General features: G+C 35.7%; 57 protein-coding genes and 1 pseudogene (1 of these 58 only partly in view). 25 read left to right on the top strand and 33 right to left on the bottom strand.

Translation table 11 applies throughout. The features are described 5' to 3' along the window. Positions 1-182 precede the first annotated feature (182 nt). Together B5V89_RS14425 and B5V89_RS14420 are read left to right on the top strand one after the other, a co-directional pair. The gene (locus B5V89_RS14425) at positions 183-1,433 is read left to right on the top strand and encodes a GGDEF domain-containing protein (RefSeq protein WP_108072602.1); all 1,251 of its coding nucleotides are present in this window, start codon (positions 183-185) and stop codon (positions 1,431-1,433) included. Positions 1,434-1,598: 165 nt separating this feature from the next. Further along, positions 1,599-3,092 (top strand): peptide MFS transporter, encoded by a 1,494-nt coding sequence (locus tag B5V89_RS14420; RefSeq protein ID WP_108072601.1) that lies wholly within the window; start codon positions 1,599-1,601, stop codon positions 3,090-3,092. 150 nt (positions 3,093-3,242) lie between these two features. On the opposite strand, the gene B5V89_RS14415 is transcribed toward B5V89_RS14420, so the two are convergent. From B5V89_RS14415 to tatC, 4 genes are all read right to left on the bottom strand, one after another. Beyond that, positions 3,243-4,958, bottom strand: a complete 1,716-nt coding sequence (locus B5V89_RS14415; RefSeq protein ID WP_108072599.1) for a GMC family oxidoreductase — start codon at positions 4,956-4,958, stop codon at positions 3,243-3,245. 28 nt (positions 4,959-4,986) lie between these two features. Next, positions 4,987-5,757: a gluconate 2-dehydrogenase subunit 3 family protein gene (locus B5V89_RS14410; protein WP_108072597.1), complete on the bottom strand. Its 771-nt coding sequence runs from the start codon at positions 5,755-5,757 to the stop codon at positions 4,987-4,989. A gap of 153 nt (positions 5,758-5,910) precedes the next feature. Next, positions 5,911-6,108: a twin-arginine translocase TatA/TatE family subunit gene (tatA, locus tag B5V89_RS14405; RefSeq protein ID WP_108072596.1), complete on the bottom strand. Its 198-nt coding sequence runs from the start codon at positions 6,106-6,108 to the stop codon at positions 5,911-5,913. Between the two features lie 45 nt (positions 6,109-6,153). After that, positions 6,154-6,888, bottom strand: a complete 735-nt coding sequence (tatC, locus tag B5V89_RS14400) for a twin-arginine translocase subunit TatC (RefSeq protein WP_108072594.1) — start codon at positions 6,886-6,888, stop codon at positions 6,154-6,156. Positions 6,889-7,064: 176 nt separating this feature from the next. On the opposite strand from tatC, the gene B5V89_RS14395 reads away from it, so the two are divergent. Beyond that, positions 7,065-7,325 (top strand): hypothetical protein, encoded by a 261-nt coding sequence (locus tag B5V89_RS14395; protein ID WP_108072593.1) that lies wholly within the window; start codon positions 7,065-7,067, stop codon positions 7,323-7,325. 91 nt (positions 7,326-7,416) lie between these two features. Here the strand turns inward: B5V89_RS14395 and B5V89_RS14390 are convergent, their stop codons facing one another. Continuing rightward, entirely contained in the window at positions 7,417-7,770 is a 354-nt protein-coding gene (locus tag B5V89_RS14390; RefSeq protein ID WP_108072591.1) for a c-type cytochrome, read from the bottom strand. A gap of 231 nt (positions 7,771-8,001) precedes the next feature. Here B5V89_RS14390 and B5V89_RS14385 point away from each other — a divergent pair, with 231 nt between their 5' ends. Beyond that, on the top strand, positions 8,002-8,934 hold the full coding sequence (locus B5V89_RS14385; RefSeq protein WP_108072590.1) for a S66 peptidase family protein: 933 nt from the start codon (positions 8,002-8,004) through the stop codon (positions 8,932-8,934). Positions 8,935-8,978: 44 nt separating this feature from the next. On the opposite strand, the gene B5V89_RS14380 is transcribed toward B5V89_RS14385, so the two are convergent. Continuing rightward, complete coding sequence (locus tag B5V89_RS14380) at positions 8,979-9,944, bottom strand: TRM11 family SAM-dependent methyltransferase (protein ID WP_108072588.1); 966 nt, start codon at positions 9,942-9,944, stop codon at positions 8,979-8,981. A gap of 187 nt (positions 9,945-10,131) precedes the next feature. On the opposite strand from B5V89_RS14380, the gene B5V89_RS14375 reads away from it, so the two are divergent. Continuing rightward, complete coding sequence (locus B5V89_RS14375) at positions 10,132-12,498, top strand: penicillin acylase family protein (RefSeq protein WP_108072587.1); 2,367 nt, start codon at positions 10,132-10,134, stop codon at positions 12,496-12,498. A 41-nt stretch (positions 12,499-12,539) separates the two neighbouring features. Here B5V89_RS14375 and B5V89_RS14370 read toward each other — a convergent pair whose 3' ends face one another. Next, positions 12,540-13,577, bottom strand: coding sequence for an LLM class flavin-dependent oxidoreductase (locus tag B5V89_RS14370; RefSeq protein WP_107957853.1), 1,038 nt, complete (start codon positions 13,575-13,577; stop codon positions 12,540-12,542). A 241-nt stretch (positions 13,578-13,818) separates the two neighbouring features. On the opposite strand from B5V89_RS14370, the gene B5V89_RS14365 reads away from it, so the two are divergent. The 5 genes from B5V89_RS14365 to B5V89_RS14345 all read left to right on the top strand — a co-directional run bounded on the left by B5V89_RS14365 (position 13,819) and on the right by B5V89_RS14345 (position 18,799). After that, positions 13,819-14,505 carry a response regulator transcription factor gene (locus B5V89_RS14365; RefSeq protein WP_108072585.1) on the top strand — a complete coding sequence of 229 codons (687 nt, stop codon included), beginning with the start codon at positions 13,819-13,821 and terminating at the stop codon, positions 14,503-14,505. Between the two features lies 1 nt (position 14,506). Further along, a complete protein-coding gene (locus B5V89_RS14360) occupies positions 14,507-15,511 on the top strand; it encodes a sensor histidine kinase (RefSeq protein WP_107958222.1) in 1,005 nt (334 codons plus the stop codon). 100 nt (positions 15,512-15,611) lie between these two features. Then, a complete protein-coding gene (locus tag B5V89_RS14355; protein WP_108072584.1) occupies positions 15,612-16,373 on the top strand; it encodes an ABC transporter ATP-binding protein in 762 nt (253 codons plus the stop codon). After that, entirely contained in the window at positions 16,363-18,309 is a 1,947-nt protein-coding gene (locus tag B5V89_RS14350; RefSeq protein WP_108072582.1) for an ABC transporter permease, read from the top strand. Before B5V89_RS14355 ends, B5V89_RS14350 begins: the two co-directional genes overlap by 11 nt. 109 nt (positions 18,310-18,418) lie before the next feature. Next, entirely contained in the window at positions 18,419-18,799 is a 381-nt protein-coding gene (locus B5V89_RS14345) for a VOC family protein (protein WP_108072581.1), read from the top strand. 68 nt (positions 18,800-18,867) lie between these two features. On the opposite strand, the gene B5V89_RS14340 is transcribed toward B5V89_RS14345, so the two are convergent. Genes B5V89_RS14340 through B5V89_RS14330 form a run of 3 tightly spaced genes read right to left on the bottom strand, consistent with a single transcriptional unit; the run spans position 18,868 to position 21,787 of the window. Beyond that, positions 18,868-19,524 carry a YcnI family copper-binding membrane protein gene (locus B5V89_RS14340; RefSeq protein WP_107958216.1) on the bottom strand — a complete coding sequence of 219 codons (657 nt, stop codon included), beginning with the start codon at positions 19,522-19,524 and terminating at the stop codon, positions 18,868-18,870. A gap of 24 nt (positions 19,525-19,548) precedes the next feature. Beyond that, positions 19,549-21,198: a copper resistance CopC/CopD family protein gene (locus tag B5V89_RS14335; RefSeq protein WP_244913503.1), complete on the bottom strand. Its 1,650-nt coding sequence runs from the start codon at positions 21,196-21,198 to the stop codon at positions 19,549-19,551. Beyond that, positions 21,188-21,787 carry an HTH domain-containing protein gene (locus B5V89_RS14330; protein WP_066230732.1) on the bottom strand — a complete coding sequence of 200 codons (600 nt, stop codon included), beginning with the start codon at positions 21,785-21,787 and terminating at the stop codon, positions 21,188-21,190. Before B5V89_RS14330 ends, B5V89_RS14335 begins: the two co-directional genes overlap by 11 nt. 287 nt (positions 21,788-22,074) lie before the next feature. Here B5V89_RS14330 and B5V89_RS14325 point away from each other — a divergent pair, with 287 nt between their 5' ends. The 5 genes and pseudogenes from B5V89_RS14325 (at position 22,075) to ahpF (ending at position 27,087) form a co-directional block, all read left to right on the top strand. Beyond that, positions 22,075-22,806, top strand: a complete 732-nt coding sequence (locus tag B5V89_RS14325; protein WP_066230735.1) for a GntR family transcriptional regulator — start codon at positions 22,075-22,077, stop codon at positions 22,804-22,806. Then, a pseudogene (locus B5V89_RS20745) lies at positions 22,727-22,900 on the top strand (gluconate kinase); the annotation flags it as partial. The gene B5V89_RS14325 and the pseudogene B5V89_RS20745, both read left to right, overlap by 80 nt. A gap of 91 nt (positions 22,901-22,991) precedes the next feature. Further along, complete coding sequence (locus B5V89_RS14320; protein ID WP_108072578.1) at positions 22,992-24,338, top strand: GntP family permease; 1,347 nt, start codon at positions 22,992-22,994, stop codon at positions 24,336-24,338. 643 nt (positions 24,339-24,981) lie between these two features. Continuing rightward, a complete protein-coding gene (gene ahpC / locus B5V89_RS14315; protein ID WP_066230744.1) occupies positions 24,982-25,545 on the top strand; it encodes an alkyl hydroperoxide reductase subunit C in 564 nt (187 codons plus the stop codon). A 12-nt stretch (positions 25,546-25,557) separates the two neighbouring features. Next, positions 25,558-27,087, top strand: a complete 1,530-nt coding sequence (gene ahpF, locus B5V89_RS14310; protein ID WP_107921172.1) for an alkyl hydroperoxide reductase subunit F — start codon at positions 25,558-25,560, stop codon at positions 27,085-27,087. A gap of 78 nt (positions 27,088-27,165) precedes the next feature. Here the strand turns inward: ahpF and B5V89_RS14305 are convergent, their stop codons facing one another. The 7 genes from B5V89_RS14305 to B5V89_RS14280 form a co-directional block, all read right to left on the bottom strand. Continuing rightward, positions 27,166-27,840: a uracil-DNA glycosylase gene (locus B5V89_RS14305; RefSeq protein WP_108072604.1), complete on the bottom strand. Its 675-nt coding sequence runs from the start codon at positions 27,838-27,840 to the stop codon at positions 27,166-27,168. Positions 27,841-27,997: 157 nt separating this feature from the next. Then, on the bottom strand, positions 27,998-29,506 hold the full coding sequence (locus tag B5V89_RS14300) for a malate:quinone oxidoreductase (protein ID WP_108072576.1): 1,509 nt from the start codon (positions 29,504-29,506) through the stop codon (positions 27,998-28,000). A gap of 261 nt (positions 29,507-29,767) precedes the next feature. Beyond that, positions 29,768-30,544 (bottom strand): L-serine ammonia-lyase, iron-sulfur-dependent subunit beta, encoded by a 777-nt coding sequence (gene sdaAB / locus B5V89_RS20475; RefSeq protein ID WP_342352538.1) that lies wholly within the window; start codon positions 30,542-30,544, stop codon positions 29,768-29,770. Between the two features lie 33 nt (positions 30,545-30,577). Then, on the bottom strand, positions 30,578-31,330 hold the full coding sequence (gene sdaAA / locus B5V89_RS20470; RefSeq protein ID WP_342352537.1) for an L-serine ammonia-lyase, iron-sulfur-dependent, subunit alpha: 753 nt from the start codon (positions 31,328-31,330) through the stop codon (positions 30,578-30,580). A gap of 61 nt (positions 31,331-31,391) precedes the next feature. After that, positions 31,392-32,573, bottom strand: a complete 1,182-nt coding sequence (locus tag B5V89_RS14290; RefSeq protein WP_108072574.1) for a M20 family metallopeptidase — start codon at positions 32,571-32,573, stop codon at positions 31,392-31,394. Positions 32,574-32,587: 14 nt separating this feature from the next. Then, positions 32,588-33,817 carry an MFS transporter gene (locus B5V89_RS14285; protein WP_084347585.1) on the bottom strand — a complete coding sequence of 410 codons (1,230 nt, stop codon included), beginning with the start codon at positions 33,815-33,817 and terminating at the stop codon, positions 32,588-32,590. A 165-nt stretch (positions 33,818-33,982) separates the two neighbouring features. After that, positions 33,983-36,307, bottom strand: coding sequence for a helix-turn-helix domain-containing protein (locus tag B5V89_RS14280; protein WP_108072572.1), 2,325 nt, complete (start codon positions 36,305-36,307; stop codon positions 33,983-33,985). Positions 36,308-36,600: 293 nt separating this feature from the next. Here B5V89_RS14280 and B5V89_RS14275 point away from each other — a divergent pair, with 293 nt between their 5' ends. Continuing rightward, the gene (locus B5V89_RS14275) at positions 36,601-38,040 is read left to right on the top strand and encodes a L,D-transpeptidase family protein (protein WP_108072570.1); all 1,440 of its coding nucleotides are present in this window, start codon (positions 36,601-36,603) and stop codon (positions 38,038-38,040) included. 221 nt (positions 38,041-38,261) lie between these two features. On the opposite strand, the gene B5V89_RS14270 is transcribed toward B5V89_RS14275, so the two are convergent. The 8 genes from B5V89_RS14270 to B5V89_RS20130 all read right to left on the bottom strand — a co-directional run bounded on the left by B5V89_RS14270 (position 38,262) and on the right by B5V89_RS20130 (position 42,563). Next, a complete protein-coding gene (locus B5V89_RS14270) occupies positions 38,262-38,732 on the bottom strand; it encodes a DUF3994 domain-containing protein (RefSeq protein ID WP_108072568.1) in 471 nt (156 codons plus the stop codon). Between the two features lie 124 nt (positions 38,733-38,856). Then, entirely contained in the window at positions 38,857-39,465 is a 609-nt protein-coding gene (locus tag B5V89_RS14265; RefSeq protein WP_108072566.1) for a hypothetical protein, read from the bottom strand. A 25-nt stretch (positions 39,466-39,490) separates the two neighbouring features. After that, entirely contained in the window at positions 39,491-40,267 is a 777-nt protein-coding gene (locus tag B5V89_RS14260; protein WP_108072564.1) for a hypothetical protein, read from the bottom strand. 26 nt (positions 40,268-40,293) lie between these two features. Then, a complete protein-coding gene (locus B5V89_RS14255; RefSeq protein ID WP_108072562.1) occupies positions 40,294-41,313 on the bottom strand; it encodes a hypothetical protein in 1,020 nt (339 codons plus the stop codon). 12 nt (positions 41,314-41,325) lie between these two features. Continuing rightward, positions 41,326-41,877 (bottom strand): LXG domain-containing protein, encoded by a 552-nt coding sequence (locus B5V89_RS14250; protein ID WP_108072560.1) that lies wholly within the window; start codon positions 41,875-41,877, stop codon positions 41,326-41,328. Continuing rightward, positions 41,874-42,158: a YwqI/YxiC family protein gene (locus B5V89_RS14245; protein WP_108072558.1), complete on the bottom strand. Its 285-nt coding sequence runs from the start codon at positions 42,156-42,158 to the stop codon at positions 41,874-41,876. The genes B5V89_RS14250 and B5V89_RS14245 overlap by 4 nt, the downstream gene beginning before the upstream one ends. Before the next feature lie 16 nt (positions 42,159-42,174). Further along, the gene (locus B5V89_RS20740; RefSeq protein WP_425319836.1) at positions 42,175-42,342 is read right to left on the bottom strand and encodes a hypothetical protein; all 168 of its coding nucleotides are present in this window, start codon (positions 42,340-42,342) and stop codon (positions 42,175-42,177) included. Beyond that, positions 42,279-42,563, bottom strand: a complete 285-nt coding sequence (locus B5V89_RS20130) for a hypothetical protein (protein ID WP_181294679.1) — start codon at positions 42,561-42,563, stop codon at positions 42,279-42,281. Before B5V89_RS20130 ends, B5V89_RS20740 begins: the two co-directional genes overlap by 64 nt. A 367-nt stretch (positions 42,564-42,930) precedes the next feature. Here B5V89_RS20130 and B5V89_RS14235 point away from each other — a divergent pair, with 367 nt between their 5' ends. From B5V89_RS14235 to B5V89_RS14220, 4 genes are all read left to right on the top strand, one after another. Beyond that, positions 42,931-43,479, top strand: coding sequence for a helix-turn-helix domain-containing protein (locus B5V89_RS14235; protein WP_066230778.1), 549 nt, complete (start codon positions 42,931-42,933; stop codon positions 43,477-43,479). A 154-nt stretch (positions 43,480-43,633) separates the two neighbouring features. Continuing rightward, the gene (locus B5V89_RS14230; RefSeq protein ID WP_108072556.1) at positions 43,634-44,884 is read left to right on the top strand and encodes a hydroxymethylglutaryl-CoA reductase, degradative; all 1,251 of its coding nucleotides are present in this window, start codon (positions 43,634-43,636) and stop codon (positions 44,882-44,884) included. Between the two features lie 13 nt (positions 44,885-44,897). Further along, a complete protein-coding gene (locus B5V89_RS14225; RefSeq protein WP_066230785.1) occupies positions 44,898-45,356 on the top strand; it encodes a hypothetical protein in 459 nt (152 codons plus the stop codon). Beyond that, positions 45,353-46,708: a tripartite tricarboxylate transporter permease gene (locus B5V89_RS14220; protein ID WP_108072554.1), complete on the top strand. Its 1,356-nt coding sequence runs from the start codon at positions 45,353-45,355 to the stop codon at positions 46,706-46,708. The genes B5V89_RS14225 and B5V89_RS14220 overlap by 4 nt, the downstream gene beginning before the upstream one ends. A gap of 60 nt (positions 46,709-46,768) precedes the next feature. Here B5V89_RS14220 and B5V89_RS14215 read toward each other — a convergent pair whose 3' ends face one another. Beyond that, entirely contained in the window at positions 46,769-47,731 is a 963-nt protein-coding gene (locus B5V89_RS14215) for a helix-turn-helix transcriptional regulator (protein ID WP_108072552.1), read from the bottom strand. Between the two features lie 109 nt (positions 47,732-47,840). Here B5V89_RS14215 and B5V89_RS14210 point away from each other — a divergent pair, with 109 nt between their 5' ends. After that, positions 47,841-48,320, top strand: a complete 480-nt coding sequence (locus B5V89_RS14210; protein WP_181294678.1) for a GyrI-like domain-containing protein — start codon at positions 47,841-47,843, stop codon at positions 48,318-48,320. 173 nt (positions 48,321-48,493) lie between these two features. Here B5V89_RS14210 and B5V89_RS14200 read toward each other — a convergent pair whose 3' ends face one another. Further along, positions 48,494-49,441, bottom strand: a complete 948-nt coding sequence (locus tag B5V89_RS14200) for an L-lactate dehydrogenase (RefSeq protein WP_066230797.1) — start codon at positions 49,439-49,441, stop codon at positions 48,494-48,496. Positions 49,442-49,909: 468 nt separating this feature from the next. Here B5V89_RS14200 and B5V89_RS14195 point away from each other — a divergent pair, with 468 nt between their 5' ends. Together B5V89_RS14195 and B5V89_RS20325 are read left to right on the top strand one after the other, a co-directional pair. After that, positions 49,910-50,461: a GNAT family N-acetyltransferase gene (locus B5V89_RS14195; RefSeq protein WP_066230801.1), complete on the top strand. Its 552-nt coding sequence runs from the start codon at positions 49,910-49,912 to the stop codon at positions 50,459-50,461. Positions 50,462-50,510: 49 nt separating this feature from the next. Beyond that, on the top strand, positions 50,511-50,726 hold the full coding sequence (locus B5V89_RS20325; protein ID WP_108072548.1) for a hypothetical protein: 216 nt from the start codon (positions 50,511-50,513) through the stop codon (positions 50,724-50,726). A 123-nt stretch (positions 50,727-50,849) separates the two neighbouring features. On the opposite strand, the gene B5V89_RS14185 is transcribed toward B5V89_RS20325, so the two are convergent. Together B5V89_RS14185 and B5V89_RS14180 are read right to left on the bottom strand one after the other, a co-directional pair. Next, positions 50,850-51,236: a hypothetical protein gene (locus B5V89_RS14185; protein WP_066230807.1), complete on the bottom strand. Its 387-nt coding sequence runs from the start codon at positions 51,234-51,236 to the stop codon at positions 50,850-50,852. 221 nt (positions 51,237-51,457) lie between these two features. Next, the gene (locus tag B5V89_RS14180; protein WP_066230810.1) at positions 51,458-52,339 is read right to left on the bottom strand and encodes a LysR family transcriptional regulator; all 882 of its coding nucleotides are present in this window, start codon (positions 52,337-52,339) and stop codon (positions 51,458-51,460) included. 127 nt (positions 52,340-52,466) lie between these two features. On the opposite strand from B5V89_RS14180, the gene B5V89_RS14175 reads away from it, so the two are divergent. Then, positions 52,467-52,913 carry a rhodanese-like domain-containing protein gene (locus B5V89_RS14175; protein WP_066230813.1) on the top strand — a complete coding sequence of 149 codons (447 nt, stop codon included), beginning with the start codon at positions 52,467-52,469 and terminating at the stop codon, positions 52,911-52,913. Between the two features lie 253 nt (positions 52,914-53,166). Continuing rightward, on the top strand, positions 53,167-53,628 hold the full coding sequence (locus tag B5V89_RS14170) for a phage tail protein (RefSeq protein ID WP_066230938.1): 462 nt from the start codon (positions 53,167-53,169) through the stop codon (positions 53,626-53,628). Positions 53,629-53,861: 233 nt separating this feature from the next. On the opposite strand, the gene B5V89_RS14165 is transcribed toward B5V89_RS14170, so the two are convergent. From B5V89_RS14165 to B5V89_RS14150, 4 genes are all read right to left on the bottom strand, one after another. Further along, entirely contained in the window at positions 53,862-54,698 is an 837-nt protein-coding gene (locus tag B5V89_RS14165) for a hypothetical protein (protein ID WP_108072546.1), read from the bottom strand. A gap of 195 nt (positions 54,699-54,893) precedes the next feature. After that, on the bottom strand, positions 54,894-55,760 hold the full coding sequence (locus B5V89_RS14160) for a hypothetical protein (protein WP_108072544.1): 867 nt from the start codon (positions 55,758-55,760) through the stop codon (positions 54,894-54,896). Positions 55,761-55,766: 6 nt separating this feature from the next. After that, a complete protein-coding gene (locus B5V89_RS14155) occupies positions 55,767-56,783 on the bottom strand; it encodes an ATP-binding protein (RefSeq protein ID WP_061797204.1) in 1,017 nt (338 codons plus the stop codon). 70 nt (positions 56,784-56,853) lie between these two features. Then, on the bottom strand, positions 56,854-56,978 hold the end of the coding sequence (locus tag B5V89_RS14150) for a restriction endonuclease PLD domain-containing protein (protein ID WP_061797206.1). Its footprint extends 913 nt past the window's final position; 125 of the gene's 1,038 nt are visible here — the last part of the coding sequence; its start codon lies off the right edge, out of view; the stop codon is at positions 56,854-56,856.

Below are 56,978 nucleotides of genomic sequence, written 5' to 3'. Positions count from 1 at the left end.
ACTTATTACCACAAGTCTTTTCAGAATAGTATAACATATTTTGCTAAAACTTTTTAAAGCGCTTTACTAATCTTTAGTCCCTATTTGCTAGCTGTTATGTCTAATAAGTCAGAAAATAGTAATGCATTCTGGGAACTTTTTAGGTAAAATGAATTATAAAGTATTTAGAGGAGAATTCTTCAGTGACGCTAAAAGCACGGTTATTCGATTTTTTACTATTTTTCACTTCATTAGCAGTAGCATTTAGTTTAGGTCATTTTACAATTGACCCCACTACATTTGTAATCGCATTACTTTTGTATTGGGTATTTTCTAGTCTTTATTACCAATTACCAATAATCAGCAAAAAAAACAATACTAGTTTTGATTATGGAATTAGCTATAGCCTTTCATTTGCTATTTTCACCGGAACATTAGGCTTATTGCTTTTTGAAACAATCTATCGTTTTACGGTCTATCTAACGAAAAGGTGGAAAAATACAGCGGATCCCGGTGAACTTTTAGATGTATTTTATAATATCGGTTCATTTGTCCTAAGTAACTCTATTTCCTATTATTTATTCACGCTTTTGCATCCCGGCTTTCAACATATTCCTTTTGGATTTTGGATATTAATGATTTTCCTAGTATGTGTAAGCTCCTTTCTTACAGGAACTTTTTTAGCTATTGTCCTTTATATTTCGGGGGATATAAAATCAAGGTCAGAAACCATCGAATTTATTTTTAAAACAAGAAGCTTTATGGATATTGGGAAAGTCGCCTTTACGAACGGACTATTACTCCTTCTTTTAGAAGAGGGAAAATGGGAGATGATTATCAGCCTGTTTATTCTTAACTATCTTGTTAACCGATCCTTTGTTTTCAAATCCCATAGCATACAAAACAAAATCGAAAGAGATAAATTTGAACAAATGGCATACACGGACTTTCTTACCGGGATTGCAAACAGAGCATACATGGATAAAAAAATGGCTGAACTTAATCAATCAAATGAAACAATTGCCATCGTTGTTGCAGATATCGATAAATTTAAAAGAATTAATGATAACTACAATCATGCCGTCGGAGACCGCGTCATCCAGCATTTTTCAACTATATTAAAAAGCCGCTTAAACTATGATGATTATTTATTTAGAAGTGGCGGCGAGGAATTCACACTGTTTCTAAGAAATCGATCGTTTGAAACGAGTGTCGCCTTAATCGAAACAATTTCACAGGATGTTATGAGTAATATGGTAACAGTTGAATATCATTCAGAGTCCATTCCTATCTCTTACACCGCCTCGTTTGGGCTTTATTTCCTCAAGTTAAATGATGATGTATCAATTGGTAAAGGATATGTATACGCAGACCAACTTCTTCTTCAGTCAAAAGAATTGGGTAGGAATAAAATAACGGTAAAGAACGCCATACTAAAGACAGATAATCAATGAGCATTGTTCATGATTCTCTGTCTTTTTTTGGAATAAAGTTATTTCCAGAAAATTTATTATTAATAATAACGGAGAATATAAAAACGCAAATACTAATATAACAATTATTTTGACAATAACTAAAATTACAAGTATTATATTATAATAACAAGGGAGGTAAATTTAATGTCAGAAATCAATAGACAGAAAATTGTGTCTAGTGTTCCTCAAAAGGGCTTTTTCGGACACCCGAAAGGATTATTCACCCTGTTCTTTACGGAATTCTGGGAACGTTTCTCATACTATGGAATGAAAGCAATTTTAGTTTACTATATGTATTATGAGGTCTCAAAAGGCGGTTTAGGACTTGATCAATCAACTGCCCTTGCTATTGTATCTATTTATGGATCATTAGTTTATATGTCGGGAATTATCGGTGGTTGGCTAGCTGACCGTATTTTTGGTACATCCAGGGCGGTATTTTTCGGTGGGATACTTATCATGCTCGGGCATATCGCCTTAGCCATACCGGGGAATATTTCATTTTTCTTCGTGTCAATGGTATTAATCGTCCTCGGTACGGGGTTATTAAAGCCAAACGTTTCTAGTGTGGTCGGTGAAATTTATAGCGAAGAGGATAGTCGTCGTGATTCCGGTTTTAGTATCTTTTATATGGGAATCAATCTTGGTGGATTTGTATCTCCTCTAGTTGTTGGGGCTGTACAATCAAATTATGGGTTCCACCTAGGCTTTGCCTGCGCAGCGGTTGGTATGTTTATCGGACTAGTTGTCTTTCTTGCAACGAAGAAGAAAAATCTTGGTCTTGCTGGAACCTTTGTTGCCAATCCATTATCTCCAACTGAAAAGAAAAAGGTATTCACTATAATTGGGTTAGCTATTGTTATTATTGCGATTTTATGTGCGATTGCTATTCCGATGGGAATCCTTAATTTTAAAACTTTTATCGGCTTAATCGGTATATTAGGAATTTTGATTCCGACTATGTACTTTATTGTAATGTATCGCAGCCCTAAAACAACAAAGGTAGAACGGTCACGCATAATTGCCTATATTCCATTGTTTATTGCTTCGGTTATGTTCTGGGCAATACAGGAGCAAGGATCAACCATCCTAGCAACTTACGCCGACAAACGGACACAATTAGATTTTGCTGGAATTCATATTTCACCTGCTTGGTTCCAGTCATTAAACCCATTATTTATTATTGTGTTTGCACCAGTGTTTGCATGGCTTTGGATGAAGTTAGGAAAACGCCAGCCATCTATTCCTAAGAAGTTTTCATTTGGATTATTATTTGCCGGTATTTCATTTTTAGTTATTCTTTTACCAGCATACTTCGGCGGCTCTAATTCATTGGTTAACCCGCTATGGCTTGTTCTTAGTTACTTTATAGTCGTAATTGGCGAATTATGTTTGTCCCCTGTTGGACTATCAGCAACTACAAAACTAGCACCTGCTGCATTCTCAGCACAAACAATGAGCTTATGGTTCTTATCTAATGCAGCTGCACAAGCAATTAACGCACAAATAGTAAAATTCTATACACCTGCAACCGAAATGGTCTACTTTGGAATCATAGGAGGGGCATCAATTGTTCTAAGTATTATTTTATTTATTCTCTCTCCAAAGATTCAAAGCTTTATGAAAGGTGTTCATTAAGAAAAGCGCGGGGCACCTAAACAAATAGTAAATTACATTTTCAAAAGCCTATGAAAACGAAAAGGGCTGCCTGATATTTTTCTGATCAGGCAGCCTTTTCTATTTATATTATCATATTTGGTTTAACCTAATTTTATAGGAAACTAGTGGTTAAGCGAGTGAACCGCCTTTTTTAAGATACTTTTCAATACCTTCTGCAGCGCGATATGCTAATGCTCCTACTGTTCCTGTTGGATTGTAGCCGGAATTATGACCAAAAGCATTTGCACCGGCGGAGAATACATTTTCACAATCCCACATTTGTAAATAATTATTTAGAGCGCTTGTCTCAGGATCTGCTCCCATAATTGAACCACCAGTATTATGTGTAGATTGATAGTTTCGAATATCATAGTCGCCTACTTTTTGGCCACCTTGATTGACTTTTGATGCGCCCATTTCTTTTAAAATTCCCGCAGTTTTTTCACCGAGATATTTACCTAATTGCTTATCTTGGTCTTTCCAGTTAAACGTCATACGAACAAGAGGATCACCAAAGGCATCTTTATAAGTTGGATCTAAATCTAAGTAATTATCTGCCCATGGCATGGATGCCCCTTGTGCACCAACTGAAATTGTGCGATTTGCGTATTTTATTGATGCATCTTTAAATTCTTTACCCCAAGAGGGTGTTCCCGCAGGTACCGCATTGTTTTGAATTGGACGATTTCCTGATTTACCAATTCGAACATTTGCACCGTGGATAAAGTTTAAATCAGAGTGATCAAAGAAGTCTCCGTTAAAATCATCAAGATTAGATCCTAATGCTCCAGCTCCGGCAAATACATTGTATTCTTTATCGAAGAATCCAGTAGATCCACCAAAGTTAACTTGATATGCATAGTTTTTACCAATTACACCTTGTCCTGTTTTTGGATCATATGGCTTACCTAATTTTGAATTTAACATGATCTTTACATTATTCATTTGATAAGCAGAAAGAACAACTACTTCAGCTTCTTGAATATATTCTTCACCCGTACGTGTATCAACATAAAGCACACCTGTTGCTTTTCCACCACTATGTAACACTTTACGAACTACAGAATGTGTACGCAGTTCATATTTACCAGTCTTCTCAGCGACTGGAAGAACAGTCACCACAGGGTCTGCCTTAGCTCCATACTCACAACCGAATCTTTCACAGAAACCACAATATTGACAAGCTCCACGACTAATATTGTCTGGATTTGTGTAGTTCTCTGATAGATTGGCTGATGGCATACTATATGGATGATATCCAAGTTTACTAGCTGCATCTTTGAATAATTTCATTTCTGAGCTTTCAAGCATTGGCTTTGTCGGATATTTGTATTGTGGTGAACCTTTTAATGGGTTCGGCTCTCCGGAAATACCCGACATTTTTAAGAATTTATTGTAGTAAGGTAATAATTCATCATGAGTGATTCCCCAATCTTGAATCGTCATACCTTTAGGAATTTTGTTTTTGCCGTAATGCTCAACGGTTTTAGAATAAATTTCAAAATCGTATGGTAAAAACAAATAAGTTTGTCCGTTCCAATGAACCCCAGAACCACCTAATCCATCACCAAACAGGAATGAACCCCATTCGCGATATGGTAATGCTTTTTGCTTTAGATTATGACGAATTGTTACCGTTTCTCTCGATAAATCTTGCATTAATTCATATCGTTGTGCATAGCGCAATTCATCATGTACTTTTAGATAATCTTGTGTAGAACGGCTTTTTCCTCGTTCTAGACCTACTACTTTATATCCTTTTTTAGTAAGCTCAGAAGCAATAATACCACCAACCCAGCCTACACCAACTGTTACTATATCAGTCTTTGGTAATTTCTTTGCCATAACTAGTCACCTTCTATTAGAGAATTTATCACATTGAACTTAAGCTTTTCGGATCCATTTTCACAAACGAATCTTTTTCGATAATATCTTTATAAGACATTTGATGTCCTGGGAAGTTTTTCATTTTCCATCCAGCCATATCTTTATTTCCACCGTACATTGGATCAGCATAAACTCCCTCAATCGTTGCCTTTCTTAATAATCCAAAAAAGTTACTCGCTGAAGTTGCACCATTTAGTTTTACTTTATCTGCCTCAAAATCTTTTAAAATAGCAACTTGTTGATCGCCTTCAAGCTCATGGAATTTCTTCTTATGTTTCTTTTGTGCAGTACTATTTAAAGCTTGAATTCCCAAATCAAATATTTCATGTCTTTTTAGATGGGTTTGATATCCTAGCTCTGGAACAGAATCAGCAAGAGAAAAAGGACCGGACATGTATTCCTTTGTATTTAATCCCCAATTCCCAGCTAATTGGTGGTCAATATAATACGCTACATCTAAGTCTTTTGCTCCAGGACCTACATCTGTTTTAGGAAAAATTTGTTCTGCCGCAGCTTCAATTGTTGAAAAATCCTCTTGATTCGTGAAATACATCAACGCTCTTGACGGATTGGATGAGTTAGACATTTGATGACCACCGGGTTCCGTTGATGCTGGTTTCGAAGAACCAGGTTTTTTTCCAATCAAACCACCTAATGCACCACCGACAATAAGTCCACCGACAGTCAATCCGGAATTTTTCAAGAAAACACGTCTTGAATTATCTTGTACACCATTTTGATTTTTTTTATCTGACACACAAAAAACCCCCAATTATCATTACTAAATAATGTGATTTAACAAAAGAATAATCTTAACCCTGTTCAATACTAGGTTAAGATATTATTTGTTGGGACTATGAAGTTAGCAATTCATCATCATACAAACGAAATACTAAATACCTGCATAAAATTAATTTTTAGTATCCTTTTTTTCTTCTGACTCAAAAGGTTCTGTTACATCATCAACAACCTCTTTTGTTGATTTTTTGAATTCTCGAAGTGTATCACCAACCGCTTTACCTAGTTGTGGCAATTTAGCGGGCCCGAATAAAATTAAAGCGAGAACTAGAATAATAATTAGACCTGGAATTCCGATTGAACTAAACATAAATATTCACTCCTAAAAAATAATTTTGATGAAACTATGAATCTCTTACCCTTTTTTCTTATAAATAGAACTTGAGCAAATAATACTAATCTCAAACAAAAGAAGTAGAGGTATGCTGACTAATATTTCAGATACAAAATCCGGCGGAGTAATAGCTGCAGCTATAACGACTAATACCATATACGCCACTTTTCTAATTTTTCGTAATAACTGCGGATTTACAATACCAACCTTCGTAAGGAATATGACGATTACAGGCAACTCGAACATAATACTAATTGGAAATATGATTCCAAACATCAGTTTAAAATACTGATTAATTCCGTATGTTTCCGTTGCTCCGATTGTTTGATTGATTTTAGTTAAAAATTGAAGCATCATCGGGAACAAAACAAAATAACTAAAGAATACGCCTAAAATGAATAAGAAAAATGAAATAGGAATAAAAATAAATGTACCTTTTTTCTCCTGTTCAGTTAATCCTGGCTTCACAAACTTCCACGTTTGATATAAAGCAACAGGTAAGGTGATTAATACCGAAACAATAAGGGCACATTTTAAATAGATGGTTATTCCATCTCCGAATCCAAAAACATTCCACTCTATATCCACAGCTGAAGGTTGATTTTTAATAAAGTTTAAAATCGTAGAAGATACGAAAAATCCTAAAATTAAAGAAAGTATAAAAAATACAATAACGATAATCATCCGTTTTCTTAATTCGGTTAGATGCGAAACAAGTACATGTTCTTGATCGTTTTGATGATTTGCCTGTTCCATATTAAATTAGAGCTCACCCCTTTTTAAACGGATAAAATAATAGTATACTTATATTTAGGAAAACGAAATAACAAAAACCATTATACGCCCAAAAAATTGAAAAATCACTAAAACTTTAAAAATTTTTTTGAAAAATGATTAGGAATTAAAAAAATTTTTTCATAAGGAGAAAAACAATGACTACTCACAATAAAGCGGAACTATCTCTTTTCAGTGAGGTTCTTTTATCAGTACTATTAACCGCGTGCCTAGCAATCTTTCTTTTTAAATTCAATGACACTTTTCCTTGGTTATCCTTTATTGGTATTCCAATTGGACTTGCAGTGATCATTGCATGTTGGGAGCAGAAAAAGAATAGTTGGTCTCTTTTAATTACCGGATTGGTACTAAATACGATTGTATGGTCAGTTGTATTTAATTGGACATCCTTTTTCTAAGTTTGTAAGAAAAGTGAAAGCGCCTTGCTCAGTTTTTCAAAAAGAGAACCTGAACCCCATTTTTTTGGGTCAGGTTCTCTTTTTATTACCCTTATTTTTTCTTTGATAACCATTCAGCGACACTTTTCGCCTCGTCTTTTGAGATAAGACCGGCAGGCATTTTTCCGTTTTTTCCGTTATTAATAATATTTTCTATCTTACCTTGATCATATTTGGAACCAATTTTATTCAAGGCCGGACCCGCACCACCTTGTAATGTATCTCCATGGCAAGTAATACAATTTTTCTTCACTATTGCCTCTGCATTAGCAGTCGTATTAGCTGATGCATGTTCACTAGTACTTGCTGTTTGCGAAGATTGAGGTCCCTTGTATATAAACAATACAAATACTAAACACACCAAAAGAACAATATTGATTCCAAAGGAAACCCATGTCTTTTTCATATAAAAAACCTCCTAGAATAAAGTATTTAGTAATACGAACTTTCTTATTATAACTCAATAAAAGATGGTGAAAAGTAAAAAACACTTTTTTGAAAATTCATTATACTGGAATACAAAACGAAAATTGTCATTCATTTACTTTTATAAAGCTATATTGAAATAACATTTACTAATTTCTTTCTCATTTACTTCTGTCATATTGAATAGTAATAAAAAAGAGGAGGGAGTCATGTGCAAAAAGGCAAAACACTAAAGTTTGGAGACACGATTGGCTTAATTGCCCCTGCTAGTCCCACAAAAAGGGACCGGACTCTCAAGGCAATTGAAACAATTGAACGTCTTGGATTTCATGTAATAGCAGGCAATAGCTGTTTTCAAGAATTAGGCGGTTATTTAGCGGGTACTCCAAAGAGCCGCGCTACGGATTTGAATTCAATGTTTATGAATGACAGAGTAGATGCTATTTTATGTATACGAGGAGGATACGGTACTCCCCAACTATTGACATACGTAGACTATGAGATGATTGCTGAAAATCCTAAACTATTTATTGGTTATAGTGATATTACAGCACTTCATATTGCATTGATGCAAAAAAGCCATTTGGCAACTATACATGGTCCGATGGCCGCCTCTGATTTAATCGATGCGGATGATTTTACAAAACAAGCCTTATTAAGGACAGTGATGGACCATCATCCTCTTGGAAAACTTATGAATCCGAATAAGGAAAATATGTGCAGTATGGTAGATGGTGAAGCAACCGGCGAAATTGTTGGTGGAAATCTCTCGCTAATTTGTGCATTATTAGGAACACCCTATGAACTAGATACGAAAGGAAAACTATTGTTTTTAGAGGATATTGATGAAGAGCCATATAAGGTTGACCGAATGTTAACCCAATTAAAGTTAGCGGGAAAATTAACGGATGCTGCCGGTATTATCCTTGGGTCATGGACAAATTGCGAAAGTAAAACGGATCCAAATGGTTATACATTGATGGATGTGTTTAAAAATATACTAATTCCAACCAATAAACCCATTATTTATAACGTATTTGCTGGACATTGTAAAACGAAATTGGCCTTGCCACTTGGTGTAAAAGCACGTGTAGACGCAACAAATAGACACTTGATAATAGAAGAATCCATTACTTGCAATTAGTTTTAAAGAATAGAGAGTCTCATAGACTTACGAGACTCCCCTACTTACTCACAAACAATGACATGTCGGGAAAATGTGCCCTTTTTTGCAATAGCACGGTCAGTAATGATAAATCCCGCTTCTAGTAGAATGTCATCAATTTCTTCAATTGTTATTACGACCAATTTACTAGAAAATCTCCGCGCACTTTGTAACATGTTCAATTTATCAGCATCCGGTAAAACAGAACATAAATTATACGGCATATCGATGATTGCTACATCATACTTTTCTGTTATCTTATTCATATCTCTAACAGTTACTTCACCTTCAAGTCCAAAATAAGCAAGGTTTTCTCTTACCCCTGGAACAATAAGATAATTTCTGTCGCTTCCAACGATATCTATCCCCATCGACAAAGCCTCCACTAATACTGTTCCAATTCCACAACAGGGGTCTATGGCTTTAGTTCCAACTGGATTAGGAACGGCAATATTTACCACTGACCTTGCCACACGTGTACTGAGTGCCGTTGAATAACTATTTGGCTTTTTTTGATGCCGCAACCAACTTGCGTCATTCTTAACGTACTCACCAAATACCCACCTTTCATCTATACGTAAAATACCAAATAGTCGATCTGGATTGATTAAATTCGGTTCTCCGTCGATATGCAATCCAATTTCCCGCTCTATCTCTCGTCGCTTAGTAAAGCTTATCTTTTTTGTCTGATTGAAGTCACCGCTTTTTACATAAATAACTTTATACGTATACGCCCCTACCTTTAACTGTTTTACTTTCTGCACGATATCTTGAAGTTCATTTCCTTCAAAAATGACATCAATTCGTTCTTTTAAAAACGGGCTCCTACTAGGATTAATTTTTACAGGACTTTCAATTATGCGAAAATCATTATTTATATTGTTTATATCAAACAGTGTGCGTAGCTCTAATTCACAAAGCGATTGTTCCTCATCGCGATAGGAATATGTATAAACATAAGATATTGGCTTATAATTTTTACCTTCCAACAATTCTCATCCTTTATCGCAGAAATTTTAAAAACTGGGAAACTAGCTTGTTTTTCCTAGTATTGGATCTGCTTCATTCATTATATCAAAGAACTCGGACTATCCAACAAAAAGGAGTTCTTGAAAAACTTTAAAAGGATTCTATCCATTAGGCACGAATTACTTACTATAAAAGGGGGAAATTAATTTGGAAACTGCTTTACAAAGTCATAAAAAAAGGAAAATAAATTGGAAAAAGGTATCAATTTGGACGCTATCCATCATCGTTGTTTTAATCCTTGTTGGCTATTTTGCGGCGAGCGCGTACATCTCTCGTTCTTTACCTAAAACAGAAGGTAAAATAAAATTGTCCGGATTAAATGCTAAAGTGAACGTCATACGAGATAAAAATGGTGTGCCCCACATTGATGCAGAAAATGAACAAGATTTATATATGGCACAGGGGTATATTCAAGCACAGGATCGTTTATTTCAAATGGATCTAAGCAGGCGCCAAGCTTCAGGTGAATTAAGTGAAGTTGTCGGCGAAGCGGCTATCGATAAAGACAAATACTTCCGTACACTTGGTTTAAGAAGAGCTGCCACTGCATCCTATAATGAATATTCATCACAAGCGAAAGAAACATTACAGTGGTTTGCCGACGGAGTAAATGCCTATATAAAGGAATTAAAAGACAACGGAAAATGGCCGATTGAATTTACAATCCTTGGCTATAAGCCGAAGGAATGGACACCAATTGATTCACTAACAATTGGAAAATACATGGCATTTGACCTTGGGGGACATTGGGAAGATCAAGCATTCCGCTATTACTTACTGCAAAACTTTCCTAAGGAAAAGGCCTATGATTTATTCCCATCCTATCCAAAAGACGCACCATACATTATAAGCAAAGATACGTTAAATCTTGAAAAAAGCTTTGCCTCTGCAGTTATACCTCCTGAATTCAATGGTAGTAATGATTGGGTCGTAAGCGGCAAGAAAACAAAATCAGGAAAACCAATATTAGCCGATGATCCACATTTAGGACTTAATTCACCATCCATTTGGTATCAAATGCAGCTTAAAGCGCCAACTGTAAATGTAAGCGGTGTTATTTTCGCCGGAGTACCAGGAATTATCTTAGGTCATAATGAAGAAATTGCATGGGGTGTAACGAATACAGGACCAGACGTTCAAGATTTATATATTGAAAAAAGAAATCCAAAAGAGAAAAACCAATTTCTTTATAATAAAAAATGGGAGAATGCGGAGGTTGTTAAAGAACCAATAAAGGTTAAAGATCAAAAAACGATTGATTATGAAGTGACTATCACCAGACATGGTCCGGTAATTTCCGAATTTGCTGCAGATAGCGGCAAGGACACGGTTCTTTCATTACAATGGACGGCTCTACAGCCTTCAAATGAATTGGAGGCCGTCTTACAAATGAATAAAGCGGGAAATTGGGATGAATTTGAAAAGGCACTAGAAAACTTTGAAACTCCAACCCAAAACTTTGTCTTCGCTTCGAAGGACGGAACAATCGCTTATAAAGCAAATGGCAAAATACCGATTCGAAAAAAAGGAGATGGCCTGCTCCCAGTCCCTGGTTGGACGGATGAATACGAATGGACGGGTTACATCCCTTTTAACGAACTGCCGAAAACCATAAATCCGAAGGAAGGATTTATTTCAACAGCTAATAATAAAGTCATTTCTGACGATTATCCATACCATATTAGTCATAATTGGGCACAGCCGTATCGTCAAATGCGAATCCAAGAAGTTTTAAAATCAAAAGATCAAATAACAGCAAAAGATATGCAAGATTTGCAAATGGACAAATTAAATTTACAAGCAAAAGAATTTGTTCCTATTTTTCTTAAGCATGTGGGAGGAATAAAGAATAAAATTGAAAAGGAAGCTCTAGTATCCTTACAAAATTGGAACTTTATCGATGACAAAGATTCCGCTGCACCACTCATTTTTAATATGTGGATGAGGAATATCCCTGAAATTCTTTTTAATAAAGAAATTTCAAAAGAAATGCTTGGAAAATTTGGCGGACAAAAACAAGCAGTCGATGAATTAATTAGACATGCTGCAGAAGGAAAACCAGGTCCGTGGATAAGTGAGTATGGCGGATTGGAAAAGGTATTACAAGATTCATTAAAACTAACGGTACTAGAAATAGAAAAAAAACAAGGTGATAATGTGAAGAAATGGGAATGGGGCAAATACCATCAACTCTATTTCGCCCACCCACTTTCTAGCGTGAAACCATTAAACTATTTATTTAATAGTGATGGTAAAATTCCTGTAGGCGGTTCAAGTGTCACCGTTCAAGCAGCTGCTAATAAAGAAGATGGAACAGTTGATCACGGAGCCTCATGGCGGTTTGTTATTGATACCAATGATATGAATACCGGTTATCATATAGTCGGTCCCGGCCAATCAGGACATATAAAAAGTGAGTGGTACCACGATCAACTCAAAGCATGGACAGAAGGAACTTATCATGCAACAAAACTTAACACCAAAAAGGGAAACAAGCTCGTACTATCCCCTTAATCCGAAAAAAGTCGGGACGGTGGACCCAAACCACTGTCCCATTATTTTTTTGTTTCCTTTCTAACAACAGGAGCTACCTTTGTTGCCAATTTTTCTATGTTTTTGGCCACTTCTTTAAAAGGCATGCCACCTATATCCATTTGTGCAAGGAAGCGCTGATGGCCAAACAGCTCGTGTTGCCGTAGAATTTTTTCGATGATTTCCTGGGGACTTCCAACAAATAAAGCAGATTCTGGACCGGTCATCTTTTCAAAGTCTTCCCTAGATAAACGTGTATTCCCTTTTGGAGGTTGATTCGGATTCCCCCAATAATTTGAATGATAGGGGTAAAATTCATCCCTTGCCTGTTGCGATGTGTCTGAAATATAAACATGTCCGGTTACAGCAACCTTTAAATCTTGAGGAGAAAATCCAGTATTATAAGCCGTTTCACGATACTTCTCGACAATTGGTTTAAATCGTGCTGGATCACCTTCAAGAATCACTATTGCTAAACCTGTGCCTAACCTTCCTGCTCGTGCTGCACTATTTGGATTTCCCCCGACACCAATCCAAAGGGGAATATTTTTTTTGTATGGACGTGGTGAAATTTCCGCATTGTGTAGTGCCGAACGATATTGTCCTGACCAGGTAATCTTCTCACACGCATTCAATTTCAGAAACAACTCAATGTTCTCTTCAAATAACTCATCATATTTTCCTAAATCACATCCAAATAAGAGAAAAGGTTCAATAAAGGCGCCACGCCCTGCAATTATTTCAGCACGCCCATTGGACAAAAGATCAAGTGTAGCAAAATCCTCGAAAAGCCGTACAGGATCTACCGTGTTTAATACTGTAGTAGCACTCGTTAATTTAATTCTATTTGTGACCTGTGAGATCGCAGATAAAATGATTGCGGGTGCTGACACAGCGTAATCTAAACGATGATGTTCACCAACACCAAAAACGTCTAGTCCCGCTTCATCAGCAATCTTTGCCGCCTCTATAATTTCCTCTAAACGTTGCTTTGAACTAATTATTTGTCCCGAATGTGGATTAGGAGCGATTTCTCCGAATGAATATACCCCTATTTCCATCCCGGAATGCTCAGATGTGGGATCAGTTTTCACCTAATTCTCCTCCCAAGTGCTGTATATCGCCTACCTTTTTTTGTTAATAACATAAATGTCACTCATATACTATTCTCATATCAAAAATGAGTAACCTTTGAAGGTATCTTTCTTGGAAATAATAAGTTCCCAGAGCTTAATATCTCTGTATAGCAAGGAAACTGAATTTACTATACAATATTTTTAAGAAAAGAATTGGGTGATTACAATGTTTAAACTTCTACTAATTGAAGATGATACTACTCTTTACCATGAAATCAAAGATCGATTATCGAGTTGGTCTTACGATGTATATGGTGTTACAGATTTTAATCATGTGATGCAAGATTTTACGTCTATAAAACCAGATTTAGTCATTATTGATATCCAATTGCCGAAATTCGATGGATTTCACTGGTGCCGAATGATTCGCGCGCATTCAAACGTTCCCATCATCTTTCTATCGTCACGCGATCATCCTACTGACATGGTGATGTCCATGCAGCTAGGTGCAGATGATTTTGTACAAAAGCCATTTCACTTTGATGTGCTCATAGCAAAAATCCAGGCAATCCTCCGCCGTGTATATAACTACAATACGGAAGAAACGGTACTCAAAACTTGGTGTGGGGCAACGATTGATTACGAAAGAAACATCGTCTCCAATGAAACAGGCTCTATTGAACTGACAAAAAATGAAATTTTTATTTTAAAACAACTAATTGAACAAAAAAATAAAATCGTTAGCCGGGAAGCGTTAATTAAGAGCTTATGGGAAGATGAGCGCTTCGTGAGCGATAATACATTAACCGTCAATGTAAACAGACTACGAAAAAAGTTAGACGAGATCGGTTTGGGGCAATTTATCGAAACAAAAGTAGGACAAGGGTATATCGCAGTAGAAGAGGCATTTTAATATGATTAAAAAATTTTTACGCGAAAGATTTAGTTGGATCTTCCTATTTATATTTCTACAGCTATTGTTTGTCTTTATAGCATTTATTGATACAACCATCCCGCTTTCATCTATACTTTATATTGTCTTTTTATCCTTTATCATCTTTATCTTTTTTGTCATCATTCGCTATCAAAAGGAAACGAAATTCTACCGAAGCTTAGAAGAGTGGGAAAACAGTCTCGATTTAACGAGAATCCCCAATGCAGAAAGTCCTTTTGAACATATTATTGAAGACTCGATAACTGGACAAACAGAGATGCTAAAAAAGAATTCTTCACATAATTTGATGTCATTAGAAAAGGAGAAAGATGAACTATTATCTTGGATTCATGAAGTGAAAACACCGTTAACAGCAATGAGTTTAATGATTGATCGTTTAGAAGATGAAAAGATTAAAGAGCAATTAACCCATGAATGGCTGCGAATCCACCTGCTGCTCGACACCCAGCTTCATCAAAAGCGGATTCCATTTATGGAAAATGATTTATACATGGAAAAAGTAAACCTTCAATCGTTAATTGTAAAAGAAATTAAAACTTTACAATCATGGTGTATGCAAAAAGGCATTGGATTTGATATGGAATTAGAAGTGACAGAAGTGGTTAGTGATGGGAAATGGGTCGCCTTCATCATCAGACAGCTTTTAACAAATGCCGTTAAATATAGTGAAGCATCCGATATTTTCATTAGAACCTATGAGCAAAATAGACATACAGTCCTTGAAGTCAAAGATTTCGGACGAGGGATTGACCCAAAGGATTTGCCGCGGATATTTGATAAAGGGTTCACTTCCACGGCCGAACATCAAGATCATGCAGCAACAGGCATGGGACTTTACTTAGCTAAAAAGTGTGCCAAATCCCTGTTAATAACAATTGATGTCCAATCCACTCTTGGAAAAGGAACAACTGTTACATTAACTTTTCCAAAGAGAAATGAGTTTCATCAAATTATGGGCGTGTGACAAAAATGTCACATGCTTTTATTTTTTGTTCGCTTAATCGAAGGATAATGAAAATTTGGCTCGTTATAATAAAACTATAAAATAAAGGAGCGATACAAAAATGAAAATATTAGATGCAAATAATATTTATAAAGTATATGGGAATAAGTTCAATAAACAAGAAGTATTAAAAGGCATTGATATAAGCGTAGAGAAAGGGGAATTTGTCGGCATCATGGGTCCTTCTGGTTCCGGGAAAACTACCTTGCTTAATGTCCTTTCCTCTATCGATCGGGTGAGCAACGGAACCATTCAAATTGATGGAAAAGATATGACTCGTATGAAGGAAAAACAGTTAGCAGAATTTCGCAAAAGTCATCTAGGCTTTATCTTTCAAGATTATAATCTACTGGATACATTGACTGTTAAAGAAAATATTCTATTGCCGCTATCGATTACAAAAGTGCCAAAAAAAGAAGCAGAACTAAAATTTAAAGAAGTGGCAACTGAACTAGGGATTTACGAACTAAAAGATAAATATCCAAATGAAATTTCTGGTGGACAAAAACAACGTACTTCTGCAGCCAGATCATTTATCCATCATCCAAGTATTATATTTGCTGACGAACCAACCGGTGCGCTTGACTCAAAATCAACTTCCGATTTATTAAATAAGCTTAATGATTTAAATGCAAAGCTTCAAGCAACCATTGTAATGGTCACTCATGATCCAGTCGCAGCAAGCTATTGTAACAGAGTCGTTTTTATTAAAGATGGAAAAATCTATACGCAGTTAAACAAAGGAGAAGAAACAAGACAAGCTTTTTTTAACTACATTATGAAAACACAAGCAGTACTAGGTGGTGTGCAAAATGAGCATTAATCATCTCATTCTTCGCAACTTAAAAAAGAATATTAAGAATTATTATCTTTATGTATTTGCCTTAATCTTTAGTGTCGCTCTTTATTTCGCGTTTGTTACGCTGCAATACGACCCATCCATGAATGAAGCAAAAGGATCAATTAAAGGGGCCGCTGCGTTGAAAGCAGCATCCATTCTGCTCATTGCAATCGTCGCAGTCTTCCTTTTATATGCAAATAAGCTCTTTATGAAGCGCCGCAGTAAAGAAATTGGCTTATTTCAATTGATTGGAATGACAAAGAACGGGATCTTCCGTCTTATGAGTGTTGAGAACTTGATCCTTTATTATGGTTCTTTACTAATTGGTATCTTTATTGGATTTTCCTGTTCTAAATTGATTATGATGTTATTATTTAAAATTACGGATGTAGAAACAAACGCAACCCTTCAGTTTTCTGTAGAAGCTTTAATACAAACATTTATTGTTTTTACACTCATCTATCTTGTAATCATGTTAATGAACTATGTTTTTATTAAAAGACAAACGATATTATCCTTATTTAGGGTGATATCTTCCGCAGAAGGAAAAGTGAAAAAAATAAGTGTTTTTGAAGTATTGATTGGAGTTATTGGCATTGTATTAATTATTTCAGGTTATTATGTTTCATCAAAATTATTTGATGGAGACTTTTCAACTACGAACGAACTTTTCATGGCCATGATCTTTATTCTCGGTTCAGTCATCATTGGAACGTATCTTTTTTATAAAGGATCTGTCACATTTATTACGAATGTTATTAGGAAAAAGAAAGGCGGATACTTGAATATTAATGAAGTATTATCCCTTTCCTCGATCATGTTTCGGATGAAATCAAACGCCTTGTTACTAACGATTATTACAACCGTTTCTGCACTTGCTATCGGCTTATTGTCGTTATCTTATATCTCTTATTACTCAGCAGAGAAAACCGCGGAGCAAAATGTACCTACTCACTTTTCTCTGATAAACGATAAAGATACAAACGAATTTGAAAAGGCATTAGATGCTAAGAAGATTGCCTATAATGAAAAAAGGATGGAAGTCATTCAAGTAGATATTGATATAAGTAAAATAATGGTTTCTAATTTTAAAGAATTGAAATCCGATCCCTCAGCCATGACTTTTCCAGTTATAAGCGACAAATCCCTAAGCGATGTCGACCTTTCAAAGGATGAGACCCTCTTTAGCGGATTAGATGGGATGCTTTCAAAAGTAATGTCCTTAAAAGATTCAGGAACCATTGTCTTAAAAGGGAAAAAAGAACGGATTCCACAGAAATATATTGGTTTAAAGGATAAGTTCATTCTTCCTTATACTTTCACATACGGCGGCTTACCTGTTGCTGTTGTTGACGATACTGTTTTTCAACAATTAAAAAGTGATCTCGATCCTGAAATTCAATTTGATCAATCTTATTATGTTGGCATCGATATTAAGGACGACGCCAATCTTAAAAAGGCAAATAACACTTTCAAAGGGTTACATCTTGATGATCACCCTGGAAACTTATCACGCCTTTTGATGAGCAGCAGTCAGAAACAATCGATGGGACTCATCATGTTTATCGTCGGTTTCCTAGGATTAACTTTCTTGATTACATCTGGTTGTATTCTTTATTTTAAACAAATGGATGAAAGTGAAGATGAAAAACCAAACTACACGATCTTGAGAAAACTAGGTTTTACCCAAATAGATTTATTAAAGGGCATTCAAGCTAAGCAACTATTTAATTTCGGTATTCCTTTAGCCATTGGATTACTCCATAGTTACTTCGCCGTTAAATCCGGCTGGTTCATATTTGGTACTGAATTATGGACACCGATGATCGCCGTTATGGTTCTATACACGGTCCTATATTCAATCTTCGGTATATTATCTGTTCTTTATTACAAAAAGGTTATTAAAGATGCACTATAACGAGCAATTCATACGAAAGAGCCTTTACACAAGGCTCTTTCTTTCATGTATAATGTACTTATCAGAAAATTCTTTTACCTATTGCCGGATATGGAAGGGGAAAAATTCAATGAATACTGATTTTATTCAAAAGATAGGACAAATTGGGGTACCTGTTAAAGATTTAGAAAGGGCTATACACTTTTATAAAGACCAACTGAATCTTCCTTTATTATTTAATACGGATACTATGGCGTTTTTTGAATGTAACGGCCTGCGTCTTTTACTAAGCTTGCCGGAAAAAGACGAGTTTGCCAACGCCAGCTCTGTCATCTATTTTCAAGTTGATCAGATAAAAAATACTTATGAGAAATTCCTTCGTGATGGAGTTACCTTCATCGACGAGCCACACCTCGTAGCAAAAATGGGACAAACCGAGACTTGGATGACTTTTTTTAAAGATACAGAAGGGAACACCCATGCATTAATGAGTGAGGTTCATGCTCAATAACATCATAACTTCCTTTATAAACAAAAAATGACCTATTCAACTAATGAATAAGTCATTTTTTGTTTATATTACTTTTTACGAAAGGCCATGATAAGCGCAACTAACGAAAGGACAACTGCAACGATTGATAAGATTAAAGGAAGTGAAGTTGATTGATCAGAGTCAGATGCTTCAACATTTGTTGTTTTTGTTTCCTCTTTTTTTGTTGTATTTGTTGTAGCCTGATCATCATGATGTTGATCCGTAGAGGCACCTGCAACGATATCTGTAATTGAATGAGGTGTATCTCCACCTTCATCTTTCGTCCATTCTACAATACTGCCATCTTTATAAAATTGGAAAGCATCCCATGCAATTTTTGTTGCCTTATCAGGGTTTTTTGCAACAAACGTAAACTGTTGGAATTGACCAGGTAAGATTCCTTCACCAGTAGCCTCGAATGTAAATGATTTTATTTTTCCATCGGCATCTTTATCAGTGGAATATTTCCACCCAGGTATCGGCTGGTAAGACTCAATTTCTACGCCCTCTGGTGCTTTAATCGTAAATTTAGTTGTAGGGATTTCTTTTTCCGTTGGAACTTTAACTGTATATGTTTCCCAAGCACCTGTTGTGGAAGTAGTTGGGTTCACTGTCACATGGGCACTTGCCACACATGAAAATAAAAATAATCCTAGAACTGTTGGTAAAAGCACTTTCGACATCTTTTTGATTGTTTTTATCATTTTCGATTCTCCTCTTATTCTATATTATTGACTACCTACCAATACTTTAAAGTCAGTATCGAGGGTTGCTAAATCTTTCGTCAGGACGTGAACATGAACATTCCAGCGACCTGCCATATTGAAATTCATACCCATTCCTTCATATTTGCCTTCTTTAACTTTCAATAATGTTTTCGTATCCTCGCCCATATCCATCTCCTGACAAGTAAACGTAAGGACAACTTGCTCAATATTCTTCATTGGTTGCCCATTTCGATCTTTTAAATCAATAGCAAATGTATTTTTTCCGATGACGTTTGGGGTTGCTTCAAAAGTAATTTTGCTTCCTTGATTTACAGTTTTTGATTCTTTTATCGGACCCGGTGATGCCATTGCCGTTGGTAAATTTGTTAAGATAACGGAAAGAACTAGGACAATTATTCCTGCTAGTAATTCACCCCATAAAGAAGGAGAAACTCCCTTTTCACTCTTACGTTTTCCTTTAGTAAAATTCACTGCTGCAAATATAATCATAATAACCAGAAGAATAACTTTCCCTAATAATGTCCGTCCATAATCAGTAGTAATAAGTGAACGGAGATTAGGAATATATAATAGACTTCCAAAAATACCTGTCGCAGTTAAAACGAGGAGAATGATGATTCCCCACTTGGAAAACCTTCTTATCATTTCGAGATAATGATTCTTTGTATCCACTTTCCTGCTTAAAGGAAGTAGAGCAACAAAAACAACTAAGCTCCCAATCCAGATCGATGCTGAAAGTAAATGGAGAAAATCCATTCCAACCGTTAATAATACATTTGTCGTTGAAGCAGCATGGCTTGTTAGTGCTTTGGTTAGTATCAAACCTACTCCAATAATAAAAGAAATCCAGTAAAGTAATGATTTACTTTTAACATGCAATAAATAAGTAAAAATCAATAATAAAATTAGACCACCAACTTGGATTAACCACGTTTTCCCATAAGCCGAATTTGTAATCATATCCTTAAGCGTTTCAATGTTTAATACTTGTTTCCATGATGTTGTTAATTCAATAGATGCCATTAATGGTAAACTGACAATAATACTCAAAAATAATAATAATAGCGAATAATTTAGTATCTTTTTAAACGCCTTTTTAACATATCCATTTTGGACTAAATCCTTTTGAAGTATCAAAAGTAAAAAGAATAAAGCACCAATATAGCTTGCATTGCTAAAGTATTGTAACCAACGAATAATGATAAGATCACTTTGCGGTGTATACCCCTCTGATTTCGCCTCTATCGCTGTTCCATCTTGGACTGCACTATCTGAACCGATTTGAAATGGAATCACACCTTGAACGGGATGCCCATCATTTGATACAGCCTTCCATTGAATTCGATACGTACCATTTGGAAGTTTCGAGTTTAAACCGCACTCGAGAATGGTTGAATTTTTTGCATTTACATGCCCGTTTTTCTGGTCCACCCGTTTACCTTTGTCATTATAAACTTGAATCGAATTATTCACAGATTGGATGGTCTCATCGAATTGGATGAATATCTTTTTCGGTGATTGTTTGAGAATCTCGTTATCAGAAGGATTGGATTTGACTATGTAAGCATGGGCGGAGGTAAAGGTTGGAAATAAAAATAAAGTAAGACAAATGAGAGATATTAATAGATTAATTTTCTTGTTATTTATCAACGTAACTACCTCCCAATTGATGACACTCACAACTTCGATTCCCATTCATTCTTTTCACGATTTCTTCAATGGCTTGCTCAAATTGGAAAATTACCCCCCCAAAGCCTTTTTGAAATTGTTCAGCATATTTTAATGAATCAAACGTAAGTACCTGTGGTTGGCAGCAATTTAAATGAAAATCAGCATCCATTAAAAAATAAGCTAACTTCCCGCTAATCGTAGTATTTTGTAGAAAGTCGCGGCAGATGATTTGCGAGACATTTTTTTCAATATCCCGATATCTTAATAAACCACAATGAGGGCAACATAATTGTTCCACCTTCTGATCATTGGTGATAATTTGCACAGGATGTCTATTATTTAATTCCTTTAAACAATACGTACATGAATTCGAAGGAATATGGCCAATGGTCGCCAGAGAAACACCACGGGAGGTTTTAGTAATCTTTTTATCCTCCAATAATGGCTTTATATCCCGATATACGGTCATTTCAGATACATTTAAACGTCTACTAATTTCTGAAATTGATAGCGTTTCTTCTTCTTCTAACCAAGCTACTATTTGTCTTTGCCTTTCTATCGGTAACATAAAAGCACCTCTCTTAATCTAGTTGGAATTTACTTCATATAAATAGATTAAAACACCCATTAGTTATTAACAAGATAGAAATGTGAAATTTATGTTAAGAAATATCAATTAATCACATTTTTTATCAATGAAACATGTATATACATAACTAAAACTTTATAACCTATTAAAAAGTTAATTAAAGTATAAAAATAGTTTTTACACCAGGTAAAAAAGCGCTTACATTTTGAAAAATTGAAATTATAATACTTGTATACAAGTCTACTTGTAACATTGGAGGATCATTCATGGTTGAATCGACAGAACATTTATATCCAGAAAAGTGGTTATCTAAAGCTTCAACTGGAGACCGTATTGCATACGAGCTTAGAATGCGAATCATTTCGGGCACAATTGAAAGCGGTACCGTTCTATCGGAGAATAAATTGGCAGCAGATTTTTCTGTTAGCCGCTCACCTGTTAGAGATGCGTTAAAAATACTTGCTTCCGAAAATATTATTCAATTGGAAAGAATGGGGGCTATTGTCCTCGGATTAAAAGAAAAAGAAATTGAAGAAATTTATGATGTCCGTCTACTCATCGAAACGTTCGTATTTGAACGGCTTGTAAGAATGGATGTGAATGAATTAGTAAAGGAACTTAGCAAGATTTTGGAAATGATGAAAGTTGCAATCAAATATTATGATGCTGATGAATTTTCCTATCAAGATGTCCTTTTCCATGAAACAATTATTCGTGCTATTAAACACTCATACATCTTGATGATTTGGAATAATTTAAAACCAGTGATGGAAAGCTTCATACTTTTATCGATGAGGATGCGGTTTAAGGAAAAATACGAGGATTTTGAACGGATTGTAAAAAATCATGAACTCTATATTGAAGCGATCAAAACAAAAGATCGGTCACTCATGATTAAATCCTTGCATCAAAATTTTGATGATGTTCAAGGGAAAGTTGAAGACCTATGGAGATCACAAGAATTGCTTTCTAAAGGAGTCATACAAGAGAATGACTAACTTTATGTTAGGAATAGATATTGGTATGACAAGTACAAAAGCTGTGTTATTTAGTGGGAAAGGAAAAGTAAGGAATACAGGAAATTATTATCCGTTTCCATTCACTAATCCAAAGTTTTAACAGAAGATTATAGAAGAATTGCAAATTATCAAAGGGGTTTACTAAATCAAAAGGGGGAAAACAAATGCCATTAATTATTGTAGCAATTGGAATTCTAGCATTATTAATCTTAATTATGGGGTTTAAATTAAACACTTTTATTTCATTAATCATTGTATCATTTGGTGTTGCTTTAGCTCTTGGAATGCCTTTAGGGGACATTGTCAAAACGATTGAAGCTGGATTAGGCGGAACACTTGGGCATTTAGCATTAATTTTTGGACTTGGAGCGATGTTAGGTAAGTTAATTGCAGACTCAGGGGGAGCGCAGCGAATTGCCATGACCCTTGTGAATAAATTCGGTGAGAAAAATATTCAATGGGCGGTAGTTGCAGCCTCCTTTATCATCGGTATCGCCCTATTTTTCGAAGTTGGTTTAGTATTATTAATTCCTATCATATTCGCTATTTCAAAAGAGTTAAAGGTGTCTATTCTATATCTTGGTATTCCGATGACAGCGGCATTATCTGTAACTCATGGTTTCCTACCACCTCATCCGGGACCAACCGTTATTGCTGGAGAATATGGTGCAAACATCGGTGAGGTGCTACTTTATGGTTTTATTATTGCGATTCCAACAGTTATTATTGCCGGACCCATATTTACAAAGTTTGCTAGAAAAGTTGTGCCTGAATCCTTTACGAAAATGGGCAGCATCGCCTCTTTAGGTGAACAGAAGGTATTTAAGCTTGAAAATACACCTAGTTTTGGTATCAGTGTATTTACGGCAATCCTTCCTGTTATTTTAATGTCGATCGCTACTATTATTACACTGCTTCAAAAGACAATCAGATTTGAGGATAATAGTTTACTAGCGGTGATTCGTTTTATCGGAGACGCAGGTACAGCTATGTTAATCTCCTTACTTGTCGCAATCTATACGATGGGAATAGCGCGAAAGATTCCTATCAAAACAGTAATGGACTCATGTACGACAGCAATTACACATATCGGTATGATGCTCTTAATCATTGGGGGCGGCGGGGCCTTCAAACAAGTATTAATAGATGGCGGAGTCGGTGATTACGTAGCTGAGTTGTTCAAGGGAACTTCCCTATCACCAATCTTACTTGCTTGGATCATTGCAGCCATCTTAAGGATTTCCTTAGGATCAGCAACGGTTGCTGCCTTAACAACTGCTGGATTGGTAATCCCAATGCTCGGACAATCCGATGTCAACCTCGCTTTAGTTGTTTTAGCAACAGGTGCAGGTAGTTTAATTGCCTCACACGTTAACGATGCTGGATTCTGGATGTTTAAAGAATATTTTGGCTTAAGCATGAAAGAAACCTTTGCAACATGGACATTACTAGAGACGGTGATTTCAGTAGCCGGATTAGGATTTATTTTATTATTAAGTTTAGTCGTGTAAATAAATTACAGTTAATTAATCGTTAAGCATCCCTTGCTCTATTGGCGGTATATTCCCCCTCTCATTCTTCTAGTATGAAGGGAGGGATATGCTGCCAATTTTCTTTTATTAACACCCCTTACTCCCCTACTTATCGGTTGGCGATTAGGTTAAATACCCGAGATAAAAACATAGGCGGAAAAATTCCGCCTAATTAGTATTTATTAATAAAAAAAGCTTAAATAGAAGGAGAAATTCCGCCTATTGACTCGAAAAATGCGAAAATAGGAGATTTTTCTTTGCATAGGCGGAAAATCTCCCCTTATATACCCCAGAAACGATCTCCATTCTGCATTTAACCGGAAAATCTCCGATTAATTTTACTCGTGCTGGTTACTCGATTAAGGACAAGCGAAAGTCACTTGACTCTCGCGGGATACCGAGGAACGGCCCTTTGTTTATACCGAAAACAGCATTTAGTGACTAATTTTCGAAAAGATCATAAATAATACAAATTATACGTATTTTTTATTTGACCTAGAATAATTATTTCCATATAATAATTAATATAAATTAATATTGATTATAGATTTACAATAAGGAATTATGGTAATACTTATTGTAGTCTATAATTTATAAATTAAAAACTTAGGAGGAATTAATAATGTCTTTAATCGGAAAAGAAGTACTACCATTTACAGCTCAAGCATACAGAAACGGTGATTTCGTGGAAGTTACTGAACAAAATTTCAAAGGTCACTGGAGCGTCGTTTGCTTCTATCCAGCAGACTTCACATTCGTTTGCCCAACTGAGCTTGAAGATCTTCAAGAACAATATCCGGCTCTTCAAGAACTAGGAGTAGAAGTATTCTCTGTATCAAGAGATTCTCATTTCACACATAAAGCTTGGCATGATACATCAGAAGCAATTGGTAAAATTACTTACACAATGATTGGTGATCCTGCACACGTTCTTTCTCGCAACTTTGATGTATTCATCGAAGAATTAGGACAAGCTGATCGTGGTACATTCATCATTGATCCAGATGGTGTTATCCAAGCAATTGAAATCAATGCGGATGGTATCGGACGTGATGCAAGCACACTTATTAATAAAGTGAAAGCTGCACAATATGTTCGCAACAATCCAGGTGAAGTTTGCCCAGCAAAATGGAAGGAAGGCGAAGAAACACTTAAACCAAGCCTTGATCTTGTTGGTAAAATCTAAGGGGTGCTATAAATGATACTCGAAGCAGATATTAAGGCACAATTAAATCAGTATTTACAACTATTAGAAAACGATGTACTTCTTAAAGTAAGTGCAGGTTCTGATAAATTATCACATGACATGCTAGCTCTAGTTGATGAGCTAGCAACAATGTCACCTAAAATAAAAGTTGAAAAAACAACATTAGAGAGAACACCTAGCTTTAGTGTAAACCGTATCGGTGAAGATACTGGTGTTGCTTTTGCTGGTATACCTCTTGGTCATGAATTTACCTCATTCGTTTTAGCCCTACTTCAAGTAAGCGGAAGGGCTCCAAAGATTGATCAAAGCTTAATTGATCGGGTAAAAAGCATTAAAGGTGAATATCACTTTGAAACATATGTCAGCCTTACTTGCCACAACTGTCCTGATGTCGTACAAGCATTAAACATCATGACTGTCCTCAATCCTGGTATAACCCATACGATGATTGATGGTGCTGCCTTCAAAGAAGAAGTAGAAAGCAAGGACATTATGGCAGTTCCAACTGTTTTCCTAAATGGCGAATCCTTTGGCAGCGGTCGAATGACATTGGAAGAAATTCTTGCAAAAATGGGCAGTACAGCCGATGCTTCCGAATTCTCTGATAAGGAACCATTCGATGTACTTGTTGTTGGTGGCGGTCCATCCGGTGCTAGTGCAGCCATCTATGCCGCACGTAAAGGCATTCGTACAGGTATCGTCGCTGAACGCTTTGGCGGTCAAATCATGGATACGCTCGGCATTGAAAACTTCATTAGTGTTAAATATACTGAAGGTCCTAAGCTTGCAGCAAGTCTTGAAGAGCATGTTAAAGAATATGACATTGATGTGATGAATACTCAACGTGCGAAACGGTTAGAAAAGAAAGACCTTATTGAAATTGAGTTAGAAAACGGCGCTATTCTTAAAAGCAAATCAGTTATCCTTTCAACAGGTGCTCGCTGGCGTAATATCGGCGTTCCCGGTGAAGCGGAATTTAAGAACAAAGGTGTAGCATACTGCCCACACTGTGATGGTCCATTATTTGAAGGAAAAGACGTAGCGGTAATTGGTGGCGGTAATTCCGGCATTGAAGCAGCGATTGACCTTGCTGGAATCGTGAACCATGTAACTGTTCTTGAATTCGCGGCAGAACTAAAAGCGGATACAGTTTTACAAGATCGTCTTAATAGCCTTCCAAATGTGACGGTTATTAAGAACGCTCAAACAAAGGAAATTACCGGAACTGATAAAGTAAACGGTATTACCTATATTGACCGTGAAACAGAAGAAGAACGTCACATCGACTTGCAGGGTGTATTCGTTCAAATCGGCCTAGTACCAAATACAGATTGGTTAGGTGATACGGTTGAACGTACAAGAACTGGAGAAATTGTTGTTGACAACCGCGGAGCAACAAATATTCCAGGAGTATTTGCTGCAGGTGACTGTACAAATAGTCCATATAAACAAATTATTATTTCCATGGGATCTGGCGCGACTGCTGCTTTAGGAGCATTCGACTATCTTATCAGAAATTAATAAACATTTTTCATGAAAGTCGCTTTTCTATTGATGAATAGAAAAGCGACTTTCTTTTTCTTTGTTTGGGCCCATTGATTATAAATTTGGGATTTGCCAATCGATCTCTTTCCCCCATATTTCCCGTAAAATCGCATTCGTCTTGGAAAATGGTCTACTGCCAAAGAAGCCTCTATTGGCAGAAAAAGGGCTTGGGTGTGGAGACTTAATAATAAAATGCCGAGGAGAAGTAATCAATTGTTGTTTTTGTTGAGCAAATTTCCCCCAAAGAATAAATACAACCGGTGTCTCCCTCTGATTTAAAGTTTCTATCACTTTATCAGTGAATATCTCCCACCCTAAACCTTTATGTGAGTTTGGGATTCCCGCTCTCACGGTTAAGACGGCATTTAGCATTAATACACCTTGCTTTGCCCATTTTACAAGGTAGCCATTATTCGGGATATAGCATCCTAAATCAGACTGTAGTTCCTTATAAATATTTTGCAATGATGGGGGAATTTTCACTTCTGGTTTAACAGAAAAACTTAATCCATGGGCTTGTCCAGGACCATGATACGGGTCTTGACCAATAATGACAACCTTTGTATCGTTAAACGGAGTAAAATGAAGCGCGTTATAAATATCATACCGGTCCGGATATATTACTTTCGTTTGATATTCTTCCTGCAAAGTTTTCCTTAATTGTTGATAATACGGTTTTTTAAACTCATCTTCAAGTAACGGAGTCCAGTCATTTTTTAAAATAGCCATTGCCATTTCACACTCATTTCTACTATAAAATTAATTTTCACTAAAAGATCTACATTTTTATAAACATAAAAAAAGCACCTATAATGAACTGAACCCCAAACGTTAGACACTTAAACTAATATTTGAGGTGCAGTTCTTAGATGCTTTTATAATAGAATTAGTTAGATACTGTTTCCTTCTCACTATGATTTAAACCAAGCGCCTTCGCTGTTGATGTATGAATTTCCTTGAAAAGATCAGGATTTTCCACTAGTGACAAGCCATAAGATGGGATCATTTCTTTTATTTTCGGTTCCCACTCTTTTTGATATTCTGGGAAGCATTTTTTTATTATCTCAAGCATGACATGTACGGCAGTAGAAGCACCTGGAGAAGCACCTAACAATGCCGCAATCGTTCCATTAGCCCCAGTAATAACTTCCGTACCAAATTGAAGTGTTCCTTTGCCACCCGCTTCAGTATCTTTTATTACTTGAACACGTTGACCTGCTACTACGATATCCCAATCTTCACTTTTAGCGTTCGGAACAAATTCTCGTAATTCTTCAATACGCTGTTCTTTTGATAACATAAGTTGTTGAATCAGATATTTTGTTAATGGAATGTTTTTTGCACCCGCTGCTAACATAGTGAAAACATTATTCGGTTTTACAGATAGAATTAAATCCATATTTGAACCCGTCTTTAAAAATTTTGGTGAGAATCCCGCAAATGGTCCAAATAGTAATGATTTTTTATTGTCGATATATCTTGTATCAAGATGCGGCACAGACATTGGCGGTGCACCAACTGCGGCTTTTCCGTATACCTTTGCATGATGCTGCTCGACAATCTCCTGATTGTTACATACTAAGAATAATCCGCTTACAGGGAATCCCCCAATATGTTTACTTTCGGGAATACCGGTTTTTTGCAGTAAAGGCAGGCTTCCTCCCCCACCACCGATAAAGACGAATTTTGAAGTATGGCGTTCGATACTGCCCGTTTCCATATTCCACACTTTCAATTCCCATAAACCGTCGTCTAAACGTTTAATATCCTCAACTTGATGTTTGTATCTAATATCAACGTCTTTACTCTTTAAGTGATCAAACAACATGCGTGTTAATGCACCAAAGTTAACATCGGTTCCTGAGTCAATTTTCGTAGCCGCTATCGGTTCCGTCGATTTACGGTCTTTCATAATAAGCGGAATCCATTCCATTAGTTTGTTCGGGTCTTCGGAAAATTCCATCCCTTGAAACAATGGATTGTTTGAAAGAGCTTCGAAACGTTTTTTCAAAAACGAAACATTTTTCTCCCCTTGCACTAAACTCATATGTGGCAATGGCATAATAAAATCCTGAGGATTACTTATCAGATTGCTGTTTACAAGATAAGACCAAAATTGTCTTGAAAGCTGAAACTGTTCATTAATTGTTATCGCTTTACTAATATCTAAAGTTCCGTCTGGTTTTTCGACGGTATAATTAAGCTCACATAGTGCAGAATGCCCTGTTCCCGCATTATTCCATTCGTTAGAACTTTCCTCTCCTGGGCTTTCAAGCTTCTCAAACACTGTAATTTTCCAGTCCGGCACTAATTCTTTTAAAAGTGTTCCCAAAGTCGCACTCATAATTCCGGCACCAATTAAGATAACGTCTGTACTCGTTTGTCTGTTACTCATCTTTACCGTCCCTTTATACCCTAATATTTGCAGAAAAGATGTAGGTGCACCTGCCTAGCAGCACAGCAAGACAAGGCATAAACCAGTCATACCTTTTCTGTATCAATTATTACATAACTATAGTATATCACTATTATTTATAGATTAAAATAACACTATTATGGGAGGGGTATTGGTTATTTAAGTTTAGGTGAAAATTGACAAATATATATGCGTCCTAAAAAATATATAAAAAAGCAAGAATTTAATCTAGCTAGGAGACTATTTCGTTTGAACCAAGACAATTTCGTCAATAATTGGAATTTCCTTTTTTAATAAAGCTAAGACATTTTCCTCAATATTATTGTCGATTTCACAAACTGTTATCGCAGGACCATTCATTTTTGAACGCTCATTAGCCATACGAGCAATATTAAATCCTTTTTGATAAAGAATCCCTGATAATTCTGCAATAACCCCTTTACGATCGTTATGACGGATAACAAGTGTTGGTCGTTCACCAGAAAATTTTAACGGATAACCCTCCAATTCCTGAACCTCGACTTTACCGCCACCTAAGGAACTTGCTAGTATCTTAACACGACGTGTTCTCCCTTCCAATTCAACAAGAACCGTATTAGGATGATAGCTTCCAAGCACCCGTTTCGTGAATTTGTATTGTAATCCATTTTGTTCAGCTATTTTTTTTGCATTTGGAATGTCATCATCCATAGTTGATAGCCCCATTACACCAGCTAGCAAAGCTAAATCCGTTCCATGTCCTTGATAGGTTTCAGCAAAGGATCCCATCAAAGAGAACTCCACATATAATGGATTCTCGTGTAATAGCTGGCGGGCAATATTTCCGATACGGACAGCCCCAGCTGTATGCGAACTTGAGGGGCCAACCATGACAGGTCCAATGATTTCATATGCACTCTGGTATTTTGCAGGGCCATCACCACTAGTTTTTTTGCTTAGAATCTGCTCTTTTAATTTTTGCCCTGTCGGCGTTCCGGCAAGCCCGCCGATCCCGGTTTCTCTCAACGATTCAGGCATTTGCTGTCCTACTTCGTGCATGACATGAATCACTTAATCAGGAGGAATGACGCTAGCTACCCCAGCTAATGCCATATCCGCTGCAGCTTGTGCTGTAATGGCATGTAAACCGTTACGAATGATGCATGGTATTTCCACTAGCCCAGCAACGGGATCGCAAACCAATCCAAGTGAATTTTTCAAAGCAATTCCAACAGCATTTCCCACCTGCTCCGGCGTACCTCCAAAAAGCTCAACTAAAGTACCTGCTGCCATTGCGGTTGCTGAGCCAACTTCAGCCTGACATCCGCCAGCAGCCCCTGATATCGAAGCTTTATTGGCAACAACTAAACCGAGTGCGGAAGCAGTGAAGATCGATTGGACTATTTGCTCACGGGTGAAGTTCCCACTGTCAAGCGCATGAACAAGTACAGCTGGTAAGATTCCGGCTGAACCGGCAGTTGGCGTTGCCACAATCCGTCCCATTGCCGCATTTACTTCTGATACCGCAAGTGCATTCGCTGCGACATTTAATGTTGTAGGGTTGATAATGGAGAAGCCATTTTTGGCATATTGATAAAGACGGTTTCCATCTCCACCCGTTAAACCAGTTCGGGACATTGCGGGACTCATTGTCCCTTTGCGAACAGCTTCTTCCATTACTGTAAATTGTTCCGCCATTTTTTCAATGATTATATCCCTTGGATAACCCTTTTGTTCAACCTCTGCTTTGATCATCAATTCCGAAATTGTTGTTTTCCCTTGCTCAGCAAGTTCTATTAATTCTTTTAGACTTGTAAAAGACATGTAACCACTCCTTAACAGAAGACGGTTCAAACGCTAAAAAGCATAAGAACCGTCCCTTTGTTTATTCTTGTTCGAAGTATTCCGCAACAACGGCAGCCATTGCTTTTGCCGCAATGATTAGACTATCTTCATTAATAATAAATTTAGGATGATGATGAGGGTATACTGGACCATCCGCTGGCTTTGCTCCAACATAAAAGAAACTCCCTGGGACCTTTTGTAAATAGTATGCAAAATCCTCTGACGCAGATGCAGGTGGTGTTTCAAGGACTGCTTTAATTTCAGGAATATCGGCTTTATTTATCGCCTTGGAAACCAATTCTGTCATCTCTTCATCATTTATTAATACTGGATAATCATGTGAATAGATCAAATCATAGGTAATATCAAATTCTTGAGCAAGCCCGGCTAAAATTCGTTTGAATTCCGTTTCCACTGTAGCACGAACTTCATTGGACATCGTCCGAACATCTCCTTCAAGCTCCACACTATCCTTAATAATATTGAAGGAACCTTTGCCATCAAACGAACCGATTGTTACTGTTGCCATATCAAAAGGATTGATTCGACGACTGACAATCGTCTGTGCGGCGACAACGAAATGACTTGCGGCAACGATGCTATCATTACTTGTATGCGGTGCGGACCCATGTCCGCCTTTACCTTGAATTTTCACTTTGAAATATGAGCGTCCGGCCTGCATTTCTCCAGCACGATAGTGGACTTCCCCAGTATTTGCTAAAGACATTAGATGAATACCGAAAACATTATCAACACCATCTAAACAACCATCTTCAATCATTGCAACAGCGCCACCAGGAGGTGTTTCTTCCGCAGGCTGATGAAGAATAACAATATTCCCCTTTAATTGATCCTTTACTTCGATTAGTGCCTCGGCCAAAATCATTAAATAAGCAGTATGGCCATCATGACCACATGCATGCATGACTCCTAGATTTTGCGATTTAAAAGGAACATCCGCCTCTTCCGTAATCGGCAGTCCATCGAAATCAGCTCTCAGGGCGACTGTTTTTCCTGGAAGGCCACCTTCGATGGTGACAACCACTCCATAACCCCCAACATTCGTTCGAATCTTTACATCTTTATCTTTATAAAATTCAGCAATATATTGAGATGTCTTTTCCTCTTCAAACGATAATTCAGGATGTTGATGAAGATATCTGCGAATTTCTATCATTCTTTCTTTCTTCTCATCTAGCTTTTGTAATAGTTGATTTAACATATTTTCTCCTCCAATTATTTTTCTACTTTAACGGTTAGAGTAATGAGACCGCACACAACAATAGCGATTGCCAAGCTGATAAATACGATTGAAAATGAACCCCCTGCCAAAGAAATTAAAGCCCCAAATGAAATCGGGGCAATAAAGCCTCCAAGTGTTCCTCCAGTATTGACGATCCCAATGGATGAACCAATTACTTTTTCCGGCAAAATCTTATGTGGCCAAGAAAAAATACCTACAAAGATCGTCGTTAATAAAAATGTTAAGGCAAATAAAAATACGATAGACAGTGGTAATGAATCTGAAATTACTAAACCTAGAAAAAATATTGATGATAGGACTGAACAAACGATTATCAGTAGTTTTTCCTTGCCGTTAAACTTTGTCAATAAGACACCGGCAAATAAAGATGCTAGTGCTCCTCCAATAGCATTCACCGCTAGAATTGTTCCAACTGTACTAATTGATAGTGAGAACTTTGCCTTTAAAAAAGATGGCAACCATGACATATTTCCGTAAAAGGCAACATTGGCAAGCAACATGGCAATGAATAATATAATGACATTTCGATTAGAAATAACAGATTTAAAACTAACTTTTTTCGATACAACATTCACTTTTTCTACCGGAATGTTATTTGGTACAAAAAAGATGACTAAAAGTAATGAAATAGCGAAGAGCACTCCTAATGCATAGTAAGCATAATGCCAATTTAGATCTATTAGCCTCGCTCCAATAACAAATGCCAAGATACCGCCAATCCCATTCGTTGACAAAATGAGAGATTGGATAAAGGTACGTTTTTCCTTTGAGAAATTAACCGCAATACTCTTCGAACAACTTGGCGGGTAACCTGCATGACCGATACCCGCTATGAAGCGAATTAGTACAAAAACGAGTAGACTCGCTCCAAAGCTAAATAGAAATGAAAACAATGTAATCAGTGAAAGAGATAGAATTAAGACCTTTTTATATCCGATCTTATCTGACAGCCATCCTCCAGGAATTTGCATTAACGAATAACCGAGGAAAAATAAACTCATCATTAATCCGGTCTGACTTGTTGTAAGATGGAATTGATCTGCAATTGGAATAATGGCGGTAGAAATCATATTTTTGTCCATATAAACCATGGAATAACCAGCCATTAGAGCTGTAATCAACATCACTTCACGAGAACTTTTGGCCTTAGGAACCGAAAGTTTGGCACCGCTTTCTTTTAACGCTTCTTGAGAAACAGACATATAAAGTCCCCTTCCGGTACATGGTATTTTGAAAACGTTTTCTTATTTATGATTGTAAATGATAGAAGTATGAAAGGCTTTCCAATCATTGTCCAGAATATTCCCTCCATTTGCCCTCATCCCTTATTCTTTTCCTAACAAAGGACAAAAAAAGACCACCAAGTTTTAACTTAATGGTTTAATTTCAATAAGATGAAAAGCATTTAATGTTAGGGTTGATTGTAAATAAAGGTCCGAATCAATATTTTCCTCATAGATTTGTAATCCAGGATAGGTACGCTGCTTCAAGAACGTAATGGTTTCTTGATCATTAATATCCCTCTGTTTGAAATTCATCCACTTCATATAAAATGCACCGTTATTCCGATCTAAAATATGTTTACGAATTTGATAAGACCCGCGGGGCAAACCTGAAATCACAAACTTTTTTTCCTTCGTTAAGGAGCTTAAAAAGAAGCTTTCAACTGAGTAGGAAGGGTTGACATAGGAAGTGTTATAAATAGCCAATTGGTATCCTTGATCTCCCTTGGTCAGGACAAAGCCTTCTCCTTCCGCTAAAATTTGGTCGTTCATTTTTGCCATCAATTGAATGTTAAAAAAAGCGGGACGTTTCAATTGGTAATAATAAAGCAGGGCAATCCCATTCATGGCAATGTGCTCATACTTCCAATTATTTATTTCTAATGAATGGGTATCAATCCAAAATCCTAAACCAGAAATAATTTTCATTACATTAAACATATCTTTAAAAATAAGCGATGAGCGAAAAAAGCTTCCGCTTAAATCCACAGTATTTCCATAGAGAGTATTCCAATTTGTTAAGTAAATGGGACTGTCTGTCAATCCCACTGATTGCAGCTTTGCTTTCAAATCGATACATGATTTCATTAAAAAATCTTTAACGTCTTCAAAGATACTATTATTCATGTCAGTAAAATCAACTTGTTCATTCGGATTGCATGTGAAGCAGACCAGTTCGCATTCATTTGCAAATTGCTTTAAAAAGGCAGTAACAGGTGCTGTGATTCCTGTCTCTAAAGAAAATGGCACATGCAGACCAACTTTGGCGGCAGAGGACCATTTTTTCACCGTTTCATAAAAATTTCGGTAAAAGGTACCCGCTGTTTCCCCCCACTCTTCGAAAGCTAATTCAAACTGCCATTTCTCCACAAAGTCACTGCCAAAATAATGAACACTCTGCTGTAGAAATTCACCTAACATCTTGATGTAATCAGAACTTCTTTCGACCTCCTTTTCAAACTCGACACGGATAAAAGGCACTAAACCAAGCTGGCGAAAGGAATTGAATAATGTGTTAATCTGATAAAATTGTCCTCCTGTTTGCAGGAGATGAGTTGTAATCGTAAAAGTAGAAGAAAATAGGTTCGTGAAATAGACATATTCAAATTGGAGTAGCTCTTGAATAAGCCGTAATTCCGCTTGGACTTCTTCTTGTAAGGCATATTCCAGTTGTCCAATAACTAGTAATCTGCAGTCTTTTTTACGAATAAAGATGGGCTCTTTTGGCAGATCAATATATACCGTCGAAACGGCTGGATCCATCAACGTGAAAATTTTCTCATTTGATGGGATATACTTACTGATTTCAATTAAAAAATTCGGTGATTTCAATAATGTATATTGATCACTTACATAATGTACTTCCTCGATGTCGTTAGGTTCCTTTTTATGAAGGTTACGGTATTCAGCAGGCGTTTGCTGGTATATTTCTTTAAAAGCCTTATTAAATGCCTTTGCATTGGGAAAACCATTATTGAGCGCAACTTGCGTTATAGTATGTCCAGTATATAAGAGCTCACGAACAGCTGATTTCAAACGTAATTGCTTTACATATTGTGAAAAACTAACACCAACCTCCTGCTTGAAATAACGTGATAAATAGTATAGGGATAAATATTGCTGTTTGGCGATTTCCTCTAATGATATTGACTTGCGATAATTTTTTTCGATATAAGCAAGAATAGCCTTAATTCTTTCATCCTTCATACTAATAAATTGATTCTGCTGCAGATAGGTCGTTTTAAAATTCCGTATCAAAATAGTGACTAACTTATAAATCAGGCTAGTGGTTTCAAGTTCACTTCCATCTTGCTTTTGATAATGTGCAATTAGAATTTCCGCTAACAGTTGACGAATTTGATCAAATAGAAGATATTGACCATGATCCTCTTTAGACGAATAGCAATCAAAATAACACTCATGAATATCTTGATAATACCGCTCGATAGAACGTAGTGGAATTTGCAATAATAAGACTACATTGTCTTCAATCCCTTTTATGTTATGAACTTGATTAGCATTTATAAGCAGAAGGTCATTTTCAACCAAATGGTAGGAATCTTGATTGACGACAACCTCAATTTCTCCTCTAATAACTAGAAGAATTTCAATTCCTAAATTGATATGTTGCGAATGGTGCCGAATATTCTGTAAACTAATTTGGTACGATTCTTCGATTGCTCCGGACATAACATTCACCTCAATATTTCATCTTTGCAATCTTAATTTGTTCAACTTTATCCATAGCAATTATATCATGTAATACTATTTTAATAGACAAGATGTATGGGGGCACTAGGCTTTCACAAAACATAAGCTGTAGTAACTTCCATTTCATACAATTTGTAACAATAAATTTTAATAGTATAATAGTAATATCTAGATAGTAAGATAATATAAGATAAACAAAAGTCTAAAACGAAATTCCATCATTTTATATTTGAAGGACGCAGCTAGGTTAATAAGTGGCGGAGGGAATAGAGATGAATGCGTTAAACGAAATGGAAGTTATAAATAAAAAACGCAGTGAGCGAAATAAAAAGCCTGCAAAGCGTATATTCATTGTCATTGGAATCATCTTCATTATAGTACTCCTTTTTACGGGATTGAGCTATTATCAGGCAACTCATTTTAATTCATCGATTAAGATTAATAGCATAAAAGTCGGCGGACTCACTGCTAATCAGGTAATCAATAAATTAAAAACAACAGAACTAAAAAACAGAGTCTACATCGGAAACCAACAAATCTTAGATGGAAAACCTACAAAAATGGCATTTACAGAGAAAGATCTATCTGAAGTTAAGAAATTATTAAAAAGCCAGTGGACCTTTTTTCCTTCCTTCAAGGAAAAAAATTATTCTTTGGTACCGAAAAAGGCGGATCAGTTTCGCAGTGTAGCGATGAAAAAGCAAGTAGAAGAAAAGCTCTTGGAAATGAATAAGAGCTTAAAGGCACCCCAAGATGCGGACGCGAAATTAGAACAAGGTGAAATTGTTATTAGCGATAGTAAAGATGGCAAACAGTATGATGTCGACGGTATATTAGAGGAATATAAGAAACAAATATATACGAGTGATATCCATCTGAAACCTTTACTGCTAAAACCAATCAAAAAGGATAGTCCGATTATCAAGGAAAAGGAGCAAATATTAGAGGAACTTCTAAAACAAACAGTTGATTATAAAGTCCAGAAAAAAGTGCATCCTTTAAAAGCCAGTGAATTAATCAAAAATGCCTCTGTATCAAACGATAAGAAAATTACCATCACTGCGAGTGACATTAAAAAGAAGATAGATGCAATTAATCGTACTCAAGCAACATTAGATAAAAATTTTACATTTAAAACCCATTCAGGAAAGAACATTTCCGTAAAAGCAGAAGGCTATGGCTGGGCAATCAATGCTGAGAAAGAAACGGCAAGGATTCAAAAAGCCTTTGAAAAAGGAGACAAAGCGATTTCTGCCTCCAATATTTACGGAAAAGGCTGGAGCAATGAAGGCATTGGCTATGAAACGACAGCGAATCATGGCATTGGCAACACGTATGCTGAAGTATCAATTGCTAAGCAGCATATTTGGATCTACAAAAATGGAAAACTAGTTGTCTCCACAGATGTTGTTACCGGTAAACACAGCACAGGGGAAGATACTTCACCAGGAATTTGGTATATCCTTTATAAACGAACTCCGTATACCCTAAAAGGCACCGCTGTAGGTAAGGGCGAATATGCTGTTGATGTAAAATACTGGGCTCCATTCACAAACAGTGGTCAAGGATTCCACGATGCAAGCTGGCGGAAAAACTGGTCAAAAAAAGCTTATCTCAATGATGGATCAGGTGGATGTGTAAACACACCTCCAAACATTATGAAAGCTGTGTATGATAATCTCAGTACGTATGATCCAGTTGTTATTTATTGAGAAAAGCTCAAATGTCATTTTGAGAAGCGTGATGTGATCACTTACACACCTATATGCGGAAAATTGGAGTAAATCTGAAGCTGAAAAAGCGAAGTATCAGCAAATAATAAAACAAATTGAACTGAATGGTACAAATTTGAAATAGATATTCGTCTTTATAATGGAAAAAGACCGGGCAAATTCGCCCGGTCCTTTTTATTTAAGAGAATGTCCGAAGGTTTTTAGCGCCTCTTTAATTTAATCAATTCTTCTGTATCAGATTCTTCAAGTTCCAATTTATCCCCTTGGAGATACTTCACAGTGAACGTAAGTGTTTCCACACTATCTTCTTTCCGTTCGCCATCTTGATAAAACTCTATGTCATTTGTAAGTTTTAAGATTTTTGCTTCTGAATCATACTCCCAATGTCCTTTAACATAATCCGTTTTCTTAGGATACGTGTCATCCATATATTGCTCAAAAATACCGTCTGGATGAATAATGAGAGCTACATTGAATCCATTTTCTGCATCCTCCCCCCAAGTACCGGCTATTTCTTTGCTATCCTTCGATATGTTTGGTGTCTCTGGCTTACTTTCCTTTTTCGTTTCAGAGGATTCAATCTGTTTATCCGTTTTTTTCACTGTTGCATCCCCACAGCCCCCTAATAACATTAACGGAATTGCAAAGCATAATAATTTTTTCTTATTCATGGTCCCCTATTCCTCCTATGTATTTATTTACCATAATTCTTTTATCCTACCATTCTCATTTTTAAGCGTCAATGAATCTTCTTTTCTAGAAAATGTTGTTACCCTTAGGATAATTAGAAACCTTCTACTGTTCAAAAATCCCTACTGGTATAAAAAATTGCCATAAAAGGACAAGAAGAAAAACAATGGCGAACAGCTTATTTAAAGCAAACGGAAGGCCGGACAGCACCTTCTGTCCATGGTAGTTAATTCCTGAAAATAAAATCGTCATATATTTATAGAAAAAATCCAAAATACTTTTGCATTCATTATGAACATTTGACTGATACAATATCATCACTGCCTTTTGAACGAAAATCGAGAAAAATGCAAAAATACAGTTAGCGATTAATATAATGGACACATAACTGCTTGGGATCGAAATATTGATGCCAAGAAAAGGTAGTGCAATTAAGGTGCAGACGAAAAGTGCTAAAATCATAGCGATAAATTCATTTTTCGTCCATTTTCTTTTTGTTTTGTTCTGATTATTCGCCTCATTAGTTTTCGGACTAAAACAGGCCAAAATAGATAGGAGAATGATTAAAAATTCAAATCCTAAAATAAAGATAATGACGGTTACGGATCCATCGCTTCCCCATTGTTTATAGTTAACAAATAATAAAAGGATCATGAAGCATAAGACCAAATTACTTTGTAAAAAGAAGCGAAATCCATTTTTTGTTTTAAACATCTTCTTTTCTACTCCCTCTTATTTACTAAAAAAATTCTTTTATCGTTTCATCTATCTTATCAAAGTATTCTTTATTGTTTATTGCAGCGAAATAAATCTCCCCATCATTAACCTTTTCATAATCGATATGCCATATAAACTCATCACTAGGAAGAAGGAAAGCGATTTGGTCAATTTCATTCTCGTCCCTAACATAATTGGATTCAATAAAAGAGATATTATCCAATTCTTGTTTATTTCTTCTGAAATCCTTTAGAAAAATTCTTAGTTCTTTATCTAAAGCTTCATCCTCGATCATTGCCTCGATAACTTCCTTTTCAATAGTATGAAGCTCATCAAACATTTCATCGGATACTTGTATAGGTCTAAGGTTATCCACATCCTTTTCCTTATTTGTTTGTACTTCAAAATATTCACAAAGCAATTCATAATATCCCAGTTTGTTTTCATGAAATGAAAATGTATGTTCATTTTTTTCTACATGCTGGATCATCGAATTTCCCCCATCAAGATAATGAATAAACAATACTCGATCCTGATTCACGCAACGGATTTTTCTACGAGAATGTACGAGTAAATGCAATAAATTTTCTAATCCAGCCGTAATTTTAGTTTCCCTTTCTTCATCCCAGTACCCTTTTTGTTTCAATAACCATTCCGACTCGCTAACAAATCTTTCAAATTCCTTATCATTATTAATTAATTTATTTTCATTTAAAATTTGACTAGCAATATGGTCATGCCCGCATAAAGCCAATGCTGAAACTAATTCATTTGTGGTTAATTTTATTTCAGAAGCCATTTCTTCCTCTCCTTCATATAGTTTGATTATCTAAAGTAGCTTGAAATAAATTTCTTTGCCCCAGATAACTTTTTAGATATTTTATTGGTTGTTTCTTTAATTAAGTCATTTGTATCTTCAATACGTCTTTCTACCCAGCGGCCGACAGATTCTCCCCATTCTTTGACTTTATCTTCAGCAAACCATGAGCCGATGATCCCTGACCCAGCTCCCACTGCTCCACCAATAATTGTACCCACTCCGGGACAGATCATAGTTCCAATTACTGCCCCTCCTGTAGTAAGTCCAGCAACTCCTGCATCTAAACCAACTCCTGCAACAAATCTGCCTGTTTTCTCAAAACCTGATTTATATTTATTTTCATCACTAAAAAATTCACTCGTATTCATTGTTAATGAAATTGTTATACCAGCCACAGGTATACGCTTTGCAAATGCACTTAATTTGGTCGCATCAGTAAATTGGGAAGTTGTTCTTCCGACATTGACCTTCATTTTATAATTGTTAAGCATGCTTTTATCAAATACGACCGAGTTAGTATACTGACGTAATATTCTTCCAAAATAAATGCGTTTTGTATTAGGTGCCAAACCAACGATTTCCTTCAGAACTCCTCCTGGTGCTTTGCTATATTTTGAAAGATAACGCTTTAAAGGAGAAGAAGAGTTTGGATCTGCTTTCTTCAAAATACTATATATCCGTTCGGCTAATTTCGATTCAAATTTTCCATTTGCCGCTTTCCTCCATTTTGAAGAGACGACCACCTTAAAGATTCCTTTTCCCTTCTTTTCTAATTTCAATGCTCCAGATGACAGCACACCAATGGCAAGAGCACCTTTCACAACATCTAAAGCACCCGTCCCTTTGCCAAGGGTATCCATCCAACTTGCAATATCTCCGATAAATGTTGAATTTCCTTGTTCTACAGACAATTCGATCGCACTATCAACCATTTCCTTTATTGCATCTGTATTTAAGAAGTAGTCTTCTATCATACGGATTTCTTTTTTACTTAAAAAGATTCCGCTCTTTGACCATACTTTCATTTTCCCTATAAGTTAATGAATGTTTGTTAAATCTTTTCCGGGATCCTCTAGTTTTACTGTACTACTTTGATCAAGTTGATTTATATCTTCTATCGTTTTTCGAATTTGTCGCTTAGCACTTGAAATATGTGCATCAAAATTTATTGTTTTAATTGGAATAGCAGCTACTAAATCATTCACTTTATACAAATCTTCATTAATACTTTTTACGATATCATGAGTTTCCTTCTCTACCTTAGTGATACCATTCATAACATCATGATGAATAAATTCCTCTTTAATAAAACCATCTTCTGTTTCATAATGTTTTACTACGTTTTTGATATTCTTTAATTCTTGAACATAATTCTCTAAGAATTGGTTAAATAATAGAATTATAGGAAAATGTAGCACGTTATAGTAATCCTTAATTGCATTACCCCCCTCGCCTTTTAAAGCATCATCTAAATTAATGACCTTTTCCATTGCATCGTGAATGGCGAGAATTTGTCTTTTCTCTTCTTTCTTTTTGTTAATCAATTGATCAATTCCATTGTTGATCTCGGAAACTTTTAACACTCTCATTGTGCCTTCTCCTTATGTATACTCCGAGCCAGATTTTGATCTAATTTAATGTATGATTCAATACTCGACCAAGCATCATTATTCGTTTTTATTAAAAACGTTTTAAAACTTTTGATTGTTTCATAATATTGTTCTTCAATCTCTTCCATTTTTTTGATGAAATCAAGTTTGGACTCTGAGAATTCAACTTTTGGATTAGTAGTATCCAACTCATTTGTTTTTTCCTTTAAATTTTGAAAAACAGGTTCAACTTCACTCTTTATGACTTTTATCTCCGGCATAAACATAGACTCCTTCCTACATATTATTGATTCTAGAAATTTCCCTTTGTTTCACGCTTATCGAATCCAAAAGACTTTCATTTTTATCTTTCAATTTTTTTATTTTTTTATCAATTTCATTTAAAAGTTCCCCAACTTGTTGATTAGCAATATACGTACTACTTTGGGCAATACTATCTCGAATATTTGAATGCTCTTTTGCATGTTTCCCAGCCCAAGAAGTTGAAAAAAACTCTGGCTTAAATACATTTTTTTATTATTGATTAAATCTTCTCTCAGGTTTTCAATGCTCATTTTTGCTTTCCGTAATCGTTTTATTTTCTCTTCATTCTCTTGGATAGCTGTTGAAAATCTAGAAATATCCTGATTCAAAATCATAATAGTTATCATATTTATATTATTCACTCAACCACCACCAAAGTAATTTCGTATTTTATCTTTTTTAAAACATGCGGACTAGAAACCATAAGACGCAAGGCTGATCCGCTAAAGAATTCTTTTGTTTAAAGTCGGATTATACTGTTACTATTATCATAATTTACCAAATCCCACATCAATAAAAATATGAATAAATTACTGAAATCAGGACTTATTTACTGTTATTAGAGTCAATATCCCTCATATAGTAATAGGATATTAGTCATACTAAAATGAAAGAGTTTTTTATAATTGGATTATGTGTTATTAACACCAAGTACTTCACGGTTCTCATTTAATTTGTTATTTTTAGAATTGAGTTAAACAAGATAAATTTAGTGGAGGAAATTAAAAAATGGGACCTAAAGAACTTGGCAAGAGAATCAAACAAATGAGAACAAAGAAAAAACTTACACAAGCTGCTCTTGCTGAATTAGTAGGGATTACAAAAAGTCATATTTCAAAAATTGAAAATGGTGTTGCTACACCTAGTTTGGTGACACTCTCAAAAATTGCTGAAACATTGGATTCCCCAATGTCCTGGTTTGTTATTCAGGAAGAGCATGAGGGATTATCCATTGTAAGAAAAAGTGATAGGAAAGAAAACGTCGCTAAAAATGAGATTGGCTACGACTATGAGTTATTAGCAAATAAAAACTTTATGAGTAATATTAATCCAACGATTGTTACTGTTTTACAGGGAGCAGAAGAAGTTGAACCTTATATCCATAATAGTGACGAGTTTATATATGTTCTTACTGGGGCCATCAAACTAATTTATGATGGGGTAACATATAATTTAGTTGAGGGTGATTCAGCTTATTTTTCCGGAAGAAAACCGCATATATTTATCAGTAATAGTCAAGAGGTTTCAAAAGTATTAACCATTTATGTTGAAGAATAGGCAAGACTTATAAATCGTTTTAAATATATCATCAAAAATACTACCTGAAAAGGACTCCACTTTACAAAATATTTATACTATTATAAATTATATATATCATTATTCAACAAAGTTGAATTATAGGAAACTATTTTCAATCAAAGGGGGCCATATGATGGTTATTTCAAGAGTAAAGGGTTTCTATCAATTATCTGTAGACGAAAGAGTAGATCTTATTACTAAAGGAATAGGTTTAACAGAGGATGAAATAAATGTATTGTCTAATGGTATGACGTTAGATTTAGCTGATGCTATGGTTGAGAATGTAATTGGACAAATTGGTATTCCGTTAGGGGTTGCTGCCAATTTTAAAATAAACGGTAAAGATGTATTCATTCCGATGGCTACGGAGGAACCTTCAGTCATTGCGGCAGCAAGTAATGCCGCTAGGGCAGCATATGATTTAGGTGGTATTCACACAGCAACTTCCGGAACAATCATGCGCGGACAGATTCAAGTATTAGATATTTGTGATCCATATGCAGCAAGAGCAAGGGTATTTGAGAACAAAGAAGAAATTATTGAACAATGTAATTTAAAAGATCCAACCTTGGTGAGCTTAGGGGGCGGAGTAAAGGATATTGAGGTACATCTAGTAAACACTGTTAAGGAAACAATGCTAGTTATCCATTTAATAGTGGATACAAAGGATGCGATGGGCGCAAATGCAGTAAATACAATGGCGGAATCTGTTTCTTCATTAATTGAAAAAATTACCGGGGGCAGAGTTGTTTTACGTATTATAACGAATTTAGCTGATAAACGAGTCGTTAGAGCTCGAGGAGTTTTTTCATCAGAAATGTTGGGAGGAGAAGAAATTGTAAAAAATATTGTAAGCGCTTTTGAATTTGCCGATGCAGATCCTTATCGCGCTGCAACACATAATAAAGGTGTGATGAACGGGATTACCTCCGTAGTTCTAGCTACCGGAAATGATACACGTGCTGTAGAGGCGGGGGCACACGCATATGCTTCTAGAACTGGAAGATACCGTTCCCTTACAACTTGGGAGGTAAATAATGAAGGCAATTTAGTAGGAACATTAGAAGTCCCAATGGCGGTTGGAATTATTGGAGGTGCAACAAAAACACACCCAGTCGCACAAGTTGCATTGAAAATTATGGGTGTAAAGACAGCAGAAGAATTAGCTGGAATGATTGCAGCAGTTGGATTAGTAGAGAATGTAGCTAGTTTACGAGCACTATCTGCAGAAGGGATACAAACAGGTCATATGCGCTTACATGCGAAAAATTTAGCTGTAATGGCTGGAGCTAAAGGAGATCTTATTGAAAAAGTGGTTCAAAAGGCGGTAGAAGAAAGAGATTTTCGTTATGACCGAATTTTAGAAATTACTAATTCACTGTAACGGGGGGCTAAGTATGTTAAATCCCAAAAAGAATGTTATCGATCATGAAAAAGATATCGTTGTACAAGAGAAAGGGCAGTTTATTGAGATTTTAGGGGATACGACTTCTAGTAAACAGCTTATTGTTGCAATTTTGATGAGTGTCGTTGTTAGTTTAGGGGGATATAAGTTAGGTCAATATATCTTTCCAAAAATAGCGAGTCCCCAAATGGTAAATTCATATTCTTTGTTGTTAGGAATTGCTGGTACTGTGATAGTTTTATTTTTAAATGCCGTTCTTTTTAAGCCAAAAAGAATATTGGTTGAAGACGAAATCTCAAATAGCACAATGGAAGATGTATTTAAAGATTTACAGCTTGATATTGATGAAGAGTTAAGACTAATCGATGCCGATCCGATAACAAAAAGAGAATTGAATGAGCTTGGGGTACTAGCAAATTTTGAGAATATGAGGAGAGTGAATAAAAAGTGAGTATTTATTTAATCGCATTGTTATTTGCTCTCTTAGGCGCTTTCATTTTTACCATTATCGGTTTAATTTCAGGCACTGATGAAACCGCTATCATGGTGCCGATTACACTATTAATCATACTTTTAGGTGCACCCCCGGAAGGAGTCTTCGCATTCTTTATGGCAGCTGTACTTTCAAAGCATCTTACTCATGCTGTTCCAACGGCACTTATGGGGATCCCGGGAGATACGACCGCTGTTCCGTTAATTGATCATGCAACAACACTAAGACGTATGGGGATGCCTCATATCGCCTTACGGAAAATGATCTCAGGTGGGATTATTGGTGCTTTTATTGCATTACCTACGGCGGTTTTGCTGGGACAATTTTTAGGGCAATTTGCAGACTTCTTTAAAGCATCATCCGGACTGATATTTACAATTGCGGCTTTTTTAATTGCTTATTTTTCAAAAGGGAAATGGGCTAGTGTACTAATTATTATTCCTTTTGCCTTTTTTATTAAATCGTTAGATACTTTAAGCTTCTCTATATTGGATAAACATTTATCCATTACTTTCTTTCTAGGAATTGCTATAGGACCAATGTTTAGTAATATATTAGTGGCAGCTTCTCCCGCCGCTCGAAATGCAATTGTAAGAAATAAACCAAATGAATACAATCTAGCACCAGAGACGAAGTCATGGAAGGGTTATTTCCCGAATCCATTTAAGATACTAACCGGACGTCAAACGACTTTCACTTCTATTACAACGTTTATATCTTCATTAACATTTGTATTCAGCCCGGTCGGAATGACTTCATTAATGGGTGAAATTGTTGGATCACGTACAAAAGGGGCTTATAAAAAATCAACTACGAGTTTAACAGTTATGAATGGTGTGACAGAGTCTACTTATCTTGCAGAAGCAATTATTCCACTTATTGCTTTCGGTATCCCATTAAGCCCAGTAGCACTAGGCCCGGCATCGGCCTTGTTTAATGCTCCACCGGTATATTCAGTGGAGCCAATTAATAACTTGCACACATATTTATCAACGTGGGATTTCTTTATTTTTGGTTTTATTGGTATTGTCATAGCTTCATTGATTGCTTATCCATTTTCAATGAATTATGCCCGAAAGGCGTCCGTTTTAGTTTTAAAATTTGTTAGTCAAGAGGCCATTGTAGCCATGTTCATAGGTTTAGCTTGTTTACTTGCTTATAATGAGGCAGAATTCCTTGGGATTATCTTAACATTTACCGTTGCAACCGTAGGCGGGTTATTAAACCGCATCTTAGGTGTAGGTGCGGGTGTACAATTTATGGTATTTTACGCGTCAAGCTGGATCATGCTTCAATTATTCGGATTCTAACTAGAATAAGGATGTGCAATGAAATTTCTACTAAATTATCGCGGTTTTAGCTTGTACTGCTTATGGGCAGAATAGGTGTAATCTCTCTCGTAAAGATTCACGGAGTTCTTGCGGCATTTCCTCGACCTCGATATCTCCACCGAGGAAAAGTAGCCAATTTGTTATTTCGGTCAATTCATCTGAATTATTAACATTGATAAAAGTCTTTAGAATGGCTGTCGTTTGGTAAGGATTCGTATAGGAAATTGAAACTTTTAATGGATGGTATTTTTTGAACTGGGCAATCGCTTTGGGACCAAGTTCAAGGACAAGGTTAATTACTTCTTCCTGCTTACGTAGTTTTTCTAAAATCTTTTTCTTACTTAACTTTTTTTTCGTATGGTATGGTTCTACATTGGTGAGATTGTCGACAGGGATAGTCCGCCTCTTTTCATCCTTTAAGTCGAAGCCATCAATCAACCAAAGACTTTTTTCACGATAAAGATGCAAGAGATAAATTGAATAAGACTTTATTATCTTCTCTTCTTCAATGGTAATCAATAAATAGCTATCTAAAAGAAGGATTTCGATAAGTTTTTCTAACATCGGATGTGGCAGGTCTGACAGATCGAGTAGGTCCGGATTATTGGGATTGGTCCCTTCGAAAAGCAAGAGTTGATTTAACAGAACAAGTTCATCTTGCTGGTTTTCTGAGATAAGACCAAGTAATTTTTCAGCTAATGATTGACGGCTCTTTAGATAAGGGAGTTGTAGATTTCTCGTGGCCATGAAAGCAATAAAAAGTGCTTTAATCTCATTATCGGTAAAGCGAACAGTTGGCAGGACTGAGTTATTCATGACAAAATAACCACCATCCCTGCCCACTTCAGCAACAAGTGGCATCCCCATGGCTTCAATTTCTCTGATATCTCTAGTAGCTGTCGAACGAGAGATGTTAAATTCCCGCATGATTTCAGTAATGGTAAAGCGAGAGCGGTTGTTGATATACCGCATAATGGTATTAATCCGTTCAACTTTTTTCATAAGGGCTCCTAAACAGTGTCACTTTTTGACATGATTTAAGGTTATCATATACTTAGCAAGTGAAGAACACAAGTCTTTTAACTACTTTTAGAAAAGGAAGGTTATGAACATGGCAAATTATACTTTAGAAGAAAAAGACAGCTTTACCGTTCTAGGAATTGGAACTGAGCTTAAGAGCCATTACACGGACTTTGCGGGCATAAACAAGGAAAAGTCGGACTTTTGGGAAGCGATCAGCCAAGATGGAAGGCTTGACGCATTAAAAGCCATTGCTACAAATGATTACATTTTTGCCGTTAATGAAGCAGTGAATAACAAAATGATGTATTATGCTGGTGTCATGACAGATGCATCGATACCAGAAGCAACTAGACTTATTCAATTCCCAAAAGGGGAATACCTTGTTGTAAAGGGAGAAGGGAAGACAAGCGAAGAATTGAGTAATACGCTTACTGGCATTGCCTTTGGGCAGGCATTACCAGAAGCAAAGGATGTTGCCTATGTTGGCGGGCCAAATACAACGGTTGAGATGGGGCAACGAAACGGCTTAGTCTTTGGTGAAATGTGGATTCCTATTGTTAGGAAATAAGAGATTGAAGGAAAGTTTAAGTTTGCAAGGCAGAAGGCTAAATTAGCTGGAACTATTCGAGGCCCGTATTTAAAGGAGACTATTAAAAGTAACAGCACCTCTTCATTGAATTAGAGGTGCTGTTACTTTTTTGCAAAAACGCTAATCAAAATAATTAAATTATAACGATTTTCTTAAATTACTGGTTTCATCGTTTCTTTTAGGACGGAAACGGAATGATTAAATTGTTCTTTTTCCTTTCCACTCAGCTCAATCTCAACTATTTCTCGAATGCCGGCACGGTTAATGACAGCGGGTACTCCAATAAATACATCATTTTGACCATATTCTCCGTCTAGATAAGCAGATACTGTCAAAATGCTGTTTTCATTATTAAGGATTGCTTTTGTAATCCGCACGAGAGACATTCCTATTCCATAGTATGTCGCCCCTTTTCTTTCAATGATCTGATAAGCTGCATCACGGACATTTACAAAAATGTCATCTAAACATTCTTTTTTCAAATCTCCCTTCCGTTCTAAAACAGAATCAAGATGTTCAATTCCAATCATTGCATGACTCCAAACAGGAAGTTCTGTATCTCCATGTTCACCGATGATGGCTGCATGAACATTCCTTGTATCTACGTTAAAATACTTCCCTAGTGCAGATCTTAGACGTGCAGAGTCTAATACTGTCCCAGATCCTATTACACGTTCTTTTGGCAGACCAGATTCTTTCCAAGTTACATAAGTTAAAATATCCACCGGGTTTGTTGCAACTAAGAATATTCCATTAAATCCACTTTCCATAATACCTTTTACAATTTGTTTAAATATTTTAGTGTTTTTTTCCACTAATTCCAAACGGGTTTCTCCTGGTCTTTGGGCCAGTCCAGCAGTAATGACCACCAAGTCTGCGTTCGCACAATCTTGATAAGAACCACTCCATACACGTATAGGTGATGGCGCGAAAGGCATTCCATGATTAAGATCCATCGCTTCCCCTTCTGACTTTGCTTCATTGACATCAATTAAAACTAGTTCCTCAGCAACTCCTTGATTAATGAGAGAATAGGCATAACTACAACCTACAGCACCTGTTCCAACTAATACAATACGATTTACTTTTTCTTTATTCATGGTAATAGATCTCCCTTCTGATTCTAAAGATTAAAAGATTATCCAGCTATCCAACATCGCTGGCTTTTTATAAATAAATAGGGCAATATTCCCGCTATAAATAAACTGAGGAGTCTTGCGATATATCCTTTTAATTTAAACACCGTCAGCATAACTATAATAACTAGCTAACTAATTTGTGAAATGTTTCACAATAGGATATAAAAAAATATATCTTTCAAGACAAATTTACATTATTACTTTTCTGATAACACCGTTAGTATACCATAAGTTTTGTGAAAAATTTCACAAAATTTACGAACAAAATATGAATATTATTTTTAAAAGCGGACATTCTCCGAGACTTTAAATCTCGTATTTTTATAGGTAAAATTATTGATAACTAATGCCTTTTAACATCCCAATGTAACCGTAAAATCAAAAAGCCGTGGATGATTAGCGAATAGTAACGATAAGGAGATGATTTTTATGAAAAGGATTCCAGTTACAATGGTAAGAAAGGATTTGTTAGATATCCCTCAATATTCGCTTCCAGCCGGATTTCGTATAAGGTTATTTGAAAAAGGCGACGAACATAATTGGACTCGTGTTGAAACAAGTGTAGATGAATTTAAAAACGAACAAGCTGCACTAGAGCACTTTAACAAAGAATTCGGGCCACATTTGGACGAAATGTCACGAAGATGTGTTTTTATTGAGAATGGAGATGGAGAAGTGATTGGTACCACCACAGCATGGTATGGCGACTTACATGGCGATGGAGAAGTATCCGGCAGAATTCATTGGGTAGGTATTGTTCCAGAATATCAAGGGAAGAAACTTTCAAAACCATTACTTAGTGCTGCTATGAATATTTTGGCCAATAATCATTCAAAATGCTATCTTACATCGCAAACGACAAGTTACCAAGCAATCAATATGTACTTAAATTATGGGTTTGAACCTTTACTTACCAAACCAAGCTGTCATGAAGCCTGGTCCTTGTTAGAAGATAATTTAAACCGAAAAATACTAAAATAACATTTAAAGTAGAAGTCCAAGAACATCTTGGCGGTACGTTGGTGGGGAAGTGTTTGCACTCATCGGATTATACTTACTTCTATTCAAACGAAGTGAAAAACTTTCAATCTATGAAAACACGATTGTTTTGACTTTAAAAGGGCAAGAACTATTGATTCCAAAAGAGCAGATTAGCCAAATCGAATATCAGAAACTAAAAGTTAGAAGAAGTCCTGTCGTGAATTATTATCCAGTACTCATATTAAACGATCAAAAAAAGTGTTAATTAATAAGGCATTTAATTCAATGGTCAATCAAGATTTCAAGAAAGTTATCGAGTCATACCTTTGAATATCACGATTCTAAAAAGGTGCCCCAAAAGTATAGAATTTGGGGCACCTACTATTTTTCAAAACTTATTATCTAAACTTGCAAACACTTTGTGAACTTCGTTATATAGATGTTTCCAACTTTCGGATGTGCTTGCAATTTCACTTAAACTATTCATGTAAAGCTTAATAATAAACTTTCCAAGCTTACTGCTGGGAGTGGTCTCAAGCGTATTCATGATCTGCTGCAATCTTTCATTCATAACCTTGACAGTTTCCACTTCAAATTCATCATTAGTATAATCATATGTGGCATGTTCATACGCATCTTTAAGATCAAAAGGTGCAGTTAATATATAAACAATGGAAGAAACAATTGGTTCAACAAATTGTGGCTCGCTTTCCATGATTTCCGGTGAAACTTGGTTTAACACAACAGTTTCTAAGTTGTTGATTACTTCTGACATTTAATTTGCACCCCAATTATATTATTTTTGAACTATGTATTCTAGATAAAAAAAGCACGTATGGTAAAAAGAAAATGCATTAGCATCCTTCAAATTTCATCATGATTATACAAAAAACTAAGCAACTTTTATACTATTTAAAAAAAATAATTTTCCAGCTGGGTTCTGGTTCTGCTGCTTAAGGAAAAAAGCACAGGTTTTTATAATGGGTGAATGCATTATCATTTACTTATGGTACTGTTCAGACAGATATCAATAAATGAATTAAAAACGTTTAACTGTTTTTTCTCTTTTCTGTAAAGTAACTGACGATGAAAGTTTAAAGCTGTATCATTCAAAGGAACGGTTTTTAAAAACTGATCATTTTCCTCTACTGCAAATAAAGGTAAGAAACCAATTCCCCAATGGTTTTTTATCGCTTTTTTAATGGTTTCCACACTGCTAAGTTCCATGGATATATCATGAGAGATACTTTCTCCATTTAATTTTTCAAGTAAAAAAGCCCGATAAGTACATCCTTTTTCTGTTAGAATGAATGATTCATCCGTTAGATCTTTTATTTCTAGCTCACGTCTATTAGCAAATTTATGATCATGTGGAACAACAATACCCATAGGCTGTTTCTCTAAAAGAAGGTTTTCAACTTCAGGGATATAATAGGGAAAATCTAAAATAAGTCCAAAATCAATCTCCTTTTCTTTAATCATTTGTATAATATTTCTCTCATTGCTTGGAATAATTCGTATATGTACATCAGGATATAACTTCTTAAATTTGTCCAATATTTCAGGAAGAAAATAAAGAGCTACGGTCTCAATTGAACCTATGGTAAGGGTTTTAATTTCCTGATCTCCTATCGCAGAATGTGAATCCTGATATAAGGATAATATTTTTACAGCGTAATCATAAAGTAATTCCCCAGATGAAGTCGCCTTCATCTGTTTCCCTTTTCTTTCAAATAAACGAACTCCCCCATATAATTCTTCGAGTTTCTGAATATGATTGGTCACACTAGATTGAGCATAGTCTAAATCTATAGCTGCTCGAGAATAACTTCCACTCTTTAATACTTGAACGAACGTTTTTAAATATAAAAATTCGATAATATCCCCCTCCTATTATCAACATTAATGATACTTGATATCTATAATTATCTATAACTATGAATTAAAAAGCAATGTATGATTACCATATAGAAACAAAAATACATTTTGTAGAGGAGAATATTAAATGAATTTAAAACCAAGATTTGCTCTTTCATTAGAAATGGAACCTGCTAGTCCGGAAATAGCTTATTCACATTTTATGAACAAATTGACTTTTGAAACGGATGTAGCTGACTTGTCAATCGATTTAAGGAAAGGTTACGAGGGCATCATTGTGGTCGATGTAAGGGATTCAAAGTCGTACGAAGAGTGCCATATACCAGAAGCGGTATCTCTACCAAATAATAAAATTAATGAGAAAACCACAAATGGTCTATGTAAAGATAAGACCATCATAACTTATTGCTGGGGTCCAGCATGCAATGGAGCAACTAGAGCAGCGGCTAAGTTTGCTAAGTTAGGTTTTAGAGTGAAAGAGTTAATTGGAGGAATCGAATACTGGAGGAAGGAAGGAGGCGATGTGGTAGGAAGTGTAGCTGAAAATGCTCCTCTATATTGGAAAATGAAATAAAAGAAGGGTGTCGGGATCTTAGTTAATAACTTTGCAAAAATAACATAAGTCAATGTGGGTTTAAGGTTGTTGTATTCAGCATGATCGTATTAATCCGTTCAACTTTTTTCATACGGTTTTCTAAACAGTGTCACTTTTTGACATGATTTAGGGTTATCATATACATATCAAGTGAAGAACATGTGGTCAAGTACTTGGTGAAATGTAGATTCCTGTTGTTAGGAAATAAAAAGTGAAAAAAGGAGAGATGGAATTGTCCTATGTCGTTGATTTTAAAAATGTGTCTACGGTTGGTCTAGAGTCTTCGCCAGTAGCTGAAACGCTTGCTGGTTTACGTGCTAATGAAGCGCGATACTTTATGAACAAATACAAGCATGAATTTACGGTTGTCCCAGCTAGCGAAAGTCAGGAGACACTTGATTATGTAAACCGCATTTTGAAAGAACGTGATATTGAGTTTGCAGCCAAACCTTTAGAAACGTCGCGTTTTCAAGTGGAAAATATCAAAATTGCCTACGTCTTTTATGAAGATGGCCTTAGTGTCAACGTCATGTACACGATTGATGACCCTAAGAAGCGTGCCGTAGGTTTTAAGCTTTCTGAAGGAATGGAGGTACCAAAAGAGTTAGAAGGCAAGTTTAAGTTTGCTAGGCAGAAGTCTAAGTTAGCCGGAACCATCCGGGGCTCATTTTTTGTTATTAAAGGAGAATATTAAAGTAACAGAGAGCGTTTGTGGACGAATATAGCCATTTTTATATTTAAATAAACAACACAGCACCTCTCTATCAAATTAGAGGGATGCTGTTATTTTCTTAAATCTTTTAATTAGCTAGAACAATTCGGGGATTACTTTTTGTCATTAAATGAAAATATTAAAGTAAGCAAAGGTCCTCGTGGAGGAATTTAGCCATTTTTCATATTTTTAATAACAATTATTTTTATAGCAATTTAATCATCTATATTTTTTAATCTATCTACCTCATCAGTTAAACCTAATTTAATCATTTCATTAATGACCAATTCTTTTAATTCTATTTCATCCGAAATCAAGCAAGTAAATTGGGCATCTCGTATGAAAGCTAATTTACTTTCAGGTGTCGCAGAGTTGAAAAATTTTTCCATCTCGTTAAGGTTAATAATCATATCCTTTTCAATCTTGAAGATATTAAAGTTTCTATTAACATTTTCCAATGCTATTATTCCCAAACCATCAAGAGTTGGTAAAATTGTTTGCTTCTCTCTTTCTGTCTTTACTTTTCTTTCCACATAATGATACACATCATCTATAATTTCACATCCAATAGTGTTTATTACCTTCTCTACTACATAGTTAGTCCTTTTTACAAATTCCTCATTTTCAATTTCTTCTTGTTTAAGGTCTTTAATCAAGTTTAAATAATCTTCCTCTTCTTTAAAATAATTAAAGTTAGAAATAGCTCCTGCATCTTTCATTGTACAAATTAAACTAACAAACTCCCTTATATTCCTTGCAACAATCTTTATATGTGAACCAAAATCCATTGGACTAATACATACAACAAAGGCATCTTCTAAAGATGACACCGTTCCAAAGTCGGTTAACAAGCCAAAATGTATTCCATCACAACCTATACTTGCAAATGTAATTACGTCATAGGGAGTAACAAAATAAGAATAGTAATCGGAATGTAAAATAAGGCCCAAATCACTATCTAAAGAATATCCTTCTTCTTTTAAATGAACATCTAGTCTTTTTAACTTTTCAAATGTTAATGGCATTTGCTTATACTTGCCTAAATAGCTCATATTGTCCTCCCTTATTAATTCTATTTAATTAGGTTATCTATTAAATTTTAACATTTTTACTTTGTTAATAGTATTTTGGAAAACAATTGAAACATACACACAGTAAGTGCAAAAAAGATGGAAAAAGCTCACTTACTTATGATACGGTTCACCGTAATGTATCTAAATGAGGTTTTAAAACCTACATCAATGTTTTTATCCATTAAAACGTGCTTGCTTAAACTTCTCTATAATCTTGTAGAACTCTTCTTGGCTCATATTCACATACATTTCTTTCAAGCATACCTCTCTAAAGTATGTCACTCTTTTATATGATAACTTACATACTTTCATTATCTCCCATCTATGCATTCTTCTTATTCTCTTGTCTTTTGGTTCCTTAAAACTCATCATTATAAATAGCTCTTGGTATTTTGCTAAAACAGCATAACCGTATGCAATTGGAATAAAAAGTGCTGATAGGACTATAGGGATGAAAAATGTTATTAGTAAATCAACACTATTAAGAGTAACATAAGTAGCAACTGCTATTTTAATGGTTAATCCTAGAACTGCAAAACCTACAAATGACAAGATGAATGATAATAGTTTTTTTACCTTGTAGTACTCTTCTTTTGTATCTGCAACGGCATGTAACAAAAATAAAAGTGTTAGGAACGGTAGAAGTAACAATTCAACGAAAATGTTAAATGTAAAAGAGCTTAATAAAAACTCAACAATGACAATAAATTTTAAATTGTTCTTTAGTATACTTATGAAAAAATCATTGTTATTATTGTTTGTAATTGCACCAAAGCAAACTGGCACGCCAGTAATTGTTACCCAGAAGGCAATATCCTTTAAATACTTCCATTCCCAAAATGAGAATTTTGACGCTAATATTACCAAAATCATTGAATAAAGAATTATAATAATAAATGGAATAACTATTTGCTTAGCAGTTGCGGCTTGTATTACTTTAAATGCTGATGCTCTTATTGTGGGATTTAAGAAAATAAAAATAAGAATGACAATGAACCAGATTGCACTCGCAATTTCACGGCTAGAAAGTATATCAATCATATAGCTTTATATCCTTTGACTTTTTAACTTTTGTGAAGCTGATGAAGGTGAGCTGCTATATCCTTTACTAGAAGCCTCTTTCTTAGCATCTTCTAATACTTCATCAAAATCAATAGTATTTAATCTATCCAAGTTAATTCTCATTCTAACCAATGTACCTTTAATATCACAATCTTCAACAATTTCTTCAGAAAGACTATAAGTTATGCTTTTCTTCCCCGAAGCGATACTAAAGTAACCATTAGTTCTTTCAACAATTCTTCTTACCAGTGCAAGACCATACCCCGAGTTTTTATAATCTTCTGGGGCATAGGCATGATTTGATAACGCAGAAAGTCCAGGTATCATTGCTTTTCTAATAGCATCTTCATCAGTTGGCTGTCTAAACCAAGTCTCCTCGATATCGAAGGGAATAGTTTTTACTAATCCAAGACCTAAATCAGCAATCACTACTTCTACACTATTAGTAGTTGGGTATAATTGAGAGCCATAATAAAAGTGTGTTGTTTGTGAATGGTCAAAGATATTTCTAATCATTTCTCTAACAACAAATTCAAACAAGTCCATAACATTTTCATCACTATCTGTTCCGAGGTCCCTCAATATCTTCCTTACAATTTTACTTGCAATATCATCATAGTAGGTTTCGATTGTTTTGCCTTGGTCATGAAGTGAATCGAATAGTTCAGCTAAAACTACTTTTGTTGGTGCAATGTAATTAGTTCCTTGACTATACGAACGTGCATCTGAGAGTCCTAACTTTTGAAAAATCCCCATGGTTTCCCCATAAGAGATAGCATCCCTATTAATATTTTCTATTGGTTCCAATTCATATGGCACAGCATCTTCTCTTAATCTATCAATTGTAGAAAGCAGTATGATTGCTCCCGCTGGCTCAATAAAATTTAGTGAAGAAAATTGAAAAGTCAGACCCTCTGGCTCATCTGAGTAGTACTTTTTTTCATCAAGATGTTTTGTCATTCTCATCATGTTATCGTATTTCATATTAACTATACTTATCATAATATCCCCCAAATAAATCAAGCTGTTTATAATAAGAGTTGGATACCCCTACTAAGCCCTAAAAGTTTTTCTATATTGAATCTTCTATTATATTTATTACATGGCTAGCAAACTCTTCAGTTAATTGAATTTTATCAGCACCGAAATTTAAAGCTCCAAGTGTTTTTCCCTGATTATTTTTTGTGATTGGTAATT

It is taken from the genome of Heyndrickxia sporothermodurans (assembly GCF_003055045.1).
GTDB classification, from domain to species: Bacteria; Bacillota; Bacilli; order Bacillales; family Bacillaceae_C; genus Heyndrickxia; species Heyndrickxia sporothermodurans.
The sequence above is the reverse complement of the archived record's forward strand: the minus strand, read 5'-3'. Positions and strand labels throughout refer to the sequence as shown.

Coding starts and splice junctions, on each gene's coding strand:
- B5V89_RS14300 (WP_108072576.1), bottom strand. CDS start 29,506: ATGAGTAACAGACAAACGAGTACAGACGTTATCTTAATTGGTGCCGGA.
- B5V89_RS14255 (WP_108072562.1), bottom strand. CDS start 41,313: ATGAAAGTATGGTCAAAGAGCGGAATCTTTTTAAGTAAAAAAGAAATC.
- B5V89_RS14155 (WP_061797204.1), bottom strand. CDS start 56,783: ATGATAAGTATAGTTAATATGAAATACGATAACATGATGAGAATGACA.
- B5V89_RS14200 (WP_066230797.1), bottom strand. CDS start 49,441: ATGAATAAAGAAAAAGTAAATCGTATTGTATTAGTTGGAACAGGTGCT.
- B5V89_RS14175 (WP_066230813.1), top strand. CDS start 52,467: ATGAATTTAAAACCAAGATTTGCTCTTTCATTAGAAATGGAACCTGCT.
- B5V89_RS14230 (WP_108072556.1), top strand. CDS start 43,634: ATGGTTATTTCAAGAGTAAAGGGTTTCTATCAATTATCTGTAGACGAA.
- B5V89_RS14245 (WP_108072558.1), bottom strand. CDS start 42,158: ATGCCGGAGATAAAAGTCATAAAGAGTGAAGTTGAACCTGTTTTTCAA.
- B5V89_RS14420 (WP_108072601.1), top strand. CDS start 1,599: ATGTCAGAAATCAATAGACAGAAAATTGTGTCTAGTGTTCCTCAAAAG.
- B5V89_RS14285 (WP_084347585.1), bottom strand. CDS start 33,817: ATGTCTGTTTCTCAAGAAGCGTTAAAAGAAAGCGGTGCCAAACTTTCG.
- B5V89_RS14395 (WP_108072593.1), top strand. CDS start 7,065: ATGACTACTCACAATAAAGCGGAACTATCTCTTTTCAGTGAGGTTCTT.
- tatC (WP_108072594.1), bottom strand. CDS start 6,888: ATGGAACAGGCAAATCATCAAAACGATCAAGAACATGTACTTGTTTCG.
- B5V89_RS14320 (WP_108072578.1), top strand. CDS start 22,992: ATGCCATTAATTATTGTAGCAATTGGAATTCTAGCATTATTAATCTTA.
- B5V89_RS14260 (WP_108072564.1), bottom strand. CDS start 40,267: ATGGCTTCTGAAATAAAATTAACCACAAATGAATTAGTTTCAGCATTG.
- B5V89_RS14365 (WP_108072585.1), top strand. CDS start 13,819: ATGTTTAAACTTCTACTAATTGAAGATGATACTACTCTTTACCATGAA.
- B5V89_RS14370 (WP_107957853.1), bottom strand. CDS start 13,577: ATGGAAATAGGGGTATATTCATTCGGAGAAATCGCTCCTAATCCACAT.
- tatA (WP_108072596.1), bottom strand. CDS start 6,108: ATGTTTAGTTCAATCGGAATTCCAGGTCTAATTATTATTCTAGTTCTC.
- B5V89_RS14270 (WP_108072568.1), bottom strand. CDS start 38,732: ATGAATAAGAAAAAATTATTATGCTTTGCAATTCCGTTAATGTTATTA.
- ahpC (WP_066230744.1), top strand. CDS start 24,982: ATGTCTTTAATCGGAAAAGAAGTACTACCATTTACAGCTCAAGCATAC.
- B5V89_RS14390 (WP_108072591.1), bottom strand. CDS start 7,770: ATGAAAAAGACATGGGTTTCCTTTGGAATCAATATTGTTCTTTTGGTG.
- B5V89_RS14165 (WP_108072546.1), bottom strand. CDS start 54,698: ATGAGCTATTTAGGCAAGTATAAGCAAATGCCATTAACATTTGAAAAG.
- B5V89_RS14250 (WP_108072560.1), bottom strand. CDS start 41,877: ATGAGAGTGTTAAAAGTTTCCGAGATCAACAATGGAATTGATCAATTG.
- B5V89_RS14345 (WP_108072581.1), top strand. CDS start 18,419: ATGAATACTGATTTTATTCAAAAGATAGGACAAATTGGGGTACCTGTT.
- B5V89_RS14265 (WP_108072566.1), bottom strand. CDS start 39,465: ATGTTTAAAACAAAAAATGGATTTCGCTTCTTTTTACAAAGTAATTTG.
- B5V89_RS14225 (WP_066230785.1), top strand. CDS start 44,898: ATGTTAAATCCCAAAAAGAATGTTATCGATCATGAAAAAGATATCGTT.
- B5V89_RS14325 (WP_066230735.1), top strand. CDS start 22,075: ATGGTTGAATCGACAGAACATTTATATCCAGAAAAGTGGTTATCTAAA.
- B5V89_RS14415 (WP_108072599.1), bottom strand. CDS start 4,958: ATGGCAAAGAAATTACCAAAGACTGATATAGTAACAGTTGGTGTAGGC.
- sdaAB (WP_342352538.1), bottom strand. CDS start 30,544: ATGCCTGAATCGTTGAGAGAAACCGGGATCGGCGGGCTTGCCGGAACG.
- B5V89_RS14160 (WP_108072544.1), bottom strand. CDS start 55,760: ATGATTGATATACTTTCTAGCCGTGAAATTGCGAGTGCAATCTGGTTC.
- B5V89_RS14340 (WP_107958216.1), bottom strand. CDS start 19,524: ATGATAAAAACAATCAAAAAGATGTCGAAAGTGCTTTTACCAACAGTT.
- B5V89_RS14360 (WP_107958222.1), top strand. CDS start 14,507: ATGATTAAAAAATTTTTACGCGAAAGATTTAGTTGGATCTTCCTATTT.
- B5V89_RS14185 (WP_066230807.1), bottom strand. CDS start 51,236: ATGTCAGAAGTAATCAACAACTTAGAAACTGTTGTGTTAAACCAAGTT.
- B5V89_RS14280 (WP_108072572.1), bottom strand. CDS start 36,307: ATGTCCGGAGCAATCGAAGAATCGTACCAAATTAGTTTACAGAATATT.
- B5V89_RS14290 (WP_108072574.1), bottom strand. CDS start 32,573: ATGTTAAATCAACTATTACAAAAGCTAGATGAGAAGAAAGAAAGAATG.
- sdaAA (WP_342352537.1), bottom strand. CDS start 31,330: ATGTCTTTTACAAGTCTAAAAGAATTAATAGAACTTGCTGAGCAAGGG.
- B5V89_RS14275 (WP_108072570.1), top strand. CDS start 36,601: ATGAATGCGTTAAACGAAATGGAAGTTATAAATAAAAAACGCAGTGAG.
- B5V89_RS14210 (WP_181294678.1), top strand. CDS start 47,841: ATGGCAAATTATACTTTAGAAGAAAAAGACAGCTTTACCGTTCTAGGA.
- B5V89_RS14215 (WP_108072552.1), bottom strand. CDS start 47,731: ATGAAAAAAGTTGAACGGATTAATACCATTATGCGGTATATCAACAAC.
- B5V89_RS14195 (WP_066230801.1), top strand. CDS start 49,910: ATGAAAAGGATTCCAGTTACAATGGTAAGAAAGGATTTGTTAGATATC.
- B5V89_RS14350 (WP_108072582.1), top strand. CDS start 16,363: ATGAGCATTAATCATCTCATTCTTCGCAACTTAAAAAAGAATATTAAG.
- B5V89_RS14235 (WP_066230778.1), top strand. CDS start 42,931: ATGGGACCTAAAGAACTTGGCAAGAGAATCAAACAAATGAGAACAAAG.
- B5V89_RS14355 (WP_108072584.1), top strand. CDS start 15,612: ATGAAAATATTAGATGCAAATAATATTTATAAAGTATATGGGAATAAG.
- B5V89_RS14330 (WP_066230732.1), bottom strand. CDS start 21,787: ATGTTACCGATAGAAAGGCAAAGACAAATAGTAGCTTGGTTAGAAGAA.
- ahpF (WP_107921172.1), top strand. CDS start 25,558: ATGATACTCGAAGCAGATATTAAGGCACAATTAAATCAGTATTTACAA.
- B5V89_RS14305 (WP_108072604.1), bottom strand. CDS start 27,840: ATGGCTATTTTAAAAAATGACTGGACTCCGTTACTTGAAGATGAGTTT.